This is a genomic window from Mycoplasma leachii PG50, assembly GCF_000183365.1.
Lineage (GTDB): Bacteria > Bacillota_I > Bacilli_A > Mycoplasmatales > Mycoplasmataceae > Mycoplasma > Mycoplasma leachii.
In genome coordinates this window covers 807,398-865,068 of sequence record NC_014751.1, presented here as the reverse complement: position 1 = coordinate 865,068, position 57,671 = coordinate 807,398, and the positions used below count along the sequence as shown (strand labels likewise).

Here is a 57,671-nt window from a genome sequence, read left to right as displayed (position 1 = left end):
AAATTAGTTTCTAATGACTTTGTAATACAACACTTAGTATTTGTTTTAAGATAAAGTTTTTCATTTAAGTCAGTTACAAGTTGAATATTTCTCTTTTATAAGATCTAAAAGATTTACTAAATTTATAATATTAAGAATAAATTTTAGTTTTATACTTTTACTTACATTATTTATAAATTTTCTAAGTATAGGTAGGTAAAAAAATTTTGATAGTCTATCACTATTTTTTATTTAGAACAAAAACAGCCAAAATTTAAGTTAAATAAATTTTATGTTAATACAAAAATAAATAAAATTAAAAAACTTGTTAACGAAATAATTAATAAATATAGAAAGTAATTAAAAACAATAAATAACTTATACAAGCTATATAATAAAAAAATATTCTACTAACTAAATTTTTTAATTTTCATAAGAATAATTAAAAATTATAAAAAAATATTATGTATATCTAAATGCAGTTAAATTATTTGTTAAAAAATACCTTTACGCTTATTTCATTTTTTTAATTTATTATAAAAGGTAGCAAATTAAGTGTTTTTAAAAGTTATTTTTATATTTTTAATTTATTAAGTACTACTTGTTATTGATAAAATACAAATGTAACATTATTTTTTATATAAGTTGTATACCTTATATACTTATAATCTTAAGATAGAAAGGAAATCTAAATTAATGAAGAAAAAAATCATTAATAATTTTGTTGTCAACTTTAGGTGGTATTACTATAGCTGGAGTTGTTAGTGGAGTTGTTACTTATAAAATAGTAAATAAAGTTGATAGATCTAAACATCCTGTTCTTGTAAAACAACTTAAAAAAGCAATCTATAATGATGACAAAACTGAATGTCTAGAAATAGGTTATTTTAAAAATTCACATGGAGAGATTCAAATAGAAAAATTTCCTGAAACAGTTAACAAAGTTCCTAAAAACTTACCTAAACAAATCACTTCATTAAACCGAGCGTTTCATCTTAATCTAAATTCTCAAATAATTAATCTTGATAAATGAGACACTTCAAATATTACAAATATGTCAGTTATGTTCTCAGTAGCTGAAAAATTCAACCAAGATATATCAAAATGAAACACCTCAAATGTAACAGATATTAGTAGTATGTTTACTGGAGCACAAAAATTCAATCAAGATATATCATCTTGAGATGTTTCAAATTTAACTAATATGCATAGTATGTTTTATGAAGCAAAAAACTTTAATCAAAATTTATCATCTTGAGATGTTTCAAGAGTAATTAATATGAATGGTATGTTTTATGGTGCAAAATCATTTAATCAAGATTTAAGTAACTGAGATACAAGAAATCTATCAAAAAATGTCCACACAGAAAATGTTATAACCTACACAGGTTGAACTAATTTTAATAAAGATGCTCATCCAGATTTTAAAGGTAATAAACTACCAAGATTTCCTAAGTAATAAATTTTAAGGATTCTAGGGTTTTGTTTATGATTTTTTTAACAGTCTTTTATTATTTTTTCTATTTTTTTAAAATATGGATTGTATTTTCTAAAAATTGTAAATATAATTGAATAGTTTATAATATATGAAATATATTAGGATTAAATAATTATGAAGAAATTATTCAATATTTTAGGTATTAATTTTTTACTAGTTTTATCAATTATTACAGCTATTTATTTAAAAAATAACAATGACACAAGTATTATTCTAAAAAATGAAAGCACAAATGAGACATACAAAAAAAGACTAGAAGAACTTGAAAAAAAACTTTTAGAAACAAAAGATTTATTAGATAAAGAATATACTTTTAGTAACAAATTACTAGAAGAAAACAAAAAACTTCAAGGCATCTTAAAAGACTATTTGAAAATAAAAGCAGAATTAGAAGAATTTAAAGAACTTTTAAATAACGAATATACTTCAAAAAATGAATTATTAAAATATAAGGTAGAAGCTGAAGAAAAACTAAAAAAATATGATGAATTATTAAGAGCAATAGGCAAAGAAGATAAGTATTTTTCGCATAATGATTCATCAAAAATAACTAATGTAATTAATGAGTCAAAAAATAAAATTGATCCTCATTCTTTAGATAAAACTCAAAAAATAGCAATTAGCATAGGTTCTGGTTTAACCTTATTAGCAATTAGTATTTGTGGAACAGCTATTGGTTTGAATAAAAAATCTTTAAAAAATAAAATAATAAAATTCAAAAGTTAAAAAAACGGCATAGCCGTTTTTTATTATGTTTAAAAAACTATTTTTCTTAAGCTTATTAGTTTATAAACAAGATATGTGATGACATTTAAGTATAATATGCTAATTTTTATAGCTTTTTAGGTGTTTGACTTTTTTATATAAAAATTAGTTAGTTATATTTTATAATTATATTTTCTGCTAATAGTAATTGTTTTTGTAATAGACAAAAATTATATTTAGTAGTATCTTTACTGAAATAAATTCGATGTTATAGGTATTATATTTCACTGGTATATTAAACAAAAAATAAAATAATGAAAATGATTTAGTGTATTTAAATTACTATTTAAAAGGTGAATCTGTTTTAGATATTTTATTTTAAGTTTTTAATTATTATTTTATAAATATTTTTATTAGCTAAGTGAAACTTTGTTTCATACTCTGTTGGAACATTATCTTTTAAAAGTTCTTGATCATTATATAAATCTAAAGTATTTGAAATTATTTCTCATTTATTAGTTAATTTTAATTGTTCTAATGTGAAGTTGTATAAAGAATCATTATCTGTTTTAAATTCTAAAAAACCATTTTTTATTAAAATATCAGAATAAATGTCTAAAAAACCTAAATATGTTAAACGTTTTTTATAATGTCTAGCTTTAGGTCAAGGATCTGAAAAATTTAAATAAATTCTACTAAAAGAATCAGTATAAAATATTTCTAATAAATTTTCTGCATATTTATTTAAGTATTTTATATTAGTCATTTTTTTAGAGTTATTTTGAAATTCTTTTAAACTCTTTTTTAATCCAATTGCAGTAATTGTTGAAGATTTTTCCATACCAATATAATTTAAATTTGGATTTTTTAAGGCTAAAGTTGTTAAAAATTGACCTTTACCACAACCAATTTCTAAACAAGTTGGATTATTATTTAAAAAGATTTCATTTAAATTTATTTTTTTATCATATTTAATTAAATAAGATGTGTGTTGGTTTAAAAATTCGTCAGTTCAAGCTTTTTTTCTTAATCTCATATTAAACAAGTAATCCTATTCCTAAAAATACACCAACACATAAAATATCAATAATTAGAGCAAATAATGGTAAAGAAACAGAAGAAGAATCTTTTCCTATTTTTTTAACAATTAGTGGTAGAAATAATGATAAAAGATTTGCAAATATAATACTTATAAATATTCCAATTGATGATATTAAAATACTATTTCAAATATTAATATTAGTTAAATTAGCATTATATTTAACTGCATAAATTAATATCATTTTTAAAAGATTAACAATAACTAAAACAAAAGAAATCATTAAAGAAATCACAAGTTCTTTTAAAGCAATAGTTTTTAAACTTTTTTTATTAATTTGTTCTAAACTAATTGCTCTTCTAATCATTACTAAAGTTTGATTTGCACAACAAATAATTACAGTTGATAAAATAATACTTAGTGGAATTAGCATAAACAATAGTTCTTCTTTTGTTTTTATAGCAGGTGTTCAATTATATTTTTGAAAAATTATTAACAACAGGCTATTTGTAATAATAGTTAGTCCTAACATTAAAACTAATGATCAAATTCTTGAAATAAACATTTTAAAAATTGAAGTATCAAAATAATTAGTTTCATTTGTTCTTATTCCAGTGTATTTTTGCATATCTTCATTAGTTTCTTCAATTAAAACATCAATAATATCATCTGAAGTAATAATTCCAACTAAAACGTTATTATTATCAACTACAGCTAAAGTACTAATATCATATTTTTTTAAAGCATTACTTGCATCTTCTTGAGATTGGTTTGAATTAATACTAATCACTTTAGTATTCATAATATCTTCAATTTTAGTGTTCATGTCGTTTAAGATTAAATCTTTTACTTCAATACTCCCCACCAATTGATTTAATTTATTTACTACAAAAACATCATCAATTTCATCATAATCGTCATGATTTTTTTGTATTTCTTTAATAGTTTTAGAAACTGTAGTAGTTTGTTTGACAGATAAAAAATTAACACTCATAATACTTCCAGCAGTATCAATATCATATTTTAAAATGCTAGCAATTTCTTTTTTTTGTTCTTTTGAAGCGGCATTAAAAACTCTTTTAACAACTTCAACAGGCATATTTTCAACAGCATTAATAACATCATCTGTATATAAGTCATTAATTAATTGTTTAATTTTAGTTTGACTTAAATTAGTAAGTATATATTCTTTTAAATCAAAAGATAAATAATTAAAGATTTCACTAGCTTTATTTATTTCTAATTTTTTATATAGATTAAAAGCAATTTTTTCATCTAAATAATTTAAAATTTCACCAACATCAGCATATCTTAATTTTTTAATAATTTCTATACATTTATCAAATTCTTTATTATTATAAAATTCTAAAATCTCTTGTTCTTTATTTTCTAAATCCACCATTTTACTCCTTATTAAATTAATAATAACAAAAAAATAAAATTATCTATTTTAAGTTATTAAGCTAAAAGAATTTATAATTAAGTTGTAATAAATAATTATACTTATTCTAGTAATTAAGTTCAATTTATTATAAAATAATTAACCTGGGGATGTCATGGATTTGACAGGATATGTTTAATACATATAAGCAGTAGTGTTGTAGACTATAAATACTACTAGGTTTAAAAAAACGCAAATAAAAACGAAGAAACTTTTGAAATGCCAGCATTTATGATGAATAATGCATCAGCTGGAGCAAACTTTATGTTTGCTTAATAACTACTTAGTTTAGTTATAGTATTTCACGAATTATAGATATTTTAAGCTTTATTTATAACCGTATTACCCAAGCTTAATAGAATATATGATTGCAATAAATATATTTGAAATCTAATTGCAAATGATATTTAACCTTTAGTTAATTTTAGTTAAATATTTTAATTAGAAAATTGACTAAACTGTAGAAAGTATGTATTAATATATCTTGGACGCGAGTTCGATTCTCGCCATCTCCACCATTAAGAAAAATAATCTGGCTTAGTTGACTAAGCCTTTTTTATTTTTTTATTTATTAATAAAGATGACAATTAAAAAGTTGATAATTTAAAAATAAAAAACTTTATTATTGAAAACGCATTAATAAAAGAAGTTGAACAAGATAAAAATTCATACATTTTATATTTAGATCATTTTACAAATTTCAATAAAGTTGATGTTAAATTAACTGATATTAAAAAAAGAGGATTTAAATTTAATTTATCTGATAATTCAGTTGAATTTGAAGTTAAAAAATTTGATAAAAAACCTGAAGCAATAGTTAAAGCTGTTGGTGAAAATGAAGTTTTAATTTCTAATGTAAAATCAGGAATACAATATAGAATTAATCTAAATCAATGAATAGATATTAAAACAGAAAGTTTTATAGCAGAAAATATAGTTCCTGGTAGATTGCAATTTAGATGAAAAGATAGTTTTGATAAATTTGCTTCTGATATACAAAATGTTCAAATCACTAAAACAAATGATGTTTATAATATTGTAAAATTAGAAAAACCAAATACTATAATTGGTGTTGATAATATAATGCAATATCGTGTTATTAATAAAAATTCACAATGAGAAGACATTATTAGTAATAAAATAAAAAATTTAAAACCTGGAACATATGAAATTAGAACTAAAGCCAATAATAACTCTTTAGCTTCTAATTCTCATCAAATAACTATAAATTAATAAAAGCTCTTAAATTTTAAGAGCTTTTTTATATAATAAAAAAATCAACAAAAAAATCCTATTAATAAATAGGATTTTAAACATTAAATCTTCTTATTTAACATCATCAGAAATGATTTCTCAAATTACTTCTTTTACTGGTTCTTTTTCTAAAAGTTCATATGTTTCATGAACCATTTCTTTTCATTTTAGATTTACTTCTTTATTTGTATAAAGTGTCATAATTACATCACCAGCGTTAACATAATCACCATATTGTTTATCTAAATAAATTCCAGCAGCATGATCAATAGTATCAGTTTTTTTAAATCTACCAGCACCTAGTTCAATTAAAATCATTCCAAATTCTTCAGCTCTTTTATATCTAATAAATCCACTATTAACTGCTTTAATTTCTATTTTGTTTTTACATTTAAACACTTCATCATAATTTTCTAAAACACTTCAATCTCCACCTTGTGCTGTTACAAATTCTTTTAAATAATGTGCAGCTTGTTTTGATTGTAATCTTTTTAAAACATCTTGTTTTGCAGTTGCTAAGTCAGTAAAAATTTTAGCTTGTAATAAAGTAATTCCAACTAGTGTAGCAATTAATTCATTAAAATCTTTTGGACCATTACCATTTAATGTTTCTCAAGCTTCTTTAACTTCTATAGCATTCCCAATAGCTCTTCCTAGTGGTTTATCCATATTTGTAAGAACTACTGCAACTTTTCTGTTGTATTGTTTTCCAACCTCAATCATACGATTTGCTAAATCTTTAGCATCTTCTATTGTTGCCATAAATGCACCATTACCAGTTTTTACATCTAGTATTAACCCATCATTTTCAACAATTAGTTTTTTACTCATAATTGAAGCAACAATTAAAGGCATTGAATCTATTGTTCCTGTTACATCTCTTAAAGCATAAATTTTTTTATCAGCTGGAACGATATTATCTGATTGAGCAATAAGACTCATATTTGCCTTATTAATTACATTTACAAATTCATCATTTGTAACTTCTGATTTTCATCCAGGAAATGATTCTAACTTATCAACAGTTCCACCAGTTTTTCCTAAACCTCTTCCAGATAATTTACATACTTTGATTCCATAACTAGCAACTAATGGAGCATAAACTAAACTAGTTTTATCTCCAACTCCTCCAGTTGAATGTTTATCTGCTTTAAAACCACTAATTTTAGATAAATCATATCTATCTCCAGATTCAATATAAGCTTTGGTTAAAAAAGCAGTTTCTCTAGCTGTCATATCTGTAAAATAAGTAGCCATACAAAAACTAGCCATTTGATAATCAGTAATTTCATTTTTTGTATAACTATTAATTAGTCAAGAAATTTCTTCTTGAGTTAATTCAATATTATGCTTCTTTTTTTCTATAATATCTGTGAATGTAAACATTTATACACCAACTTTCTATTTATCTAACTCTATTATACTTTTAAAATTAATATTTTTATATTTGTTAAATTCAACATTATTAGTATTGATTTTTAAAATAGTAAAATATTTGATAGGTGCTATAATAAATCTATACACAAAAAACGACAATTAAAGGAGTAAAAAATGAGCTTTAATAAATTAGATAAAACTTATTTAAGTTGAGTTAATCATCCTAATTTAGATCTAGAGTTAAAAGAACTATTAAATAAAGCAGATGATAACGAACTAAATGCCGCTTTTAATTTAGAATTAAAATTTGGTACAGCAGGAATTAGAGGAATTTTAGGAGCAGGACCTGGTAGATTTAATGTTTATACTATTAAAAAAGTAACTATTGCTTATGTTAAATTATTAAAAACTAAATATACAAATCAATTAGATAAAGGTGTTGTTATTGGTCATGATAATAGACATAACTCTAAAAAGTTTGCTAAATTAGTTGCTGATATTTTAACAAGTTTTAACATTAAAGCCTATTTATTTAAAGATAATCAATTACAACCAACTCCAGTAGTTTCTTTTGCAACTAAGCAGTTAAATTGTATTGGTGGAATTGTAATTACTGCTTCTCATAATCCAGCTGAATATAATGGGTATAAAATATATGATCCATATGGATGCCAATTAATGCCAAATGATACTGATTTGATTGCTAGTGAAATGAATAAAATTTCAAATATTTTAGATTGAACATTTCAAGCTAATGATGATTTATTGCAAGAAGTTGATCAAATTGTAATTGATAAATATTTTGAAATGATTAAAAACTTAGAGTTTTATAAAGATAATAAAACTAGCAAGTCTAATTTAAAAATTATTTATTCAGCAGTAAATGGAACTGGTAGTTTATATACTCCAATTGTTTTAAAACAATCAGGATATCAAGTAATAGAAGTAAAAGAATATGCTTTTGAAGATGAAACTTTTAAAAATGTAATTAATCCTAATCCTGAATTTGATCCAGCATGAAAAATACCACTAGAATATGCTAAAAAATATGATGCTGATATTATTATTTTAAATGATCCAGATGCTGATAGATTTGGTATGGCTGTTAAGCATAATAATGAATTTATTAGATTAAATGGTAATCAAACTGGAGCTATTTTAATTGATTGAAAACTAAGTAATTTAAAACGTTTAAATAAATTACCAAAAAATCCAGCTTTATATTCTAGTTTTGTAACAAGTGATCTTGGTGATAGAATTGCTAGTGAAACTTATAATGCTAATGTAGTTAAGACTTTAACTGGATTTAAATGAATGGGTCAAGAAATGTTAAAAGAGCCTTTAAATGGTTTAAATTTTGTGTTTGCTTATGAAGAAAGTTATGGTTATGTAATTGATGATTCAACAAGAGATAAAGATGGAATCCAAGCATCAATTATTGCAGCTGAAGCTTGCTGATATTATAAAAATCAAAATATGACTTTAGTTGATTATTTAAATCAGTTATATGAAAAATATGGATATTATTACACAACTACTTATAATTTAAACTTTAAACCTGAAGAAAAAGATTCAAAAATTGCTCCAATTATGAAATTATTAAGAACTACAGGAATTAAACAAATTAATAATTTAAAAGTAGTTAAAATTGAAGATTATATTAATGGGTTATATAATATGCCATCTGAAGATTTATTAAAAATTTATTTAGAAGATAAATCTTGAATTGCAATTAGACCATCAGGAACAGAACCTAAATTAAAAATTTATTTTGTAATAGTTGATAGTTCTTTACAAAAAGCAGAAAATAAAGCTGAAAAGATCTATAAAGAATTAAAAGAAATTTTAAATATTTAGAAAGTAAATTTATGGAAATTAAATTAAATAAATATATTGATCACACTTTATTAAAACCAGAAGCAACTAAACAAGATATTATTAATTTATGTAATCAAGCAATCCAATATGATTTTGCAACAGTTTGTGTTAATACTTGTTGAACTAGTTTTTGTAAAGAATTATTAAAAAATAGTAATGTCGGTATTACAAATGTTGTTGGTTTTCCATTAGGCGCATGTTTAACTGAAGTTAAAGTTTTTGAAACTAAAAAAGCAATTGAAAACGGTTGTGATGAAATTGATATGGTATTAAACATTGGTGCTTTAAAAGATAAAGATTATGATTTAGTTTTAAATGATATGAAAGAAGTTAAAAAAGCAGCTAATGAACATGTTGTTAAAGTTATTTTAGAAAATTGTTTATTAACAGAACAAGAAATTATTAAAGCTTGTGAATTAGCTGTTCAAGCAGGATTAGATTTTGTTAAAACTTCAACAGGATTTAATAAATCAGGAGCTAATATTAAAGATGTTAAATTAATGAGTGAAGTTGTTAAAAACAAAGCTCAAGTTAAAGCTGCTGGTGGAGTTAGAACTTATGATGATGCAATTGCAATGATAAATGCTGGAGCAAGTAGACTTGGAACTAGTGGATCTGTTGAAATAATGTTAAAACAAGAAAATAAAAGTAATTATTAATATAAAATAAGCCCCTTATTATTTGATTAAAAATCAAAAAAGGGGCTTTTATTATTGCAAATTTTTAATTTGTTTTTAGTTTATCATTAATTTCAACTTCCAGTTTTTTTAGTGTTTCAAATATTTGTTCTATTGATGGAATATGTCCATAAAACATGTTTTCCATATCAACATAATCTTTTTTAACTTGCTCTATTCTAAACTCATCTGGTATTAGTTTTAGATTTTTATTTTCTAAAACATCATCATAATTTGCAGATTTTGATCAATAAAATTTCTTTTTAAATTGAGTAGCATCTAAAAGTAAATTTATATCATCAAGAGCTTTTTTCTTATAAATTGAATTGTATAAGCAATACAAATCATAATAATGTCTAGCATATCTAGTATTAAGTGGTTTTTCTTCAGACTTATTACATACAGAGTGTAAAATAAGTGTTTTTTCTCAAAAAGTTCTTTCAGGACTAATAGTTCTTATAATAGCAGATTGTTTAAATACATCAGGATATACTTCAGAAATTAAAGGTTTAATTTTTACATCTTCAGCAGGAGTTCACTTACCAAGACAACCTATTTCTAGTTTAATTTTTTTAGATAAATAATCTGATTGAAATATCTTAGGATAGTCACATAAAATACTGTTAGGATCTTCTGGATCAATTCAAAATTCTAAATTATATTCTTTTAATTTTTCATTTAATTCTTTTAAAAGTTCACCTTTTAAAAACGCCACTACTTTTTCATTTAATTCATTATTAAATTTATTTTGACCCTTTTTTGTTCTTTCTATATATAGTTCATTACTTTCATATCCAAAGAGTTTTCAATCTAATATTAAATCTATATCTTCAGAAAATCTTTCAATTAAATTAAAGCATTTAGAAAGTGAAGTTCCACCTTTAAAAGTAAATGAATTAGATCATTTGCTTTCACTAAAAATATAATCTAATAAGAAACTAACTCAATAATCTTTTTCAACAACAGCGTTTGGTATTCTTTTTGTATTTGCTGTACGTATTATTAAAGCTCTTAACTCTGAATTTGTTTTTACATAAAATTTATTCATATTATTCCTTACAAATTTGTTTGATATAATCAAAAATTCATGTAGTTGTGTATTTTGCTTCTTTTAGTAAGTTTTGTTTTTCAAGTACTGATAAATTATTTCTAATTATTCTAATGTCTTTTTTAGTTAATTTGCCTTTACCAATTTCTTTAATGGCTTGAATAACAATTTTTGTTGTTCAAGACATATTGCAAATTTCTTTATTACTAACTTTTTTAAATTCTATAATTCATCCATCTATGTTATATATTTTGTTTTTACCACTAGAAACAAAAATTATTCTTGCTGGAACTTGCGTTGATAAACCTAATATATTTAAACAGGCAATACCAAAAGGAGCAATTTCTCAATTATATTTTCTAGCAATAGAATATGCTAGTTCTTCAACTTCAAATGGTTCATATTCATGAATAAGTTCAATATATGAGGGATTATAATAAAAACCATTGATGATTCTTTTGATTTTGTCTTCTTCTACTAGCTTATTTAATGTTCTACGAACAGTTTCATTAGAAGCTATGTCTGAAAAGTCCTGACTAATGAAAATTTTTGCAGGTTCAAAGTGATCAATTCTATTTTGAATTTGTGATAAATATGACATAATTTTTTACTCCTTTCTCCCAAAAATTATATCATATTCGGGATAAATTATAAAAAATAAAAACTAGCACTCTTGATAGTGCTAGTTATTTTTAGATTTTAATTATGATCGATCATTGATTCTAATTCCATTTCTTTTGGAATTTCAATATTCATTAAATCTAAAATAGTTGGAGCAACTTTAGCAATTGCTGGATCGTTTTGTTTTAGTTTAGTGTTTAGATCAGTAATAATAATTGGAACTAATGAAGTTGTATGTTTTTTATTTACTTGTCCATCTTTATCAATCATTATTTCAGCATTACCATGATCTGCTGTAATTACCATAATTCCATTATGTCTTAAAACAAATTCTTCATGAATACGTTTTAATTGATCATCTAAAGTTTTACATGCAATTTCAGTAGCTTTGTTATTTCCAGTATGACCTACCATATCACAATTTGCAAAGTTTAAAACTATAAAATCAAATTCATCTTTTTTAATTTCTTCTAATAATTTATCTGTAATTTCAACAGCAGACATTTGTGGTTTTAAATCATAAGTTGCAACTTTTGCTGAAGGAATTAAATCAATATAAGCATTAGCTAAAGTAATTTCATCATTTTTTGCTAAACCATTTTTAAAATAGTCATTTCCTCCATCAAAAAAGAAAGTAACGTGAGCAATTTTTTCAGTTTCAGCAATTCTTAATTGTTTTAACCCAAGTTGTGATAAATATTGACCTAAAGTATTTGTTAAAGGTTTTGGTGGATAAGCAATATGTGGTGAAGTTATACTATCTGAATATTTCATCATAGAAACAAATCTAATTTTATCTCCAATAAATTCAGCATCGCTAAATGCTTCATTTTGTCAAGCTATATAGTTTTTATTAGTTAAAATTGATGAAATTTGAATAGCTCTATCTGGACGAAAATTAGTCATAATAATTGCATCATTTGCTTTTAAATTACCATTTAAATCATCTTGATTAAATGCTGGAATAATCATTTCATCATCGTGATTTATCATATATTCTTGTTGTATGTAATCTAATATGTTTGTAAATGATCTAACATTATTTCTATTAACAATAGCATTATAAGCAATACGTGATCTATCAAATCTTTTATCACGATCCATTGCATAATATCTTCCACTAATTGAAGAAATAATTCCAATATTATTATTTTGTTTTATTAATTCTAATAAATCCTTAATAAAATCATAAGCTAATTTTGGTTTAGTGTCTCTTCCATCAGTAATTAAATCAAACTTAATATTTGTAATACCATAATCAATCGCTGCTTTATAAATAGTTATCATATGATCAAAATGAGAATGAACACCACCATTTGAAAACAATCCCATTAAATGCAAAGCACTATTATTTTTTTTAACATATTCAAAAGTTTTAACAATTTCATCATTTTTTGCTATGTTATTAGTTTTTGTTTCATGATTTAGTTTTGCTAAAGATTCTAGATTGATTCTTCCAGATCCTAAATGAATATGTCCAACTTCAGAATTTCCCATTTGATTTTCTGGAAGACCTACTCATTTTCCTGAGGCATGAGCTTTTAGTCAAGGATAAGTTTTTTTTAAGTACTCTACAAATACCATATTTGCATTATCAACAGCATTCCCCTTATCAGGTTCACTAATTCCTCAACCATCTAGAATTGCTAGTAAAACTGGTCTTTTTACTTTCATTTTTATTCTCCTAGTATATAGTGTTTAATAAAATCTTCAACTGCACCTTGTTCAGCTGTTTTATCTATATAAATATTTGCTATTTTTTTAATTGGTTCAACTGAGTTTTTAATAGCTACTTTATATCCTACATGATTTATCATTTCTCAATCATTCATTCCATCACCAATTGCTGCAATGTTTTTCAAATCAATATTAAAATAGTTTGAAAATCATTCTACAGCTAATTTTTTATTAACATTTTTTTTATTAATTTCAGCTAGTTTATTATCATTTGTAGCTATGTTAAAATTCAATTCATTAACTAAAATATCATAAAATTCTTTGTTTGCATCAAAACCTAAAAGCTTAAAGAATTTAAAATTAAAATCATCTTTAATATCTTTATATTCAAGAACTTGACCATCAAAAAAAACAGTTTCATCATGATAATCACTTGGATTTTGAGTTCATTTATTAGTTATTACAGTTTTTAAATCATCAACATATCCTCAAATTTTAATACCACTATTTTTATATTTATCACTAGTTACTAAATCAAATACTTTTTTTGCTTTATCTGTACTAATTGGATTTGATAATAAAATTTGATCTTTACTTAAATCATAAATACAAGCTGCATTATATCCAGCAATTAATTGATGATCAACTAACAAACCGTGATGTTTTAAACTATTTAGTTTTGCTAAAACAGGTCGTCCTGTAACAAAAACTACTTTAACTCCTTTATTTATTATTTTTTTTAATGGTTCAATATTTTTTTCTATAATAGGACCCATTTTATAATAACTAGTCCCATCCATATCTAATATTAATAACTTAATCTCTGGTTTATTCATTATAGTTAACTAAACCTAAATAATCACTAGCTAATAAAGAAGCTCCCCCAACTAAAGCTCCATCAATATTTGGCATTTTTAAATATTCTTGAATATTTGATGGTTTAACACTTCCACCATACTGAATAATAATTTGTTCAGCTGTATTTTTATCATAAATTTTTGCTAAATTATTTCTGATTTGTTTGCATACTTCTTCAGCATCACTACTTGTTGCTGTTTTTCCAGTACCAATTGCTCAAATTGGTTCATAAGCAATAATTGCTTTGATTGCATCTTCTTTTTTAATACCTTCAAACATTATATTAATTTGATTATTTACAAATTCAATAGTTTTTCCACTTTCTTTAGTTTGTAAAGTTTCACCACAACAAATAATTGGAGTTATATTGTTTTCTAATAAAACTTTAGCCTTTTTATTAACATCTAAATCAGTTTCATTAAACATTTCTCTTCTTTCAGAATGTCCAATAATTACATATTCAACTCCAATTTCTTTTAGCATTGTAGTTGAAATTTCTCCAGTATAAGCACCCTTATCTTTATAATGTACGTTTTGAGCAGCTATTTTAACATTTTTTGCAAGTTTTAGCCCAGTTTGTAACATTACATAAGGTACAGCTAATCCTGCTATAATTTTTGAACTATCTACTTTATTATCTACTTGGTTTAAAAAATCTGTCAAACTTTCATTAGTCCCATTCATTTTTCAATTACCAAAAATTACCTTTTTTTTCATAATAGATTTACCTTTCAGATTAAATGCCTATATAATTATATATTTTTAAAAACTCAATAAAATAATTATTATAAATAAGCAAATAAAAAAAGCTAATCTAATTAGCCTTTAAATTAGTTAATTTACTTGCTGCATTTTTATCAATAATTATTGTGACATCATTATGTTTTTGTAATATTGTACAAGGTCATTTTTTTGTAATTTGTCCTTGAATTAAATGATAAATAGCTTCAGATTTATTTATTCCAGTTGCTAGTAATAAAATTTTTTTAGCATTCATTATTGATTGTAAACCCATTGAAATTGCTTGAGTTGGTACTTGATCTATTGAATCAAAAAATCTTGAATTTGCTTTAATAGTTGAATCGGTTAAATCTACAATTTGAGTTAAAGAGTCAAAACTTGAATCTGGTTCATTAAATCCAATATGACCATTAATTCCAATTCCTAAAAGTTGTAAATCAATACCATTAGCTTTTTTAATTAGTTCATCATAAGCTATTGGGTTATTATAAAAACTTTCATCAGGTATATAACAATTATTTTTATTTATATTAATAAAATCAAATAATTGATTATTCATAAAATAATAATAAGATTGCTTATTATTTTTATCTATATCTTTATATTCATCTAAATTAAAACTAATAACATCTTTAAAGCTAATTTGTTTTTCTTGATACATTTGAATTAGTTTTTTATAAGTATTTATTGGTGTTGAACCAGTTGCTAAACCTAATACACTATTAGGTTTATTTTTGATTTGTTCACTTATGATTTGTGCTGCTTTATTTGCAACTTGTTCTTCATTTTCTAAAACTATTAGTTTCATAATTATTGCTCCAATTACTAGTACAAATATAAAGTAATTATATACTTAATAGTTTTTTAAAATAAAAAAAGTAGTCTTATGACTACTTATAATTTTTGTGTTCAAGTGGTGGTCGTGGACGGAATTGAACCGCCGACACGCAGAGCTTCAGTCTGCTGCTCTACCGACTGAGCTACACGACCATAAAAAATGGCGACCCCAACGGGACTCGAACCCGTGATCTCCTCCGTGACAGGGAGGCGCGATAACCAACTTCGCTATGGGGCCATTGGTTGCGGGGGCAGGACTCGAACCTGCGGCCTCCGGGTTATGAGCCCGGCGAGCTACCAACTGCTCTACCCCGCGTTGTTTTTAAATTCTTAATAAATGGCGGAAGATGAGGGATTCGAACCCCCGCTCGGGTTTCCCCGACTCTCGGTTTTCAAGACCGATCCCTTCAGCCGGACTTGGGTAATCTTCCGTACTACCATTCTTTTATACTAAAAATATTTTTATTTTAATATGGTGGACCTTATTGGACTTGAACCAATGACCGTCCGGTTATGAGCCGGATGCTCTAACCAACTGAGCTAAAGGTCCATAAATAAATATGGTAGCGGGGGAGAGATTTGAACTCTCGACCTTTCGGGTATGAACCGAACGCTCTAACCAACTGAGCTACCCCGCCAAATATGGTGGACCCTAACGGGATCGAACCGTCGACCCCCTGCGTGCAAGGCAGGTGCTCTCCCAGCTGAGCTAAGGGCCCATTATTATAATGGTCGGGAAGACAGGATTTGAACCTGCGACCCTTCGGTCCCAAACCGAATGCTCTACCAAACTGAGCCACTTCCCGAATACTTGTTATTATGTTTTAAAGATAATAACAATTTATTTTCTAAATGGTGCGCCCGGAGGGACTCGAACCCCCAACCTTTTGATCCGTAGTCAAGCGATCTATCCAATTGATCTACGGGCGCATATAAAAATTTATCTATGCTATTATCTTATCATATTAAACGACTTTATTATTATAGATAATATATTATAAATTTACAAGATAAATAAGTAAAAAATATTAATAATTTTAAAAATATTTTTAAAAACTAATCCTTATATAATAAACTATAAAAAAACTAAATTGAAGATATAAATATTATAATCTTTAATTTAGTTTAAAACATATTGTTTTTATTTTTAGAAAAATAAAAAGTAGAAACTTCTTTTATTTCATTAAAATTATTACTAATAATTTCATCACTAATACCCATTTTATCTAAAGCTAATTTAGTAGCACTATTATCTTTAATAATTTTATTTTCAAACATTAAAATTCTATAAATTGTTTGATAATAATGTTCTTTAAAAGAAAAACAATGATTACATGAATTATAAATTAAAAGCTCATCATCACTATTATAAGTAGATCTATTAATAAATAATCTTAATGAATCTGTATGAGGTGTTATTTGGTCATTACACCCATGAATAAATAAAATAGGAGCATTTGCTGGAATCATTTTTTGATTTTCATACATATCAAATAAATTTAATTCTTTTTGATCATGATTTGTAGCTAAATTTTGTAAATCTATTGTTTTATTAATAATTTTTCTAGCTAGTTTTTTATTTATTAAAATATGTAGTCTTTCTTTTCAGTTTTTATATAATAATGATTCAATAGATCCATAAGCTGAATCACTTATAATAAATTTAACATTTGCTTTATCTAATAATTGTTTATGATTAATAGCTACATAATTACATATATAAGCACCCATGCTCATACCAAATAACCCAAGTGTTTCAACTTCATTATTACTAATTAAATAATTAATAGCACCAATTAAGTCTATACTTTCAAATAAACCCATACTAATTACTTCAGTTTGTTCTGAATCACCATGATTTCTAAAATCAAAAGATAATATATTATATCCAAGTTCTATAAAAGCTTTAGTATGAATTAATCCTAAATATTTTTCTCCAGCAAATCAATGTGAACTAATAATTCATTTTTTACTATCTTTATTAGTAATAAATTTAATACCTTTAATTTTTACATTATCACTAGTTAAAAAACTAATATTTTCTATTTTATTATCATCACATAATACTAATTCATCTCTTTTATAATAGTATTTCATGATTTTATTTAATTTATTAATATCATCAATTTTACTAATATATCCTAGCTTTTTATTTGACTTAAGTATAGTTAAATTACCTGCAAGTCAATAAATAAATCTAAAAGGCTTTTTAGCAGCTTTAAAAATTTTCTTACCTAGTCTTTTTTTAAAAGATTCATTATTTTTATTTTTCATAAACTTATTTTAATATGTATTTTAATTAATTAATAGCACACTTAAAAGTTTTTAGAAAATATAACTTACTCTTGAAAAAAATTATAATGAATAATTGCAATATAAAAGATAAATAAGGAATGAATAATTAATGAAAAAATTATTAACCATTTTAACTAGTTGTAGTGCTGTATTTTTAATAACAGCTTCAATAATACTAGTTAATAAAAATAATGGTGAGAATAATATAATAAGTTATAATGCTCAGGCTAATACTAAACAACATGTAGTTACTGGACAAGGACTTAATAGAAAAATTACTAAAATAGGTTATTATAAGAAAAATGAAAAAACAATAATATCACAAATACCTCCAACTGTTTCAACAATTGCAGCAGATTTACCACCAGAAATAACAAGCTTAGAATATGCATTTACTGGAAACAATCAATATGTAAAATGAGAAACTAAATGAAATACATCAAATATAGAAGATATGAGCTATGTGTTTTATAATACAAATTATATTAATGATCCAAGTATTGCTTAATGAGATGTTTCAAAAGTAAAAACTATGGAAGGTATGTTTGGTAAAAGTAGGTCATTTAATCAAGATTTGTCTAAATGAAATGTTTCAAAAGTAAAAAATTTTAAAGGAATGTTTTCTGAAGCCACAGATTTTAATAATAAGGAAAAACATTTAAATTGAGATGATAAACTTAAAAATGCTGTAAACATGGAAAGTATGTTTAAAAACGCTTCAAGTTTTACTCATGATTTAAGTGGATGAAAACTAACAAATTATGCTAATAATAAAGATTTTGGATTAGATGATAAAAAACAACCTAAATGAATATCAAAACCAGTTGAAGTGCCTAAACCAAATATTCAACCAAGATCAGAAGATGAATCTAATACTATATCATCTATAATTTCTGATCCTACTGTTACTACACCAATAATAAAACCTGATAGCACACCTTCTCTACCTGATCCTATAATCAATACTCCAAATGATGAAAATGAATCTTCAATAATTAATCAACCAGTTGAAGAACCTAAATTACCAATTGAAAAATCTGAATCACCTGAATCTAAAAATGAAATTGCAGAAGTTGAAGACACACTTAAAATTGATAGTGAAAATTCTGTTGATAGAAAAAATAATAATACAAACAAATTCCCGTTAATAAAACCAAATACAGTCATTTCAAAATCTAAATCAAATAATGCTGCAGTTATTACTGGAGTAGTTTTAGGAACTTTTTCTCTTTTAGGAATTGGAGCTGGAACTGGATATTATTATCGTAAAAATCTAAAAAATTTCTATTTAAGATCAACAGACAAAATAAAAGAGAAAATATCAAGAATTAAATCTAAAAAATAGTAAAAATGCAGAATTAACAATCTGCATTTTTTTAGTTTTAATTATCATTTATTCTCCAATTTATATTTTGTAATTTCACAATACGTTTTATAAATTTTAAACACTAATTAATATTTACTCTTGACAAAAAAAAAAAAAAAAAACTATAATGAACAATTGCAATATAACAATTGCAATATAAAAGATAAATAAGGAATGAATACTTAATGAAAAAAATATTAACCATTTTAACTAGTTGTAGTGCTGTATTTTTAATAACAGCTTCAATAATACTAGTTAATAAAAATAATGGTGAGAATAATATTCAAATAAATAAACAAATTAAAAAAAAATCACACAAATATCAAGGTGAAAAACTAACTCAAATTGGTTATTATTGAGATAATTTTGAAAAACAAGTTAGAATAGAACAAATTCCTTCAACTGTTAAAGTCATTGCTGCACAATTACCTACAGAAATAACTAGTTTGAAGGGAGCTTTTCAAGCAAGAACAAATAATATAATCTGAACAGTAGATTGAGATACATCAAGAATAACAAATATGAATAGTATGTTCTACAATACGACTTGATTTAACAACGATGCTATTTTAAAATGAGACACTTCAAATGTCACTGATATGGGTGAAATGTTTGCATATTCTAAAAATTTTAATCATAATTTATCATCATGAGATGTATCAAACGTTACAAATATGGAACGAATGTTTTTAAACTCTACAAAGTTTAATAATGGAAATAAACCATTAGAGTGAGGACCTAAGCTTAAAAAAATTAAAAATATGAAAGAAATGTTTAAAGATGCAAAAGCATTTAAGCAAAATTTGAATTCATGACTAATGAAAACTGAGGTTAATAATAATGATTTTGGACTTGATCAAGACTATCAACCTAAGTGACTAGAAAAGACAGAAGCAGCTAAACCTGAGATTAGTACTGAAGAAATATTATCACCTAAAGCCGATGAGGCTTTAGAAAGCCCACACACAGATAATAATTTAAATGAAATTACTAAAGATAAACAAAAAGATGATTCGAAAAAAATAAACATCTTAGAGGATAATACATATAAAATACCTTCTATAGAATCAAAACCTATTATAAAACCTGAAAAACCAACTGAAGAATCTTCAAAACCTGATTCTATCCCAAATTCTTCACCACTACCAGCAGATTCACCAGATAATTCAGAAAATACAATAGCTCCTAAAAAACCAGAACATTCTGAAATAAATAATGAAACAATAGAAAAAAATGAATCACTAGAAGAAGACAAGATTGAAAATCCTAAAAATGATAATAACCTTTACAAAATTCCAGCAAAACCAAACACTATAATAAAACCAAATTCGCCAAGTGCAGGAGTTATAGCAGGAGTTGTTTTAGGTACTTTTACAGTTCTAGGAATAGCGGGTGGAACTGGATATTATTATCGTAAAAATCTAAAGAATTTTTATTTAAATTCAGCTGACAAAACAAAGAATTTATACTTTAAATCTAAAGAAAAAATTAAAGATAAATTATCTAAAATTAAATCTAAAAAATAAGAAAATGCAGACCTATAATGATCTGCATTTTTATTATTTATCTAAACAACAATTTGTTTCTTTTTTATAAGCAATTACTTCTATTTCAATTAAAGCATCTTTTGGAAGAGCTGCTGCTTGAAAAGCACTTCTAGCAGGTTTGTGCTCTTCAAAGAATTCTTCATAAATACTATTTACTAATGAAAAATCATTAATATCTTTTAATAAAACTAAAGTTTTAACTACATCAGTTTTGTCATATCCTGCTTGTTTTAAAATTTCATAAATATTATTTAAACTTCTTTTTGTTTGTAATTCAATATTATTTTCTAAAAGCATAGTTTTAGGATCTAATCCTAATTGCCCAGATAAATATAAAGTACCATTACAAATTTTAATAGCTTGACTGTATGGTCCGATTGCTTTTGGAGCATTTTCAGTATTAATTATTTTCATAATTACCCCCTAATTTAATTTTAAACAGATTTTTAGTTTTTCAACTAATTGTATTAATTCAGATCTAGGACAAGCAATATTTATTCTAAATCAGTCAGTTTCATTTGTATAAAAATCAGAAGCTAAATTAATAATTAGATTTTGATGTTTTAAATTTTCTTTAAACTGATCAACAGTTATATGATTAAACTTAATTCAAACTAAATAAGTTGCTTTTAGATCTATATAATCTAGTTGTTTATATTTATCTAAAAGATTTTCTTTTAAATATAAATAGTTATTATAAATATATTCTTTAAACTCTTTTACTCAATCTAAAACTTCTTTATTTGTATAAGCACTAATTAAAACTTGTTGATAAAAAGAATTAAATAGTCCAAATCCATTAATTAAATATTGTTGTTTAATTTTATCTAGTATATCTGTATTTTTACTAATTAAATAAGAACCTTTTAATCCAGCTAAATTAAACATTTTATTTGGAGAACTAACTACTATAAAATTATTATTTTTAGTTTCAAATTCTAATAAAGAATAAAACTTATCTTTTAAAACAATGTCTCCATGAACTTCATCACTAATAATAACTACATTATACCTATTACAAATCTCAATGATTTTTAAAAGATCTTGAGCTTTTCAAACTACTCCAGAAGGGTTATGTGGACTACATAAAATAAACATTTTTACATTATGTTTTTTCATTTTATTTTCAAAATCAATAAAATCAATTTCATAATTATGATCTTTATAAACTAATGGATTATCTATTACATTTCTATTATTTGTTTGTACTACATTATAAAAAGGTTTATAAACGGGAGATTGAATTAAGATATTATCATTTACATTAGTAAGCGCTTGAACAGCTTGTATTAAAGCACTAATAGTTCCATGACCTAGAATTATTTGATTAGTAGTTAAATCAATATTATGTAATTGTTTATATCAAGTTTGAATAGCATCTAGACTATTTTCAATACTACAAGTGTAACTATAAGATTGTTGTTTAGCGATTTTTTTAATTGTATTTACTATAACTTTTGGAGTTTTAAAATTAGTGTCAGCTATTGAACAGTTTAAAAAATTATCATAATCATCTAATAAATAAAATTGTTTAATATTATCTTTACACCATCTTCTTTCATGAGTTTTTGATCTATTAAAAGGTTTATCAAACTCAGATTTAAACTTATTCATTATTTCACCTCAAATTAATTATAAAAGTTCTTATATTACTTATTAACTCCTTATATTAAGAAACTAAAATTCATCAAGATATTAGAATAATTGATTTTGTTATAATCATAATAATAGAAAAGAGAGTTTTTATGTATAAAATAATTGCTATTGATATTGATGGAACAGTGTATTCTAGAAAAAACGGAATTCATGAACTAACTAAACTTGCTATAAAAAAAGCTAAAGATAAAGGAATAAAAATAGTTATAGCAACAGGAAGAACTATAACAACTACTAGATTTATTGCAAAACAATTAGATTTATTAAATACTTCTATTCCTTTTATTAGTCAAAATGGTGGACAAGTGTTTAGTTATGAGAAAAATGGTAGTGTAAAGATTAGATATACAAAAAACTTTGCAGCTCAACAAGTGGATCAAATCTTTAGTATTATAAAACAACATAAAGCTCATGCTTTTTGTTATACACTTAATGAAAATATTGCTTATAAAAATAAAGGAATATCTATATTTTTTTGATGAATGAAAAAAAGAGCTCAAAGAGTAGTAAAAACTTATAAACCTAATAAAAAATTAGAAGCTCAAATTACTAAATATATTTGTTTTGGTAAAAAAGAAAATATGAGACAAATGAGAAAAAAAGTTGAAGATCTAGGTTTTAGTGCTTTTTCTTTTAGTTATGTAACAAATGCAAAAGAAAATATTGAAATTAATCCAATTGGTGTTAATAAAGGTTATGGTTTAGAATATGTTGCAAAAGAATTAAATATAAAACCAGAAGAAATTTTATTTTTTGGAGATGGAGAAAACGACTTAGAAGCTATTAAATTTGCAGGAACTGGAGTTGCTATGAAAAATTCAAAACTAGAGATTGTTAAAAATGCAGCTGATGATGTTACTAGTTTAACTGCAGATCAAGGTGGAGTTGGAGAATATATTTTTAAATATGTTTTAAAAGAAGAGATTCCAAAAGAATTTAGTATTAAAAAGTAGTTTTAACTATTTAATTTTTTTTAATTTTTTTAATGTTTGAATATTTATTATTTTTTTATATAACTATTTGATCTATTAAAGTATAATTAAAGCAAATAAGGGTGCTGTAAAAGGCTGAGATTATACCTATTAGCAGATCATGGTAATTCATGCGTGGCTAGAGATTTTTTACAGGTTATGCCCTTAAAAGGTATAACCTTTTATTTTTCCCTTATTTTAAAAAGGAGATAAGAATGTATACAAATAGATTAAAAGTAGCATTAGGAACAATGTTATCAGCTGTTTCTATTGGTTCTATAAGTTCATTTGTTGTTGCTTGTCAAACTAAAGAAAGCTGAGATACTACAATAACAATCAATAACTCTTGAATTAATGATGGATTTTTTAGTAACTTAGATTATAATACTGGTGCTGTAACTGCTGGAGATAAAAGTAAAGCATTCATAGAATTATTAACTAAAAAATTTAATGAATTAAAAAACAAAGATGAAGCAACTAAAAAATTTAAAGATGTTAAATTTGATATCAAAGTTGACTTTGACAAAAAAACTTACTTTTCAAAATTGGAAAAAAATGACTCTGAAAATGATGTTTATATTGCTAATTATTCATACTATTTAAGTAATGTTTGAGATGTTAATAAAAAAACTCTAAAAAAAGATTTGCCTTTCAAATTAGTTTCTCAAGCTGCAACTTTACAGTTTAACTGACAATCAGGAGATAACACATTCTATAAAGATGGAATGAAAGAAGATTCACTACGTAAACTAGCGGATGAAAATAACAAAAAATGATTAGAATATGGTGAATATCCTGAATGATATACTAAAGAATCTAAAGATGGTAAAAATACAAATGGTAAGACCTTACATTTTGATGGATCAAAATACACTAACTTCTACAAAAATGGTGATTTAACTTACGTATATCGTGGTGCTGTTTTAATAGCGGGTAATGAAGCAGATCGAGAAAAAATAATCAAAGCTTGAGAAAGTAAAAATTGAGAAGAATTCATTAAAAATGGTGTGGTTTATGAAAAAACAAGTAGTGCTGGTGGATATAAATATCAAGTAGCATTATTTGCACGTCATTTTAATAAGACTGTTTCAGAAATTAAAGAAGATTTAGAAGGTAAGAAATACGAACAATACATTGTTAAAGGACAAAAAGTATCTGCTCAATTAGGTAAAAAGCAGGGTAATTCTCAACTTGTTCCAAGAATAGGATTTGATGATGAAGGTTCTTACAACTGAACAAAATCAAAAGAAAAAAGTGAAAAATATAAACCAACTGATTTTAAACCAACTGAAAATACAATGAATGGCGGAAAAGCTATGATGACTGCCGCTACTACATCTGCCACAGCAGCACCTGTTGCGCCAGCTCCAGCAGCAAAACCAGCAGTTAATGGCATGAAAGATAAAAATGGTGCTATAGTTAGAACTTTAACAATGACTAATCCAGCTGGTTATGATGTTGTTTTAGCTAGAAAAGGTTTATTAGACAAACAAGTTGAATTACTTTCAAAAGCACTACATTCATTAACATTAGAAGAAAATACTTATGGAATTTATACTGGATATAACAAATTTATGCCATTAAGTATGGACTTATTTGAAAAATTAGTAAAATTACAAGTACAAGCTGAATCAAAACAAGATTTAGTAACAAATATTGATAAAATCGAAAAACAAAAATAGATGAAAAAGGTTATAGAGTTAAAAGAAATATTAGTTAAATATAATAATAAAAGTGATTTAGTTTTAGAAAATATTACTTTAGATATTTTTCAAGGTGAACTAGTTGCTATAATTGGTCCATCTGGAGTTGGAAAAAGTACATTATTTAAAATAATAATTAATTCATTAAAACCAGTAAATGGTCAGATAAAAGTGTTTGATCAAGACATTTTAAAATTTAATAAAAAACAGAAACGTAATTTTATTTCAAAAATAGGTTTTCTAACACAAACTCCAAATCTTATTTATACTGATAATGTTTATAACAACATTATTAGATCAACTAGTAAATATAAAAATAGTTTTTATAAGTTTTTTAGTATATTAACTAAAAAACAAAAAATAACAATTTTTGAAAAATTAGATGAATTAAATATTTTAGATAAAGCTTTTTTTAAAGTAAGTGAACTTTCTGGTGGTCAACAACAACGTGTAGAAATTGCAAAACTATTAATAAAAGATGTTGAGTTAATTTTAGCAGATGAACCAACAAGTAATTTAGATAAAAAAACTAGTATTGAAGTACTTAAAATACTTAAAAATATTTCAGAACAAAATAAAACTATTTTAGTAAACATTCATGATCTTAGTCTAGTTAAAAAATATTTTGATAGAGTAATAGCAATTGATAATAAGCAAATTGTGCTTGATAAAAAAACTAAGGATATAAACCAATGGCAATTAGACAAAATTATAAAAAGCCATTTTTAGTTAAAGAATCTAATTTCTTTAAATATCGTTATATAAACAGAATTACTAATACAAAAACAAGTTGAAAGTTTCATAAAATCTATTTTAACCTTTTAATACTTTTAGTTTTATTATTAATAGGTTGATGTTTTTATAATCAAGCAAGTCTTATTAATATTGATAACTTTTATCAAGTAACTAAAAAATTAGCTTTACTATTTAGTTTTGAAAATAAAAACTTTTTAGATACTAGTTATATTTCAAATGAATATACTAATTTGTTTTTAGATACACTTAGATTATTATGAATAACAATTAAACTAGCTTTAACTGGAACTTTTATTGGTTTTATATTAGCTATTATTACTAGTTTTTTATCATTTGATAAAGTTAATAATAAATTTTTATCTTATCTAATAAGTATAGTAATTTTAATTTTAAGAAGTACGCCTGAATTGATCTTTATTATTCTGATAACTTCAACTTTTAGAAACGATTTAAGTTTATTATTAGTTTATATTTGATTTACTTGATTATGATTACATAAATACTATATTGATATGTTAAATTCATTTGATTTACAGCCATATTATGTTTCAATAAGTCAAGGTAATTCAAAGTTTAAAGCTTTTTTTAAAGAAATTTATCCAAGAATAAAAAATAGAGTAATTGCATTATTCATTTTTTCATTTGAATCAAACATTAGATGAGCTTCAATTCTAGCAGCTTTAAGTTTACCTGGAATAGGTAGATTAATAGTTTATGGAAGTGAAAACACTGCAAATTTTAATCAGCTAGGTATACCTTTATTAGTATTAATGAGTTTTATTTTAGTTTTAGAATTATTAAACTATTTATTTAAAAAATACTTAGTTGAAGCTCGATCTAAAGTTTATAAGCAAAAAAATGAAACTAAATTTGAATACTATACACGATTATCTAAAAAACTAAATGTTAATAAAATTATTATTAGTTTAATTTTTATTAGCTTAACTATTATAAGTATTATTACTTTTATTAATATTCCAATTTATATCTTTAATTTAGATTATGTTAAATCATTTTTTAATAATTTGTTAAACCCAAACTTTGCTAGTTTTAGTATTTTTAACAAACATATTGAAAATAACCCAATTCTTTTAATTTGAAATTCACTACAGTTTACAATTGTTGCTATGTTTATTTGCATAATTATTGCAATTATAGGTATTAGATTACAATCAATAAGATTAAATAATTTATTTATTGTAATTATTTGTAGAAGTTTAAATGTTTTAATTAGATTAATTCCAACTATAGTTTATTTTTATGTTTTTCATCCAATATTTAGTAATGCTTTAACACTAGTAATTATTGTTGTAAGTTTACATCAAGCTTCAAGTAAAGCAAAACAATTAGTTGAAGTAGTTGATAATTTAAATATTCAAATTATTAATAATTTAAAAATCCAAGGATATAGTAATAATCAAATATTTTTAAAGTATGTCTTGCCCGCAATTAAAATTGAATTTATCTCATTATCAATTTTTTATTTTGAATTAATATTTAGAGCATCAATTACTTATTATATTTTAGCTAGTGATAAATTATATATTGGACACTTAATTACTAAGTATTTAGATACAAAAGCATTTTATCCAAGATTAGCTATGAGTTATGTATGAATTGCAACATTTGCAATATTAATAATAAATCTAATTGCTAGATATGTTAATAAAAAAATCAGAAAATAACTAGATATTTTAATAAACTATAATCTAGAAAAAAATTTTATTGTTGTTTCAATAAAATTTTTTATGTTTAAACTATTTTATTATTTAGGAGATAAATAAATGACAAATCAGCCAGGAAATGCGTTAAGAACGTTTTTTAACTCAACCGTTTTTAGTTTTGAAATATTAAGTGTAGCAACATTAATATTTTTAGTTTTTTTATGAAAATTATTTGCTGTAATTTTAAAAAAACAACATAATAAAATCTTTTTATCATCAGGTTATACTATAGCAACTCTATTAGCTTTTTATTTGCCTTGAGCTTTTTCAAGTATAGCCTCACAAACTAGTGTTTATCCATTTTTAAATCCTTTAAGTGTTTTTTATTTAAGTGTTTTAAAGGGTTTAGCAAATAGTGGACAAGTTTTAAATAGCTCAAATACTTTAATTGGCTCTCTTTTATGAAAAGGAATACCATATATTCTAACTGGTCAATTAATTGGTGGATTTTTAGGGTTTAGTTTGTTTGTTGGATTATTTTTTTTAATTAAAAAAATTAATCAAACCGATTTAGAAAATAATATTAATCATTTAAAAATTAGTATGATTGTTAGTTTTGATGATAAGTTGTCTTTAAAATGATACACAATAAAAGAAATTGCTTTTATTATGATGTTAATGCTGTTATTACCTTTAATAAGTATGACAAATACAGCATTTTATAAAACTAATGATTTTCAAGTAAAACTAATTGAAGGACTAGTTGTTGGAGTAATTATTTTTGCTTCATCATTTGTAAATTTCTTTTGTTTTCATTTATTTTTTTCTTTAATAAATATTATTTTTAAAACTATTAGTTATTTGAAATTATCAAAGCAACTAAAACAACAATCAACTTATTATAAAGATTTAATTAAGTTTTTTATAGTTGTAATATTAACTATTATTATTCCAATGATTCTAGCATTTTTTGCAATATTAATAAAAATGGCATCTGGAGTATATATTAGTGTTTCTTAATAAGGAGATATATGAAAAATTGATCTTTTAAAAATTTGAAATTTAAAAAGTGTTTGTTATTTTCTTTTATAACTATTTTATCAACAGCTCCAATAATTACAGTTATTAGTTGTACTAATAGAAATACTACTAATCAAAATTCAGAAATATTTTTAAATTTAAATAATAAAACTAAGTTCAATAATAATGATTTATTAAGATTTGAAACTAATAATCAAATCAACATTTTATCTGAAATTAATGAATATTTTACTAATAATCAAATTGATAATTTAATTGTCTATAAAATAGATGGTGCTTCAAGTAAAACTGTTTTATTTGAAGATATGATGTTAGATAATTATATGACTAAATATATGGAATTTAATCAACAAGAATTTAAAAAGATTCTTAAAGATAAATTACATTATAGTGGTAATTTAATTAACCGTTTATCTTTTAGTATTGATTATAATAATGTTAGAAGAGATGTAAATAATAGTTTTAACATTGTTTTTCCTATTAGAGTAAGACTTAATTTAACTTCACATAATAAAGCCAAATATCAACAAGGTTTATATAGTGAACATACTATTGAAGTGTATGTTAAAGATGCTATTTCAAAAGCTAAAAGTCAACTAGAAACACTAAAAGCTGATAAAGAAAAACAGCAAACTAAAATTAAAAGCTTAGAAGAAGTTGTTAAACAACAAGAAGAACTTAAAAAAGCTTTTGAAGAATTAAAAACACTTAAATCTACTGATTTAAAAGTTACTTTAAATAATAATAAATTTAAAAAAGATTTATTAGAGAAATGATCAATTCATGATTTAGATTCAAAACAATTAAAAGAAATGTTTAATGTTGATGAATCTAAATTTAAAGAAATTGAAAAAAAATATCAAAACTTTGAATTTAAATTAACTTTAGAAGATGTTGATTTTAAAGATGCTAATTTAAAACAAAATGAAGCTAATTTAAAAATAAGAGTTGGTGTTAATAATAAAAAAGAAAATGTAAAAGATAATTTCCAAGCCGGCTTTTCTTTATTTTCTAAATTTAGTTTTGATTGAAATGATAGTTTTTGAAAAAAAATAAAATTAACTGATTTAGTTAAAGTTAATACAATTGCAAATACTGAAAATAATACTAATTTATCTAGTTTAGATAAAAGTAATTTAATAGTTAAAACTTATAGTGATCAAATTAAAGATATTAGTATTAATAAAATTACAAGTAAAGATTTTAGAAATGCAAGTATTGAATTAAACTTAAAACTTTTAGATTCTAGTTCTTTTAAACTTGTAAAAAATATTGGAGTTGGAAATTATAGTTTATTGTTTACAAATCAGTTTACAAAACAACACATAAAAGCTCCAAGTTTTGCAACAGAAAGATTAGATGCAACAATATTACCAAGTATTGATAAGTCATTTTTTGGAAGTTTTAATTCTGAGTTATTTTCTGGAGGTTATGGTATTTCTAGAACATTTTATGATGAAAAAGTAAAAACACCATCATATATGCATATTGGTGAAGATTATATTGCAAATGATCATCAAGAAGTATTAATGCCATATGATGGAGAAGTTATTGCTGCTTATGAATTTACTACAACAAGACCAAGAGAAGGAGTAGGAACTGTAATGGTTCTTAAAATTCCTGTTAGTTCATTAGATTGATCTCCAAAACAAAAAGAAATTTATTTAAATAATAATTCTGATCATATTTTTATGTCATTTTTACATTTGGATGCATCAAGAACTTTAAATAATCCAAAATTAGGTTGACAAGCTAAAACTGTAGAATTAGGGCATATAAGTAGAAATGGAACAATACTAAATAGAGGAAATAAAAGAACAATTCAAGTTGTTCCAACACTTACTCCAGATAGATAGACCAACTAAAGTTAAAAAAGGTGAAATTATAGGTTATTTAGGAAGTGAGTCAACTAATGGAGGTTGAATGTCACATGCTCATGTTAACTTATATACAAATAGAACACATTATTTAACAAAAAACTATTTTAATTTAAAAGCTTCAAACAAGTTTTTAAGTCCAGATAGACTAAAAAAATACAAATCTTCTGAAGTAAACTATTCAAATTTAGGAAACATTGGTGTTCATGGATCATTTGACTTTTTATGAATTAAAGATAAAAAAACTAAACAATTAAAAGCAGGTATTAATTTTAAAGTATATCAAACAGATCCAATAACAGGTAAAAGAAAAAATCCACAAAAAGAAATATCAAATGAACTAAGAGATTATGCTCCTGCTGCTAATTTAAATAAATGAGAAATTGAAGAAGGTTATGCTGATCCTAACTTAATTTATAAATTAAGAGATCCTAGAACTTTACAATTTAATATTGAAGACTATATAAAAATACATAAACAATAATTATAGAATTGAAAAATTCCCTTAGATTTTTAAATAATCAAGGGAATTTTTATTTATTTAATAAGTAATTCAATATTTATCGATGCGTCATAAGATAATAAAGATGAATTAAGTTGTGAGTATGAACACTAAAACTTTAAAATTAGCAAAAAAATTTATAAACATGCTTATAAAATAATGAAAAATTCAAATAACAGTATAAGAATAGCTATTAGGCTTTTCTTTTTTATTTCTAGTTATACTTATTTAGATATTAATTAAAAATTGATGATTATTGCAGTATCTTAAATAACTTAATTTAAAATGTTTAACTTTATTTTAATTTTTTATAAATATAAAACTTATATTGTTGAATAAATTAAATCTTTTTATGTTAATCGCTTGCATATATATATATATATATCATTAACTTTATAGGTAATATGGAGGTTTTTGCTATGCACAATAGAGGAGAAGATAGCGAAAAAGATAGCAAAAATTCTCTACTAAATGAAAAACCAATATCTAAATATGTAATATGAGCTTTATATGATGATGCTGAAAGTAGTTATCAAAAAGCAATTAAAAAATACTTTGATAATGAATTTATAGTCTATTCTATTGGTATCAACGATCCTAGTAAAATAAAATTCAAAGAATCAGAAAATTATAAATATAAACAAATTGATTTATCATTACTTAACTTTAATTTAATAAATCAATTAAAACAATTAGAAAAACCAGATATTATCTTAGCTTCTCCACCATGTGAAAGTTGAAGTGGAGCTGATTGTGGTGGTAAGATGTTTGCCAAAATCACTACTACTTCAGAAAAAGTTGAAGATGATACTTCAATTTGAAAAGTTAGAAATAAAAAATACTACGATGAATATAATAAAACTGCTCATCCTGTTAAAAGAAGACTATTTTTGCAAAAAGAAATCGGAAGAATACTAGGAATTAGTACAATAGGAGCTACTATTCATATAATACAAACTTTTAAGCCTAAAATATGAATTATAGAAAATCCAGCAACAAGTAAAACTTGAGACTTTCAAAAACACCATTGAGATTTTCATAATAAATTCTATGAAAATAAAATTTATTACTCATCTTATGATATTGATTTTTCTTTAAAACCAACTATTTTTAAAAGCAATATAAAACTTGATCTACTAACAAATAGAAATAAAGGAAACAATGATCATATGGCAAGAGGAAGTTATTCAAAAAGAAGTTCAATTCCAAGTGAGTTGATCAAAGATATTATTAATCAAATCAAAATAAAACTAAATAAGAAAAGTAAATAATATATGGAATTTAAAGAAGAACTTAAAGAAATTATAAAGAATGCTATATTTCATACAGTTGGTACTAATGCTAAATCATATTTGAAAAGATTTAGAGATAATTATTTGGAGTTTAATAGCTTTTATATTTCACCAAGTAGCAAGATTAATAACAACATTAATGTTATGAATGAAAATGATAAAGAAATTGACATTTTTACTAGTGATGCTACTTATGATCAGTTTTGTTTAGTTTTAACTGCTTTTGGTTATATTAAAAATGTAAATGGTAATTGAAAAATAATTAATAAAGAATTATCTACAAAACAAATTGCAGATAACATTTTTTCAAAAAGTTTAAATAAGAATGTTTCAATATATAGACAAAGTAAAATAATCACGCTTTTAGTAAATTTAAACATTATTAATGAAAGTAACTATCAAGATTTCAAATTAAAAGGTAAAAGAACTAATCAAGTTAAAATTAAAAATTTAAAAGCAGAAGTATCTCCTTGAGAAAAAGATGTCTGTTTAGATGCTGAATTAATAACATATTGTCTTAAAAAAATAGAAAATTATGAGTTTATAAAAAAGGAAAAATAATTATGAAAAATCACTTAATTAAGGTTAGTCCTAGAAGTGTTAAAGAAATGTTTTCTTATTTACAAATAGTTGAAATACCTCTATATCAAAGACAATATTGTTGAAGCAAAGAAAATATTCACTCACTTTTAAATGACTTGTTAGATAGAGATTTAGATAACCGTCAGCACTTTTTTGGAACCATTACTGAAGCAACAGCTCCAATTGATACAGATAGTCCCAATGGTTTAAAACATCGAATAATTGATGGACAACAAAGATTAACTACTTGTCTTTTATTACTTCATTTTTTTAATAGCAAAATAATTAGAAATAAAGAATCAAATATTTTACAACAATCAATTTTTAAAGAAAAAGAATTAAAAATCAAAGAATTTACTTTAGAAAAATGCTTTGATAATCAAGAAACTTGATCTATATCAGAAGATATTAAAAAAATAATTAATTACTACACAAGTAGTGAGCTTGATAGTAGTGAAATAAATTTTAGTGATAAAAAAATAAAAGAAAATTATGAAATTATTAAAAATTTTTTTGATTCTAAAAAATTCAATGTTGATGATTATAAAAGATTATTAGATATTTTTTTAAATAAGTTTATTTTTTCATCATTGATTTATCCAATAAATGATCCATTTGAAGAAATGACTATTTTTGAAAATTTAAACTCTAAGGGCGTTCCTTTAGATGATCTAGACTTAGTTAAAAATATTATAATGCTAGCAGATCAAAATAAAGATCCAAAAGAAAACTTAAGACAATTTGATAAATACATTTGAAATTTAGTTTCAAATGGAGATTGAAAAAATAAAGATAAAGAAAAAGTAATTAGAGACTTTTTTGAAGAATTTTTAAAATGATACTTAAAAGATAATTATAAAAAATATGCATCTTATGAAATTTATAAAAATTTCAAATATTATATAAAGTCTAGTAAAGACAAAAATTGAAGTTTAACTAATATTTTACAAGAGTTAAAAAAATATCTGATTTTATATTTAACAATCACTAAACCAATAAAAACCAATCATATTGGAAATAATTTATGAATAAGAGTAATTGATCAAAAAAGAGTTTATATAGGTTTATTATTTGCATTATTTGATAAATTTTCAAACTTTGATACTAGCGTTGAAGAATGATCAGAAAATGCAACAATTATTAATTATATGAAAGTGTTTTCAATACATATTATAAGATTAATGTCTTATCAAGGAACAGGTCAATCACTTTCAGAATTTTGCTCATGATTTGAAGAACAAATAATTAAAGAAGAAAAAACTTATAAAGGCTTATTTAAAATTTTAAAAGATAATTCTATTAAAAAACCATTAAACGCTATATCTCCAGATGATATGCAAGTTAAAGAATCACTTTTAAATATTAAAGATACTGTTAAGTGAATTGCAAAAAGTGTTATTGATGTTGTTGAAACTACTATTTTAAATAATGCTAATGAAAAAATTAATCATACTAAAAAAACTACATTAGAACATATAATGCCTAAAACTTTAAGTTTAGAGTGAGTCAAATATATAGCAAGTAATGAAAAGATATCACAAGAAGATGTTATAGATAAGCATAAAACATATTTAAATAAAATAGGAAATTTATGCCTTATTGATTTAAGTAAAAATTCCAAAATAGGTAATGATTCATTTGAAGACAAAAAATCTAAACTTTATCGTATTGTTTCATCACCTTTAATTAATGGATCTGATAATTTAAGAGACTATAATATTGGTTCTATTAATTCTTATAGTATTTGGGGTTTTAAACAAATTCAAACAAGAACCGAACAAATTGTTGATCAATTTTTAAAAATCATTAATCAAATTAACTAATTACTTTTTAATATGTATAGCAATAGCAATAGCTATTGCTTTTTATTTTCTATTAGAAATAGTAAGATTTCTAATTAAATTTTCTAATTATTTATAATAAAAAAGAGGAGTTAATATACACTAGAAAGGGTTAGTATGATACAAAAAAATACACCAGGAGAAGCGTTAAGAACGTTTTTTAATCCAACAGTTTTTGGTTTTGAAATTCTAGCAGTATTTTTACTAGTTTTTTTAGTTTTAGTTTTTAGACTAATTGCAATATTATTAAAAAAACAACATAATAAGTTATTTTTATCAACTAGTTTTACAATAGCTACAGCTTTAGCTTTCTTTTTACCTTATGGATTTGCTTCAATTGGAGCAAAAACTTCAATAGCTCCATTTTTAAACCCATTAGTTGTCTTTTTTAAAGCAGTGTTTATTGGTTTTGGAAAATCTGGTCAAGAAAGTAATCAATTAGTAGGATTTATTTTAACCAATGGGATTTGATATATTTTATTTGCTCAATTTATTGGAGTAATTTTAAGTGTTTTAGCATTTTATTTATTTTTTAATAGTATTAAAAAAGTTAATAATAAAAAAATCGAATACCAATTTTTAAATACATTAACTTTAAGAGAGTTTTTTAAAAGCTCATCTGATTTATCAATACTTTCTTTTAGTATTAAAGAGTTTGTGTTTATTACTTTATTAATAATAGCTTTACCATTTATATCAGCAATTGATACAGCAATTTATAAGTTTGACCAATTTGGAATTATATTAATGGAATTGTTATTTATTTGAACTATATTATTTATTTCTTCATTTTTTGAATTTTTTACATTCCATTTAGCATTTCCTTTTATAGATATTATTTTTAAAACAATAGATTTTATTTTATTAAAAAAACAAAACCAAATTAGTGTTAAATCATATTTATTAGATTTATTAAAGTTTGTTTTAGTATTAGTATTTTCAATAATTATTCCTATAATAATTGGATTTATTAGTATAGCTATTAAGATGAAAACTGGAGTAGTTATATCAGTTGCTTAAGGATTTATATGATAAATAAAAAATATAAAAAATCAGTTCTTGTTGTACTTTGTAGTTTACCAATACTTTCAACTTCTATAGTTATTGGGTGTAAAACAACTCAAAATCAACAAGGTATTTATAAAATAGTAGATTTTGAAAAAGAAAACCAGATAAACATATTATCTGAAATTAATCAGTTTTTTGAAAAACACGACTTTAATGAACAACTAGTACAATTTGTTAATAAAGATTCACATAACTATATAACTCTAGATAGTTTAATGAAAAATAACTATGCAGCTAAATATGTTAAATTTGATAAAGATAAATTTAAACAAATTATTAAAAAAGAGTTTAATCTTTCTGATGATTATTTAAATAAGTTAGAAATAGAAGTTGATTACACTAATATTGATAGAGATTATTCTAATAATTTTGATATTGTTTTTCCTATTAGAATAAAAAGACAATTAGAAAATCATAAAAAAGCTAGTTATCAACCTGGATTATTTACTGAACAAATAATTAAGTTTAGATTAAAAAATGTAAAAAGTTCACCTAGTGAAGCGTTTTTTGCTGAAGAGTTAAAAGATGTTTTTAATAAGTTAAAAGAACTTAAATATGATAACTTTACAGCAAGAATTAAAACTAATATTTCTAATGAGCTTAAAAATCAAATAGATCAATGAAATATTAATGAATTAGACTCAACTCAACTTTCAAATATTTTTGAAATAAATATTTCTGAATTTGATCAATTAAAAACAAACAATCCTAATTTTGTTTTTAAATCAACAATTTTTGGTGTTGATTTTAGTGATAAAAATTTAGCTTTAAATGAAGGTTATTTAAAAGTTAGATTTGCAGTTAAAGAAAGTTTTGATTCATCTGAAAAAGCTAAAAAACTAATTGAAATTAATAAAGAAATTAATAACTTAGTTACAAAAAAAGAGAAATTAGAAAAAGATAAGTCTGATTCAAATAAAATAGAAATTGATAAATTAATTCAACAAATTAATCAAAAAACAATAGAACTAAAAGCGATTCAAAAAAAATCTTTACCAGCTGAAGCAGGAATAACTAAATTAATAAAATTTAAATTTGATTGAAATGATCAATTTTGAAAAAACATTAAATTAAATGAAGTTATTAAAATTGATACTATTAAATATGGAATTTCTAATACTGATTTTTTATCATTAACTAAAGATAATTTAATAGTTAAAATTCTTAATAAAGATGTTAGAAATGTTGATATTAAAAAAATAGAAAAAACTAATGATTTTAGAAATGCAAAATTAGTTTTAGATGTTTTATTAAAAGATAATAAAAAATTAGAATTAAATAAAAAAATAGGTGTTGGAAAATATAGTTTATTATATGAAAATGACTTTATAAAAAATAATATTCAAGCTCCTTATTTTACAACCGAAAGATTAACTCAAGAAAATTTACAATCTGTAAATAAAGACTTTTTTAGACAATTTGATTCAGAATTATTTTCTGGAGGTTATGCTTCATCAAGAGGATTTTATGCTCCAAAAATTACTACACCAATATTTATGCATATTGGAGAAGATTACGTAGCTAATGATTTTCAAGCTGTATTAATGCCATATGATGGAGAGATTATAGCTGCATATGAATTAACTACTAAAATACCATTTACTGGAGTTGGAACAGTTGTAGTTGTTAAAATAAAAGTTTCTGATTTAGATTGATCTCCTAAAGAAAAAGAAATCTATTTAAATGATAATAAAGAGCATATTTATATGTCATTTTTACATTTAGATGCATCAAGAACTTTAAATAATCAAAAATTAGGATGAAGCGCAGAAAAAGTTGTTTTAAATAACAATAGAACAATTCAAGTTGTTAAAAGTTTAACACCAGAAAAACCACAAAAAGTAGCAAAAAATACTATTATTGGTTATTTAGGTAATAATGCATCTAATGGTGGATGAATGAGTCATGCTCATGTTAACTTATATACAAATAGACCTAGTTATTTATCTGAAAATTATTTTTCAACTAAAGCTAATCAAGGATTATCTGAAGATAGAATCAAACAATATCATCAAAATATAAATGGAAAAGAAACTTGAAGACAATTTGGAAATATTGGTTTACATCAATCTCCACAAAGACCACCATACACTATAAATGAAGTTGATCAGATAACTGGAGTAGAAAAACTAGATGAAAATAAAAAGAAGATTGTAGTAAAAAATGAACAAGCTTTATTTTTACCAAACTTAAGTATGAGTTTATTTGAAAAAAGATTAGGTTATGCTAATCCAAATTTAGTGTATAGATTAAGAGATAATAAAACAGTTTCATTTAGTGTAAAAGAAGTAAATAAATTAACATAAAACTAAAACAGATCTTATGATCTGTTTTTTTGTTTTATATCAAAATAAATAGTTCTAACTTAGTTAATAACTTGGAATTAATATTTAAAAAAATATTAAAAAGAGTCATTCTCAAATATTCATATTTTCAAGTATTAAAATTTAGTTAGTAATTAATTTACTAATTTTATTCTTATAATAATTAAATTTTATTAACGTACTTATTTATAAAAAACTGAAAAATCATTTCAGTTGTCAAGGAGATTTATGTTTAAGAGCAAGAAATTGATAATTCCTTTACTAACTACACTAGCTGTTGTTCCTTCGCTTGTTGTAGTTTCTTGTAAAAATCCTTTATCTAATCAATCTTTAAGTGAAAAAATTTATTTAAACTATAATTTACAAACTGAAAAAGACAAACAAGAATTTGAAAACTATAACCAAATTAATATGTTAAGTGAAATTAATCAATATTTTACTAAACACGACCACAACAAAGATTTAGTTAAATTTACAACTGATGGTGCATCTGGAGATACAGTTGAATTTAACAATATAATGAAAAATAACTATGCATCAAAATATATAAAATTTGATCAAGATAAATTTAAAGAAATCATTAAAAAAGAATTTAATTTATCTGATAGTTTTTTAAAAAGATTAGAATTTGAAGTTGATTATAATAACATATCAAGAGATTATGGTAATAACTTTGATGTTATTTTTCCTATAAGAGTAAAACTTCCTTTAGTTAGTCATAATAATTTTAAATACCAACAAGGTTTATTCATTGAACAAACTTTTAAATTTAGAATTAAAAATGTAAAAGCAAGTGGTAGTGAAAAAATAGATGTATCTAGGATTAAAGATATATACAATGAACTTGTTAAATTAAAAGATAAAAATAGCTTTACAGCTAGTGTTAAAACAGTAACTGAAGAAACTAAAAAACTAGTTGATGAATGAGGAATTCATGAATTAAATTCAACTCAACTAAGTTCTATTTTTGATGTTAAAACTGAAGAATTTGTTAAATTAGTTAAAGATAAAGAAGTTGAACATAAAGTTACTATTACTGATGTAGATTTATCTGATCCTAGTCTAGCTATTAATGAAGGATTATTAAAATTAAGACTAGGTGTAAAAATTAAAGGAAAAGAAACTGAAACTGGTGTTAATGTTTGAATTAAGTTTAACTTTAATCAAAAAGACACATTTTGAAAAGAATTAAAAATAAGTGAATCTATTAAAGTTAATACTGTTAAGTTTTCTGAAACTAATACTGATTTTACTAAGTTAATGAATGACAATTTAATAATAAAATCTAAGTCTAAATTCATTAAAAATATTAAATTAAGTTCAATTGATAAAACAACAGATTATAGAAATTCTGGTGTACTTTTAGAAGTATTAACTAATGAAAGTAAAGATAATGTAATAAAACTACATAAAAAAATAGGTGTAGGAAAATACACAGATTTATATAGTGCTGATTTTACTAAAAATAATATTCACGCTCCTAACTTTGCAACTGAAAAATTAACTCAAGAAAATCTAAAAAGTATAAATAAAGACTTCTTTAGACAATTTGATTCAGAACTATTTTCTGGAGGGTATGCTAGATCTAGAGGATTTTATAGTGAAAAAGTAAAAAGTCCTAAATTTATGCACATAGGTGAAGATTATATAGCTAAAGACTTTGAAGCTGTATTAATGCCATATGATGGTGAAATTATAGCAGCTTATGAATTAAGTACTAATGTTCCATTTGCTGGTGTTGGTACTGTATTGGTTGCTAAAGTTCCAATTACTAGCCTACCATGATCTCCTAAACAAAAAGAAATCGAATTAAACGATAATAAAACACATATTTACATTTCGTTCTTACATTTAGATGCACAAAGAACCTTAAATAATGATAAACTAGGATGAACTGCTGAGACTGCAACATTAGGTGATAAAAGAACAGTAAAAGTTGTAAAAAGTGTCACTTCAAGCACACCAAAAAAAGTCTCAAAAGGTACAGTTATTGGTTATTTAGGCGATCATTCATCAAACGGTGGATGAATGAGTCATGCTCACATTAACTTATACACAAATAGACCTAATTATTTATCAGAAAATTATTTTTCATCTAAAACAACTAGAGCACAACTAGATGATAAAAGAGCCGAAGGTTATAAATCTAGTGTTTCAAATAATAAGTTTTCTACAATTGGAAATATAGGTGTTGAGCAAAAAACAGATACTAAAATATATCAAGTTGATCCTAAAACTGGTAAAGAAGATAAAAAGAAAGAAATCACAATTGAACTACCACAATACTATAATGGTTTAAGTATGTTAGGTTTTGAAAAAACTAAAGGTTATGCTAATCCAAATTTAATGTATAAATTAAGAGATGAAAGAACAGTTTCATTTAGTGTAAAAGAAGTTAACAAATTATAATAATTAGAAAAACAAATCTATATAGATTTGTTTTTATTTATTTTAATTAAAGTTTATAAATTTATATTTTTTATATTAAAATAAATAACAATAAAAAAAGGGAGTAGAAACATATGAATAAAGTTATCTATTTAGCTGGTGGTTGTTTTTGAGGTGTTGAGGCATATTTTTCTAAATTAAAAGGTGTAATTGATGCTGAAAATGGATATGCTAATGGGATTAGTGAAAAAACTAAATATTATAGTTTATCTAAAACTTTACATGCTGAAACAGTTAAAGTTACTTATGATTCAAATCAAATTTCACTAGAAGAATTACTAGTGCATTATTTTAGAATTATTCATCCTGATTCTTTAAATAAGCAAGGAAATGATGTAGGAACACAATATAGAACTGGTGTTTATTATACTGATATAAATGATAAAAAAGTTATTGAATTAGTGTTTTTAGAATACAAAAAACAATATGATGAATTTTATGTTGAATTAGAAGAATTAAAAAACTATATGACAGCTGAAGACTATCATCAAGATTATTTAGATAAAAACCCAACAGGTTATTGTCATGTTAATTTAAATATAGATTTTAATTTAACAAAAAAAGAAGAAGAACTTATTAAGTTAATAAGAAAAGAATTAAGTTTAGACGAATTAAGTTTAAATGTTTTAAAATATTCAGCAACAGAAAAACCACACACTTCAGAATTTAATGACGAACATAGAAAAGGTATTTATGTTGAAAAAATAACTGGAGAAGTGTTATTTGCTTCAAATACTAAGTTTAATGCTGGTTGTGGTTGGCCAAGTTTTACAGCTCCAATTAATAATAAAGCTGTTGAATATAAAGCAGATTATTCTCACAATATGCATAGAGTTGAAGTTAGATCAAAAACTGGAGACAACCATTTAGGACACGTTTTTAATGATGGTCCTAAAGAAATGGGTGGATTAAGATATTGTATTAATGGGGCAGCTATTGAATTTATTCCATATGAAGAAATGGAAAAAAAGGGGTATTCTGAATACAAAAAACTTTTAGATTAATTAATTAATATAACTTTATATTGATATATTTGCGAATTTCTAGATTCGTATTTTTTGTTTTAAAGAAAGGGCAAAAATGAAGCACTTATTAAAAATAATAAGTAGTTTAACTATATTAAGTACTGGTATTTTATCAGTTAGTTGCACTAATAAACAAACTAATCCTAATAAAAATATAAATGAGCAAAACAGTTCTTCAAGAAATAGAAGATCTATACCTGATACTTCTGAAATTAAATTAGAAACTGTAGTAAGTGAAGATATTAAAAATAAAGGTCTAACAGCTTTACAAAAAGTTTTTAAAGAACAAGAAGAAGCTTTTGGTAGTTTTCAACTTATCAAGATGTTGTTGATCAATTAAAAGTTTATTTAAAGGATTCTAATATTTATCATCTAAATTATTTAAAACTAGCTAATGAAGATCAAAAAAATACAAAGTTGCAAGTTGATAATAATAGTAGTGAAATAAATAAGTTAAATATTAGTTATTTTAATAAAACAATTACTTTTATTCCTAAAACAGTTTTAAAAGACGAAGTTAAAGAAAAATATGATAAATCTAAAAATCAATTATTACAAATTGGTTATAAACTAGATAATACGTTAAAAAGTATAAAAATGAACACAGTTGACAAAAATACAAAAAAAGTTCCACTGCATCTTCCTTTAAAAATTAATTCATTAGACAATGCATTTAGAAATTTAGAATCAGAACGTATAGATAATTTAGATAAATGAAAAATAACTAATGTAAAATACTTAACTGAAACATTTAGTGATACAACAACTTTTGATCAAGATATTAGTAATTGAGATGTTTCAAATGTTATTGATATAACTAAAATGTTTGCTGGAGCAAGTAAATTTAATCAAGATTTAAATTCTTGAGATACAAAAAATGTTAAAGAATGCATGGAATGTTTTGAGATGCTGAAAATTTCAATGGTTCTGTGTTTAAGTTAAATGTAAAAAAAGTTGAAGATATGCAAATTATGTTTAGTGGAGCTTTTAATTTCAATCAGGATTTAAATGAATGAGATACTTCTAAAGTAGAAAATATGGCAGTGTCGAATGTTTAGTAAAACAAAATTATTTAATGGTGATATTACTAAATGAAATATATCTAATGTTACATCGATGAGACAAATGTTCCAAGGCGCAAAAGGATTTAAACGTAGTTTAAGTTCTTGAAAACCAATAAAAGTAACTCACGCAAAAGATTTTAGAAAAGATGCTGAATCAAATATACCAAAAGAAAATCTTCCAAAGTTTTCAGAAGAAATACTTAAAACATTATAACTAGATATCAGAAACACTCATTAAAAAATGAAACTTATAACTAAAAAATAAGTTTCATTTTTTAATTTTTAAATAGTGTAAAATATAAATAGTATAAGAAGGTTGGTGTAAAAATGCTGGTATCTTTTATTATTGTGTCTCAAACACATTTAAATAGATTAAAAACAACTATTGACTCTATAAAACATCAAACTAATGACTCACACCAAACTATTATTATAAATGACTCTAAATATACAGATAATGCAAAAAGAAAATATATAAAAGAAATTTTTGATAATTCAAATAACATCATTTTAAGCGAAAATAATATTCCACAAGATACTTCAAGTGATTGAAACATTGCAATGGGATTAGCAACAGGAAAATATGTTGTTTTTGTTAAAGAAGGCGATTTTTTATATCCCAATTTTGTTGAACAAATTCAAAAAGTATCTGAGAAAAACAATGCTGATTTAATAGAATTTAATCAAAATTATAATGGTTTACTTGAAGATCAAATTTCATATAATCTTTTAAAAGGTAATAAATTATATGATTTAAATAAAAATTATGAAGTATTTGCTTATATTCAAAGACTTATTTATACTAAAGCTTTTAAACTTGAGATAATTAAACAAAAAAATTTAAGCTTTAGAAGAAAAGTTAGATTTGACCACTTATTTACTTATAAATTTTTATCTTTAGCAAATAATTGTTATATACTTGATGACTATTTATCATTGCATAGAATTTCTATTATGAAATATTCAGCTTTTGATTTATTAAGACAATGACCACACATTATTAATTACTTTAGACAAATTGATAAATATAAAGTTCTTTCAGATCAATTAACTTATGCTCATTATTATCAAACTTGTTATAAATTTTTAAATTTAATTGAAAAATATAACAACCCTGTTTTATATAAAAAAGCTTTGAATTTTACTCAAAGTAAAGTAAAAAACAAAATTAATGGTTTTGTTAAAAAAAATAAAATCTTTTTAGAAAATAAAGATCCTGAATTTAATAAAAGAATGAATGATTTTGAGCGTTTTATATATAGTGAACTTAAAAAAATAAAATAATGAGCGATTCTTTAATTACTAGTAAAACAAATGATCTTAAACTAGATATTAATAACTACAAATTAGCTAGTTTATGAAAAGTTTTTTTTGCTAGGCTTTTTGATTTGTTAATTTGCTCAATTCCATTAATTATCATTTCAATTTTTCTTAAAATTAAAATTGGTGATATTATAAGTTTGCTTGCTAAGTATTTAGTATCTTTTGTGTGAACTTTTTTTTATTTTGTTGTTTTAAGTTTTTTATTAAAAGGAAATAGTTGTTGTAAAAAACTTTTTAAAATAGAGCTAAAAAGTTTAAATACTAAAAAAATTAGTTTTAAACAAGTATTAGTTAGAGAAATTTGATTTATTTTTATCCCTTTATTTATTGGTTTTATTTTTACAATTATTTTTGCTCTTTTATTACCTAGTAATTTTGTAAAAAAACAAGCTTGAAGAATCTCTTTATCTTTAATTGTTTATCAAATAGGTTTAGTTATTGTTTTATTTTGATTTTTAGGATTGATGATTTCAATTAGACTACAAGCTAATCATCAATCTTTTATTGATATTAAATTGAATTTAATTGTAATTGAAAAACAAAAAACAATAGTAAATAAACAAATTAAATCTAATAAAATTTTAACTAGAAATGATAAACATATTTCTTTAAATGAACAACCTGGTAATTTTGATTTAGAATTTATAAATGAGTTAAAACAAGATTTAGATAGTGATGATCTAAAAGATAAAAAAAATAGTGAGTAGATGGTGAAAAAATGTCAGTGGATAATTTGTTAAATTTACTAAACACTCAACAATTAGCAGCAGTTTTAAATACAGATAAACCAGTAAGAATTATTGCTGGAGCTGGTAGTGGTAAAACTAGAGTAATTACAACTAAAATTGCTTATTTAATAGAAAAACAAAACATCGATCCTAGTAGAATTTTAGCTGTAACATTTACAAATAAAGCTGCTAAAGAAATGAAAGAACGTGTTTTACAAATTACAAATAATTCTTTTAAAAGTCCGTTTATTTCTACTTTTCACTCATGATGTTCTAAAGTATTAAGAATTGATGGAAAACATATTGGATTAGAAGATAAATTTTTAATTATTGATAGTGATGATCAAAAAAGAATTATTAAATCAGCTTTAAAAGAATCAAATATTGAACTAAATGAAAACGATAAAAAAACTTTTGATAAAAAAATTCTTTATAAAATAAAAGAATGAAAAGAAGAATTAGTTGATCCAAGTGAAGCTATTTTAAATGCTACAAGCACTTTAGAAAAAAACTTTGCAGCTATTTATAGGTTGTATCAAAATACGCTTTTAAAAAATAATTCTTTAGATTTTGATGATTTACAAATTTATGTTTATCTATTATTTAAACAAAATAATGAAATTTTAAATAAATGAAGAAATGCTTATGATTATGTTTTAGTTGATGAGTTTCAAGATACTAATGAACTTCAATTTAGCTTAATTAAATTTTTAACTATAAATACTAATCATTTAACAGTAGTTGGAGATCCTGATCAAACTATTTATTCTTGAAGAGGAGCTAAATTAGATATTATTTTAAACTTTAATAAAACATATAGTAATGCTATAAGTATTGTTTTAAATCAAAACTATAGATCAACAAAACAAATATTAGATATTTCTAATAGTTTTATTAAAAACAATAAATTTAGAGAACACAAAGAAATTTTTACTAATAATAAATCAGGTAAAAAAGTAGTTTTAAAAGAATGTAATTCAAAAACTAGTGAAGCTAGTTATGTAAGCTCTAAGATTAAAGAACTAGTTAAACAAGGTTATCATTATAAAGATATTTTTATTTTATATAGAATGAATGCTTGGTCTCAAGAATTTGAAAAAGAACTAGCAAATAAAAAAATTCCTTTTCAATTAATTGGTGGAATTAAGTTTAGAGAAAGAAAAGTAATTAAAGATGCTATGGCATTTTTAAAAATGATTTCAATTAAAGATAATTTATCTAGTCAAAGAGTTTTAGGTTTAATTCCAAAAATTGGAAATATTACAATTGAAAAAATTATAAATACTGCTAATTTAAATCATTTGAATATATTTGATTTAATTACAAATGAAAATAGAACACTTTTACATTCAATTACTAAAAACTTAGATGAACTTATTGAAGTGTTTAAAACAGCTCATCAGTTATATTTAGATAATACAAATATTGAAGAAATCTTAAAATATTTACTAATTCAATCTGGTTATGAAAATAAATTAAAAGTTAAAAAAGAGCAAGACGATTTAGAAAATATTAATGCTTTATATGATCAATTAAAAAGATTTGATGAAGATTTTGATCCAAAATATTATAGTGAAGAAAATAAACTAATTGCTTTTTTACAAGAAGAAGCCTTAGCTAGTGATATTGATGAAGCTGAACAAATTGATAAAGTTTCATTACTAACAGTTCATGCAGCCAAAGGATTAGAAAATAAAGTAGTTTTTATTACTGGATTAAACCAAGGAGTTTTTCCATCAAGACTATCTGAAACTAGTATTAGTGAATTAGAAGAAGAAAGACGTGCTTTATATGTTGCTTTAACTAGAGCAAAAGAAGAATTATTTTTAACTTATGTTAAAGGCGATTATTCTCATATTATGCAATCAGAATTAAAGCCAAGTAAATTTATTCATGAACTTGATAAAGACTTATATGAATTTGAAACTCAATTTTTAAATACTTTACTTTATGATTCAAATGATTATAAACAAAGTTCATTTTATGTTAGTCCAAAACAACATAATTTATATAATGTTGGTGATCATGTTGAACATAAATTATTTGGAAAAGGTGTTGTAGTTAAAATAATTAATGATCAATTACAAATTTCATTTACAAATTCAAGTTATGGAATTATGATGATTGCTACTAATAATTCTGCTTTAAGTAAGGTATAATATTTAAATGTAGTTTAAATAAGAATGATATAATAATATTGTTAAATTTTAGGAGGATTAGACTTATGGCAAAGTTTTCAGCTATCATTACAGATAAAGTAGGATTACATGCAAGACCAGCTTCAGTACTAGCTAAAGAAGCTTCTGAATTTAGTTCAAACATTACTATAATAGCAAATGAAAAACAAGGTAATTTAAAATCAATTATGAATGTAATGGCAATGGCTATAAAAACTGGAACCGAAATAACTATTCAAGCTGATGGAAATGATGCTGATCAAGCAATACAAGCAATCAAACAAACTATGATTGATACAGCTTTAATACAAAGATAATTTAATTTAAAAACAACCATCTAGGTTGTTTTCTTTATTAATAGAAAGTTATTTTAAAATGATTAAAAAATTTAGTATTAAAGATACTGGTGTTGATCAACAATATCCATTTGATTTTAAGTTTTATAAACCTAAAGTTGAAGGAATGATTATTTTATTTTCATTAGTTATTTTGCCATTAATTGCAGTAATTTTTTTAAATGTTTTTAAAACTCAATTAAATATAACAGATGAAAGAATAGGATTAATTTTTCAACTTTCAAGTATTTTATTTACTTTAGTTGGAGCAACTATTTTTTGATCTAGAAATCCTATGAGTTTTTGAAAGTCTGGAGTTGGAATATTGTTTGGTTTTCCAATATTTTTACAACTATTTGGATTAGCTTTTGGTTTATTAGCAAATTTAGTTGGTGTTTTTAATAATAACAATAATAATGCTTGATCTGATATTTATAATCTTTTAGTTCAAACTGTTGCTGAAGTTTTAGTAATTATTTTTGCATTTAATAAAATAAATAATTTAAAAAGTAAAGTTAAAAAAACTTTTAAAGAAAATAAAAAACTTTTAATGCCCATTGCAATTCTTTTTGCAATTGTTGCTTTTTTTGTAGGTAATACTTTATATAGTTTAATAATTACAGAATTAAAGTTAAATTTAGGTGAATCAAAAAATCAAGAAGGTTTAGTTTCACCTTTTAAAGTACAAGGAATTACTAAATACATTTATATGGTTTTATTTATCATTTTAACTGTTTTTATAGCTCCTTTGTGTGAAGAAATAGTAGCTAGACAAGCTCTATTTACAGGGGTTTCAAATAAAGTTTTATCAATCATAGTATCTAGTTTATATTTTGGAATTTTACATATTTCAAGTGGAGATGTTTATAATATTTTTCCATATGTTATAGGTGGGTTTTTCTTTTCATTAGCGTTTAGTTTTTCTAAAGGTAATTTAAGTTATTGTTGATTATCTCATTCTTTTTATAATTTAATTTCAGTAGTTTTAATAATAGCTAGTTTATATATAAAATAGTTATGACAAAATTTATTGTTAATAAAAATGATCAAAATCAAACTTTATTTAAGTTTTTAAAAAAAACTTTTAAAACTACTCCTATAAGTGTTATTTATAAATGAATAAGAAATAAATCTATTAAGATAAATTCTAAAAGAATTAATGATAAAAATTATTTATTAAAAGTAAATGATATTATTGAAGTTTATGATTCAAATAAACCAATAATTAGAGATCAATTTAACTATATTAGTAATGTTAATTTAGATATTGTTTATGAAGATAATAATATTTTAATAGTTAACAAGTCTAATAATTTAGAAATGCATTCAACATATAATTTATGTTTAGATGATATGGTTAAATCTTATTTAGTTGATAAAAAAGAGTATGATATTTATTTAGAAAATTCATTTGTGATTTCTCATGTTCATCGATTAGATAAATTAACTAGTGGCTTAGTAATTTATGCTAAAAATAAAATTAGTTCAACTATTTTAACTAATGCATTTAAATCAAACGATCAAATTAATAAATATTATTATGCACTAACTAGTTATGATTGAAATTTAAATGATTTTTTACAAGTTAATGGTTATATTAGTTATGATAGTAATACTCAAAAAGCTGATTTTAGTTTAGTTGAAAAAAATAACTATAAATATTGTCAAACTGAGTTTAAACTAATTAATAAAAATTTAATTTTAGTAAAATTAATAACAGGTAAAAAACACCAAATTAGAAGTGTGTTAAGTTTTTATAATAATCCTATTTTAAATGATTTTAGATATAATGGTAAAAAAGAAAATGATCAAAAAATGATCTATTTAGCAGCTTTTAAAATTGAATTTAAAAATTTAAAAAAACCTTTAGATTATTTAAATAATAAAGTAATTATAAAAAACCCAGATTGAATTAGTAGGAGGTAATTATGCAAACAAATGTTGAATCAACAACTGCTAATATACCTATTAGTACAACTGAAAAAACTACTTCAGCTAAAAGTGGTGTTTTTAGTGCTTTATTAGGTGTTGTTATTTCAATAACTAATATGATAATTCAGTTTTTGTTAATTTATTGAGTTTTACAAAGTTTTGGAACTGAAATAAATGGATTTATTAGAATTTCTATGTCACTTTCAATAATTGGTGGAACTGCTGAAGGAGCTTTAGCTTTATCAACAGTTTTAATGCTATCAGAACCTTTAAGTAAAAAAGATTGAATTACAGTTAATGAAATTTATTCAACTTCAAAAAGAAATTATAATAATAAGATTGTTTCTGGTTTTATTTTAGTTTTTTTATTATCTATACTTTATCCATTACAAATTGCAATTTCTCCAATGATAACAAGTAATCAACCAATTAAGTGAGGAATTGATTTTATTGCTCCATTATCAAAAAGTTCATCTAGTTTAAAGTTTTGAGAACTAAGTTTAATTTTTTTAATTTTAGGATTTAAACAAACTTTAACAGCTGGACTTTTTGGTGTTTATGAAAATATTATGCAAGCAGATCAAAAAAATGCCACTAGAAAATTAGTTATTTTATTTACTGATATGTTGTTTTATGGTGCATTTTTTATAGGATTGAATTCTTATATTTCTTTAAATGATAAATATTCACCAGTTTATTTATTTTTACCGTTTTTACTTTATCCATTCATAAGAGGACTTATAATTAAAATTTATATTAAATCAAAATATCCATTTTTAAAATTTTATAATGATTTTAATAATTTAAGTTTAATTAGAAAATCTACAAAAATTTATTGATCTTCTATTGGTCAATCTATTTTAAGTAATAGTGATTTAATTATTATCTTTTTAGCTTTGGGTTCAATTGGGTTAAAGGTTTCTTCTTTACTTTCTTTATATATGGTAGTTGCAATTAATTTAAGAGTTATTATGACTACTTTAATTACTTCATTTAGAGAATATTTTTTAAGTGTTATTATTAAAAAAGGCCGACTAGATTGAACAACATATTCTAATTATGAGTATTACACTTATGTTGTATCTATATTTTCATTTCTTTTTACAAGTTCAATAACTCCTTATGTAGTTTCAGGGCTATTTTCAAAAATCATAATTAATGATGTTGATACAAATGGATTAACAAAAAACACAATTAAATTTATAATTTCTAGTTTTAATTTCTCAACACTTTTTGGTTTTACAACAAGCTTAATTGTTGTTTTAGAAGGAAAATTATCTTTAATACAAGCAAAAGGAATGAACAGAGCAATTGTTAAACCAATTAATATTATTGCTTTTAGTTTTTTTATTACTAGTTTTATTACTACTTTATTATTAAATCGTTTTATTAGTGATGTTGAAACTAAAATTACTTCTGTGATTGAAACATTTTATATTTTTAAGATTTTCTTTTTAATAGTTGCTTATGTATATTTATGATTTTTTTCTTGAGATAAGTTAGTTTATAATGCTAAATTTGATTCGATTTTTACAAATGTAAGCTATTTAGTTCTTTCAGGAGCAATTATTGGAATGGTTTTACTAGTTTTATCTACTATTGCTCATATTAATTTAGATGATGAAATTCCTGTTAATTTTAATATGCTTTTAACAGTTATTGCTATAACATTTTTTGTAGGTTTGTTTTTAATAGTAGTAGTTCCATTAATATTTAATAAATCAATAGGTAAAATATTTTTTTATAACCTACCTATTATTAAACAAATTGCAAGAAAAAAAGAAATTTTAGCAAAAAAGAAACTTTTTGAAAAAGAAGGTATAAAAATTGATGAGTTGTTATTAAAACAAGAGGCTTTATTAAAAGCTATGAATGGTTTTGAAAATGACAAGGCTATTGATCAAAGTGAATTTGAAAAATATTCAAAATATAAACCTAAGCCTAAAATTTATACTTTAAAATTTAGTGATATGAAAAAAGATGAATTGGAGTATTAAAATATGTCAAAAGAACAAGTTCTATTAAGAATTAATCAATTAAAAGAACAGTTAAACTTATGATCTAAACAATATTATGTTGATGATAATCCAAGTGTTGATGATACTGAGTATGACTTAGCTTTAAAAGAACTAATTAGTTTAGAAAATTTATATCCTGAATTTATTACAAGTGATTCACCTAGTCAAAAAGTTGGTGGAACGGTTAATGAAAAGTTTTTAAAAATAACTCACAAAACTCCAATGCTAAGTTTAGGCAATGTTTTTAATTTTGATGAATTTTTAGAATTTAATACTCAAGTAAGTAAAGTTTCAAACAATTTAAATAATGAATATGTAGCTGAATTAAAAATTGATGGTTTATCAATTTCATTAGTTTATGAAAATGGAGTTTTAGTATCAGCTGCTACTAGAGGTAATGGTATTGTAGGTGAAGATGTCACTATTAATGTAAAAACTATTAAATCTATTCCTTTAAAAATTAGTAAAAAAGAACGTGTTGAAGTTAGAGGAGAAATATATTTATCTAAAGCTGAATTTGAAAAAATTAATAAAAAAAGATTATTAAATAGTGAAGATTTATTTGCAAATCCTAGAAATGCAGCCGCTGGTACTTTGAGACAGTTAGATTCAAAAATAGTTGCAAGTAGAAATCTTGATGCTTTTTTATATTATTACATTAGTGATGATTCAGCTAAGCTTAATCAATATGAATCCATTTTAAGACTAAATCAGCTAGGTTTTAAAACTAATAAAGAAACAATGTTGTGCAAAAATTTAGATCAAATTAAAGCATATATACAAAAATATACTAATTTAAAAAATGATTTAGATTATCAAATTGATGGAATTGTATTTAAAATTAATGATAAAAACTTACAAAATAGTTTAGGGTTTACTAGTAAAATTCCAAAGTGAGCAATTGCTTATAAATTTCCAGCTGAAATTAAACAAACTAAATTATTAGATGTATTTGCTACAGTTGGAAGAACTGGAAAAATTACTTATAATGCTAAACTTGAACCTGTTTTTTTAATGGGAGCTAAAATTAGTGCTGCTACTTTAAATAATGCAGAATATATTAAAACAAAAGATCTAAGAATTAATAGTATAGTTAAAATAAAAAAAGCTGGAGATGTTATTCCAGAAGTTATTGAAGCTATTAAAGATGAAGATTTTTATAAATTAGAAAAATTTAAACCTGCATTATATTGTCCAAATTGTTATTCTTTATTAGAAAAAAATGATGGTGAAGTTGATCAGTTTTGTATAAATTCTTCTTGTTCTATGAAAATATTAAGATCATTACAACATTTTAGTAGCAGAGAAGCTATGAATATTGTAAGTTTAGGAGATAGAAGTTTAGAGATTTTATTTAATCTAAAAATTATTCAAAATATTTCAGATATTTATAAATTAGAAGAATATAAAGATCAAATTTTAGCAATTGATAATTTTGGTTTAAAAAGTTATTTAAATTTAATTGATTCAATTAATGCTTCTAAAAATAATTCTTTAGAAAAAGTTTTATTTGGTTTAGGAATTAGACATATTGGAAGTAAAACCGCAAAAATTTTAGCTAAAAAATATCAAAATATAGATAATTTAATGAGTGCTAGTTATGATGAATTAATTCAAATAAATTCAATTGGAGAATCTTTAGCTTTATCTATTGTTGATTGATTTAAAATAGAAGATAATTTAAAACTAATTAATGATTTAAAATCATTTAATATTAATTTTAATTATTTGGGAGCAAAAATTAATTCTAATTCAATAATTGCTAATAAATCATTTGTAATTACTGGAACTTTAACAAGACCAAGAGAAGAATTTAAAACACTAATTGAAAATAATGCTGGTAAGATAAGTGGCTCAATTTCTAAACAAACTGACTATTTATTAGTTGGTAATAATGTAGGTTCTAAACTAGAAAAAGCAAAAAAATTAGGTGTTAAAATTATAGATGAACAGCATTTTTTTGATTTATTAAAATTAGAGAAAGGATAATATGTCAAATAGATTTAATAAAGAATTTTGAAAAGAATTAGCTCATGATTTTATGTTTGAATTAAACGATGAAGAGCTTGAAAACTTAATGAGTGTTGAAGACAAACTTTTTGATGATTTTAAAAAAATCACTAGTATTGATACAACAGATGTTGAACCAACTTTTTATACAGTTAATCAAATTCATTCATATTTAAGAGATGATGAACCAATACAAACTAATTGTCAAAAAGAAATTTTAGAAAATGCGCCAACTAAACATGATGATTACATCACAATAGCAAGGGTGGTTAAATAATGCAAGATTATAGAAAAAAAAGTATTTTTGAAATTCACAAAGATTTAGTAGATAAAAAATATACTGTTTTAGATCTAACTAAAGAAGTATTGAAGAATTTAAAATATGAATTAGATTCTAATGCAATTAATTATTTAGCTGAAATTCATGCTTTAAAACAAGCAAAAAAAGTTGAAGAAAATTTTGATAGCAATAATTTATTATGTGGAATTCCATATATTTGTAAAGATAATTTTTCAACAAAAGATATACCAACTACAGCTTCATCAAAAATACTAGAGAACTATATTCCAAATTATTCTGCTGCCTTAGTTGATTCACTAGATAAAAATCAATCTATATTAGTTGGAAAATCTGCTTTAGATGAACTTGGAATGGGTGGAACTGGATTATTATCATGTAATGGTAAGATTACAAATCCATGAGATAAAAATCGTATAGTTGGTGGTTCTAGTTCTGGGTCTGCTTATTTAGTAGCTAAAGGATTAGTTCCATTTGCAACAGGAACTGATACTGGTGATTCAATTAGAAAACCAGCTAGTTATAATGGAATAGTTGGGTTTAAGCCAACTTATGGAGTAATTTCAAGATATGGATTATTACCATATGCTCCAAGTTTAGATACAGCTGGATTTTTTACAAAAAATGTAGATGATATGGCAGTTTTATGTGATGCTAGTTATGATAATGATACTAGAGATTTTTCATCAACAACAGCTGATCATGTTGACTTTTTAAAACAAATAAATGATTTTTCAAATATTAAAACTTTTGGATATATTAGTTCAGTAATTGAAAGTTTAGATCAAGAACATAAAACTCATTACTATAATTTATTTGAAACATTAAAAAATAAAGGTTATCAAATTAAAGCTTTAGATTTTAGACAAGATTTATTAGATGCAGTTTTACCTGTTTATTTAATGATTGCAAATAGTGAAAGTGTTTCAACTAATTCTTGTTTAGATGGAATTAAATATGGAAAAAGAGTGGACGGAAATGATTATAGTGAAATTATGATCAATTCAAGAACTCAAGGTTTTGGTGAAATTGTTAGACGTAGATTTGCAATTGGTTCACTAGTTTTAAAAGGTGAAAATCAAAAAAAATATTTAGTACAAGCTAAAAAAGTTAGAACTTTAATTAATCGTGATTTTAATAATTTATTTGAACAAATTGATGTTTTATTATTACCAGCATCACCATCTATTGCTCCATTAATAGAAGAAATTACTAATCCAAATAAAAAATCTCAAGAAAGAGATTTTATTGAAAATATTTTAGTTTTAGCTAATTTTACAGGTAGTCCTTCAATTACTATTCCATTTTTTAAAACTAAAAATATGCCAGTTGGAATTAATATTACAACAAAAGTTAAAACAGATTTATCAACATTGCAAGCAGCTAAATTATTAGAAAATATTATTGGAATTAAAAACCAAATTGTTGAGGACTAGTATGCAAAATTTTGAGATTATTATTGGAGTTGAAAACCATGTTGAATTAAAAACTAATTCAAAAATGTTTTCACCAAGTAAAGTTAGTTACGGACAAACTCCAAATACTTTAGCAAATGAAATTGATTTAGCTTATCCTGGAACTTTACCAAGTGTTAATAAAAAAGGAGTAGAGTTAGCTATTTTAGCATGTAATGCTTTAAATATGCAAATTGATACTTTATTAACTTTTGATCGTAAAAACTATTTTTATCCAGATTTAACTAAAGGTTTTCAAATCACTCAACAATTTAATCCAATTGGAACAAATGGTAGTTTAGAAATAATTTTAGAAAATGGAAATAAAAAAGTAATTGAAATTGAACGTTTGCATATTGAAGAAGATACTGCAAAACAAGTGCATAAAGATAATTTAACTTATCTTGACTATAATAGATCTGGTGTTGGATTAATTGAAATTGTTACAAAACCAGTATTAAGAAGTGCTGAAGAAGCTTGTTTATATGTTGAAAAGCTTAGAGAAATTTTATTATTTTTAAATGTTAGTGATGTAAAAATGAATGAAGGTTCACTAAGAACTGATTTAAATATTTCTTTAAGACCTTATGGTAGTGATAAATTTTCAAATAAAGTTGAAATCAAAAACTTAAACTCTATTTCAAATATTAAAAAAGCTGTTGAATTTGAAATTAATAGACAAAAAGAAATTTTATTAAAAAATCAAATTGTTGAACAACAAACAAGAAGATTTGATGATCAAACTAATTCAACTATTTTAATGAGAAGTAAAATAGATAGTATTGATTATAGATATTTTAGAGAACCAAATATTTTTCCAATCCAACTAGATCAAAAATGAGTTGATCAAATTATTTCAAATTCTCTTGAACTAGCAGATCAAAAACGTATTAGATATGTAAATGAATTAGGTTTAACTAGTGAAGATGCTAATATTATTTTAACTAGTTTAGAAATGACTAATTTTTTTGAAAAAACTATTAAATTAACTACTAATTATAATAAAATAGCTAAAATGTTAATTTCAGAAATTCAAGCTAAATTAAATTTAGAAAATAAAACAATAGATCAAATTGAATTAAGCCCAGAAAATTTAGCTAGTGTAATTAATTTAATTGATAAAAATATTATTTCATCAAAACAAACAAAAGTAATTATGCCAATTATATTAGATTCAAATACTGAAACTGTTGAACAAATTGTTGAAAGATTAAATCTAAAATTAATTACAAATAAAGATGAAATCTCAAAATTATTAATTGATATTATTAATCAAAATAAAGAGTTATTAAACCAATATTCAACTCGTCCTGAAAGAGTAATTAAAACAATTATGGGTCAGTTAATGAAACAAACTAATGGTAATGTTGATCCTGAAATTGCAAATGAAATTGTAATTAAAGAAATTGAAAAGAATTTATAATAATAAAAAATGGGCACTGCCCATTTTTTTATTGTTCTTCAGTTAAAAGGTTTGGATCAGTTTCTTCATCAATCATACCTTGAATTTTTTCAGCTAAACTATTAATAATAGTAGTTCTTGCAAAAACTACAATATGATCTCCTTCTTTTAGTTCAGTATAATCATCTGGTAATAAGATCTTACCTTTTCTTCTAATTTGAATAATATTAAAATCTTTATTTGCTGATAATCCAACTTGTTGAATATTTTTATTAAATAAATCAGAGTTTTTAACTTCTAAAGTTGAAGAGATAAATTCATCATCAATTGAATGCACTTCAATATCAAAATCAATATTAAAAATTACTCTAGTAGCTGTAATTTCTCCAGCAATTTTATTAGGAACAATAATTTGATTTTCAGTTAAACCTAAAGCTAGTAAAACTCTTCTATAATTATCATCTTTTGCTTTAACTGTAATATTAGTACATTTTAAATCTAATAAGTTTAAAACTGTTACTAGTGATGATTCTAATTCATTTTCAATTCCAACAATCACTCAATCATATGATTGAATTCCTTTTTTTGCTAGAGCTACTTTATTAGTTGTATCAATTACAATTCCTTCAACTGTATCAAATTCAGATAAATATAAATTCAAACGTCTTTCATCAATATCAAAAACAGTTACAGATTGTCTTTTTTGTACTAAAGTTTCAATAACAGACAAAGTAAAGTTAGAAACACCAATGATTGCAAAGTTTTGTTTTTTTGCCATAAATTATCCCTTCTTAACTAATTAAATTATACATTTTTATCAAAATGATATAATAATATATTGAAAAGAGGTGGATTTATGTTTTTTAAGAAAAAAAATAATAAAAAACACAAATGAAAATTCACCTCAAGACTTTTTAAAAAAACTTCAAATTTTAATGAAGAAAAGTATAAATTTTTCCGACTAGTTAAAGATATTTGACCACTTTCTAAAACTTCAGGAAAGATTTTTTTAATTTATGTAGCAATTATTTTATTAGGAGGGTTATTATTATCAATTCCTAACTTTTCACTAACTAAAAGTGGATCTAAATATAATTGAGATTTTTTAACTGGAATATTTATTGCTTCATCTGGATTTAGTGATACTGGTTTAACTGTTTTAGATGTTTCTCATTCTTATACTTTTTGAGGTCAGTTTATTTTATTATTACTAATTGAATTTGGTGGAATTGGTGTTTTAACTTTTAAAATTATTTTATTTTTAATTATTAATAAAAAAATCTCAATTTCAGATACTATTGTTGCTCAATCTGAAAGAGGAAGTGCTACAACTAGTTTAACT

Annotated in this window: 48 protein-coding genes, 9 tRNA genes, 1 other RNA gene and 3 pseudogenes (1 of these 61 cut by a window edge); 39 read left to right on the top strand and 22 right to left on the bottom strand. The window is 23.4% G+C overall.

Annotation, left to right across the window (positions count from 1 at the left end):
- Positions 1 to 700: 700 nt before the first annotated feature.
- Positions 701 to 1,438 (top strand): BspA family leucine-rich repeat surface protein, encoded by a 738-nt coding sequence (locus MSB_RS03855; RefSeq protein ID WP_231833540.1) that lies wholly within the window; start codon positions 701 to 703, stop codon positions 1,436 to 1,438.
- 153 nt (positions 1,439 to 1,591) lie between these two features.
- On the top strand, positions 1,592 to 2,203 hold the full coding sequence (locus MSB_RS03850) for a hypothetical protein (RefSeq protein WP_013448027.1): 612 nt from the start codon (positions 1,592 to 1,594) through the stop codon (positions 2,201 to 2,203).
- 352 nt (positions 2,204 to 2,555) lie between these two features.
- Here MSB_RS03850 and trmB read toward each other — a convergent pair whose 3' ends face one another.
- Together trmB and mgtE are read right to left on the bottom strand one after the other, a co-directional pair.
- On the bottom strand, positions 2,556 to 3,218 hold the full coding sequence (gene trmB / locus MSB_RS03845; RefSeq protein WP_013448026.1) for a tRNA (guanosine(46)-N7)-methyltransferase TrmB: 663 nt from the start codon (positions 3,216 to 3,218) through the stop codon (positions 2,556 to 2,558).
- A gap of 1 nt (position 3,219) precedes the next feature.
- Positions 3,220 to 4,623, bottom strand: coding sequence for a magnesium transporter (gene mgtE, locus MSB_RS03840; RefSeq protein WP_013448025.1), 1,404 nt, complete (start codon positions 4,621 to 4,623; stop codon positions 3,220 to 3,222).
- A 145-nt stretch (positions 4,624 to 4,768) separates the two neighbouring features.
- On the opposite strand from mgtE, the gene ssrA reads away from it, so the two are divergent.
- Both ssrA and MSB_RS05440 read left to right on the top strand, forming a co-directional pair.
- Positions 4,769 to 5,180, top strand: a transfer-messenger RNA (tmRNA) gene (gene ssrA / locus MSB_RS04625).
- A gap of 73 nt (positions 5,181 to 5,253) precedes the next feature.
- Positions 5,254 to 5,895: pseudogene (locus MSB_RS05440) on the top strand (MAG6410 family transglutaminase-related lipoprotein); the annotation flags it as partial.
- Positions 5,896 to 5,988: 93 nt separating this feature from the next.
- On the opposite strand, the gene MSB_RS03825 reads toward MSB_RS05440, so the two are convergent.
- Positions 5,989 to 7,302 (bottom strand): thymidine phosphorylase, encoded by a 1,314-nt coding sequence (locus tag MSB_RS03825; protein WP_013448023.1) that lies wholly within the window; start codon positions 7,300 to 7,302, stop codon positions 5,989 to 5,991.
- A 165-nt stretch (positions 7,303 to 7,467) separates the two neighbouring features.
- Here MSB_RS03825 and MSB_RS03820 point away from each other — a divergent pair, with 165 nt between their 5' ends.
- Entirely contained in the window at positions 7,468 to 9,150 is a 1,683-nt protein-coding gene (locus tag MSB_RS03820; RefSeq protein WP_013448022.1) for a phospho-sugar mutase, read from the top strand.
- 11 nt (positions 9,151 to 9,161) lie between these two features.
- On the top strand, positions 9,162 to 9,830 hold the full coding sequence (deoC, locus tag MSB_RS03815; RefSeq protein WP_013448021.1) for a deoxyribose-phosphate aldolase: 669 nt from the start codon (positions 9,162 to 9,164) through the stop codon (positions 9,828 to 9,830).
- Positions 9,831 to 9,894: 64 nt separating this feature from the next.
- On the opposite strand, the gene MSB_RS03810 is transcribed toward deoC, so the two are convergent.
- From MSB_RS03810 to MSB_RS03735, 16 genes are all read right to left on the bottom strand, one after another.
- Complete coding sequence (locus MSB_RS03810; protein ID WP_013448020.1) at positions 9,895 to 10,896, bottom strand: nucleotidyl transferase AbiEii/AbiGii toxin family protein; 1,002 nt, start codon at positions 10,894 to 10,896, stop codon at positions 9,895 to 9,897.
- Between the two features lies 1 nt (position 10,897).
- A complete protein-coding gene (locus MSB_RS03805) occupies positions 10,898 to 11,497 on the bottom strand; it encodes a DUF6088 family protein (RefSeq protein ID WP_013448019.1) in 600 nt (199 codons plus the stop codon).
- Positions 11,498 to 11,595: 98 nt separating this feature from the next.
- The gene (gpmI, locus tag MSB_RS03800; RefSeq protein WP_013448018.1) at positions 11,596 to 13,191 is read right to left on the bottom strand and encodes a 2,3-bisphosphoglycerate-independent phosphoglycerate mutase; all 1,596 of its coding nucleotides are present in this window, start codon (positions 13,189 to 13,191) and stop codon (positions 11,596 to 11,598) included.
- A 2-nt stretch (positions 13,192 to 13,193) separates the two neighbouring features.
- Entirely contained in the window at positions 13,194 to 14,030 is an 837-nt protein-coding gene (locus MSB_RS03795) for an HAD-IIB family hydrolase (protein ID WP_013448017.1), read from the bottom strand.
- Positions 14,023 to 14,769 (bottom strand): triose-phosphate isomerase, encoded by a 747-nt coding sequence (tpiA, locus tag MSB_RS03790; RefSeq protein ID WP_013448016.1) that lies wholly within the window; start codon positions 14,767 to 14,769, stop codon positions 14,023 to 14,025. The genes MSB_RS03795 and tpiA overlap by 8 nt, the downstream gene beginning before the upstream one ends.
- Before the next feature lie 97 nt (positions 14,770 to 14,866).
- Positions 14,867 to 15,601, bottom strand: a complete 735-nt coding sequence (gene nagB, locus MSB_RS03785) for a glucosamine-6-phosphate deaminase (RefSeq protein ID WP_013448015.1) — start codon at positions 15,599 to 15,601, stop codon at positions 14,867 to 14,869.
- Between the two features lie 106 nt (positions 15,602 to 15,707).
- A tRNA-Phe gene (locus MSB_RS03780) sits at positions 15,708 to 15,783 on the bottom strand.
- Positions 15,784 to 15,791: 8 nt separating this feature from the next.
- Positions 15,792 to 15,868, bottom strand: a tRNA-Asp gene (locus MSB_RS03775).
- Between the two features lie 2 nt (positions 15,869 to 15,870).
- Positions 15,871 to 15,946: transfer RNA gene (locus MSB_RS03770), tRNA-Met, on the bottom strand.
- A 22-nt stretch (positions 15,947 to 15,968) separates the two neighbouring features.
- Positions 15,969 to 16,061 (bottom strand) — tRNA-Ser (locus MSB_RS03765).
- 42 nt (positions 16,062 to 16,103) lie between these two features.
- Positions 16,104 to 16,180, bottom strand: a tRNA-Ile gene (locus tag MSB_RS03760).
- Between the two features lie 11 nt (positions 16,181 to 16,191).
- Positions 16,192 to 16,268 (bottom strand) — tRNA-Met (locus MSB_RS03755).
- A 5-nt stretch (positions 16,269 to 16,273) separates the two neighbouring features.
- Positions 16,274 to 16,349 (bottom strand) — tRNA-Ala (locus MSB_RS03750).
- A 10-nt stretch (positions 16,350 to 16,359) separates the two neighbouring features.
- Positions 16,360 to 16,436 (bottom strand) — tRNA-Pro (locus MSB_RS03745).
- Positions 16,437 to 16,483: 47 nt separating this feature from the next.
- Positions 16,484 to 16,560, bottom strand: a tRNA-Arg gene (locus MSB_RS03740).
- A 195-nt stretch (positions 16,561 to 16,755) separates the two neighbouring features.
- Complete coding sequence (locus MSB_RS03735) at positions 16,756 to 17,904, bottom strand: alpha/beta hydrolase (RefSeq protein WP_013448014.1); 1,149 nt, start codon at positions 17,902 to 17,904, stop codon at positions 16,756 to 16,758.
- A 130-nt stretch (positions 17,905 to 18,034) separates the two neighbouring features.
- On the opposite strand from MSB_RS03735, the gene MSB_RS05280 reads away from it, so the two are divergent.
- From MSB_RS05280 to MSB_RS03720, 4 genes and pseudogenes are all read left to right on the top strand, one after another.
- Positions 18,035 to 18,433 carry a BspA family leucine-rich repeat surface protein gene (locus tag MSB_RS05280; RefSeq protein WP_013448013.1) on the top strand — a complete coding sequence of 133 codons (399 nt, stop codon included), beginning with the start codon at positions 18,035 to 18,037 and terminating at the stop codon, positions 18,431 to 18,433.
- A 15-nt stretch (positions 18,434 to 18,448) separates the two neighbouring features.
- Positions 18,449 to 18,655 (top strand): annotated as a pseudogene (locus tag MSB_RS05360) (BspA family leucine-rich repeat surface protein); the annotation flags it as partial.
- Positions 18,629 to 19,270, top strand: a complete 642-nt coding sequence (locus MSB_RS03725; protein WP_274376980.1) for a MyrrCad domain-containing protein — start codon at positions 18,629 to 18,631, stop codon at positions 19,268 to 19,270. The pseudogene MSB_RS05360 and the gene MSB_RS03725, both read left to right, overlap by 27 nt.
- A gap of 206 nt (positions 19,271 to 19,476) precedes the next feature.
- Positions 19,477 to 20,817: a BspA family leucine-rich repeat surface protein gene (locus tag MSB_RS03720; RefSeq protein WP_013448011.1), complete on the top strand. Its 1,341-nt coding sequence runs from the start codon at positions 19,477 to 19,479 to the stop codon at positions 20,815 to 20,817.
- Positions 20,818 to 20,850: 33 nt separating this feature from the next.
- Here MSB_RS03720 and MSB_RS03715 read toward each other — a convergent pair whose 3' ends face one another.
- Complete coding sequence (locus tag MSB_RS03715) at positions 20,851 to 21,252, bottom strand: RidA family protein (protein ID WP_013448010.1); 402 nt, start codon at positions 21,250 to 21,252, stop codon at positions 20,851 to 20,853.
- A gap of 9 nt (positions 21,253 to 21,261) precedes the next feature.
- Positions 21,262 to 22,452 (bottom strand): MalY/PatB family protein, encoded by a 1,191-nt coding sequence (locus tag MSB_RS03710; RefSeq protein ID WP_013448009.1) that lies wholly within the window; start codon positions 22,450 to 22,452, stop codon positions 21,262 to 21,264.
- A 131-nt stretch (positions 22,453 to 22,583) separates the two neighbouring features.
- Between MSB_RS03710 and MSB_RS03705 the strand changes: the two genes are divergently transcribed.
- The 28 genes and pseudogenes from MSB_RS03705 (at position 22,584) to gatB (ending at position 56,350) form a co-directional block, all read left to right on the top strand.
- Complete coding sequence (locus tag MSB_RS03705; RefSeq protein WP_013448008.1) at positions 22,584 to 23,447, top strand: HAD family hydrolase; 864 nt, start codon at positions 22,584 to 22,586, stop codon at positions 23,445 to 23,447.
- A 233-nt stretch (positions 23,448 to 23,680) separates the two neighbouring features.
- The gene (cypl, locus tag MSB_RS03700) at positions 23,681 to 25,147 is read left to right on the top strand and encodes an ABC transporter thiamine pyrophosphate-binding lipoprotein p37/Cypl (RefSeq protein ID WP_013448007.1); all 1,467 of its coding nucleotides are present in this window, start codon (positions 23,681 to 23,683) and stop codon (positions 25,145 to 25,147) included.
- The gene (locus MSB_RS03695) at positions 25,148 to 25,897 is read left to right on the top strand and encodes a phosphonate ABC transporter ATP-binding protein (RefSeq protein WP_013448006.1); all 750 of its coding nucleotides are present in this window, start codon (positions 25,148 to 25,150) and stop codon (positions 25,895 to 25,897) included. It abuts the gene before it with no gap.
- Positions 25,861 to 27,609, top strand: a complete 1,749-nt coding sequence (locus tag MSB_RS03690; RefSeq protein ID WP_013448005.1) for an ABC transporter permease subunit — start codon at positions 25,861 to 25,863, stop codon at positions 27,607 to 27,609. Before MSB_RS03695 ends, MSB_RS03690 begins: the two co-directional genes overlap by 37 nt.
- A 99-nt stretch (positions 27,610 to 27,708) precedes the next feature.
- The gene (locus MSB_RS03685; protein ID WP_013448004.1) at positions 27,709 to 28,608 is read left to right on the top strand and encodes an MAG4940 family membrane protein; all 900 of its coding nucleotides are present in this window, start codon (positions 27,709 to 27,711) and stop codon (positions 28,606 to 28,608) included.
- 11 nt (positions 28,609 to 28,619) lie between these two features.
- A pseudogene (locus MSB_RS03680) lies at positions 28,620 to 30,990 on the top strand (MSC_0775 family lipoprotein).
- Between the two features lie 422 nt (positions 30,991 to 31,412).
- Positions 31,413 to 32,279, top strand: coding sequence for a hypothetical protein (locus MSB_RS03675; protein WP_041362482.1), 867 nt, complete (start codon positions 31,413 to 31,415; stop codon positions 32,277 to 32,279).
- A gap of 3 nt (positions 32,280 to 32,282) precedes the next feature.
- Positions 32,283 to 32,861 carry a hypothetical protein gene (locus tag MSB_RS03670; protein WP_013448000.1) on the top strand — a complete coding sequence of 193 codons (579 nt, stop codon included), beginning with the start codon at positions 32,283 to 32,285 and terminating at the stop codon, positions 32,859 to 32,861.
- A 2-nt stretch (positions 32,862 to 32,863) separates the two neighbouring features.
- The gene (locus MSB_RS03665) at positions 32,864 to 34,705 is read left to right on the top strand and encodes a DUF262 domain-containing protein (RefSeq protein WP_013447999.1); all 1,842 of its coding nucleotides are present in this window, start codon (positions 32,864 to 32,866) and stop codon (positions 34,703 to 34,705) included.
- Between the two features lie 135 nt (positions 34,706 to 34,840).
- A complete protein-coding gene (locus MSB_RS03660; RefSeq protein WP_013447998.1) occupies positions 34,841 to 35,743 on the top strand; it encodes an MAG4940 family membrane protein in 903 nt (300 codons plus the stop codon).
- A gap of 8 nt (positions 35,744 to 35,751) precedes the next feature.
- The gene (locus MSB_RS03655) at positions 35,752 to 38,097 is read left to right on the top strand and encodes an MSC_0775 family lipoprotein (RefSeq protein WP_013447997.1); all 2,346 of its coding nucleotides are present in this window, start codon (positions 35,752 to 35,754) and stop codon (positions 38,095 to 38,097) included.
- 246 nt (positions 38,098 to 38,343) lie between these two features.
- Positions 38,344 to 40,524: an MSC_0775 family lipoprotein gene (locus MSB_RS03650; RefSeq protein ID WP_013447996.1), complete on the top strand. Its 2,181-nt coding sequence runs from the start codon at positions 38,344 to 38,346 to the stop codon at positions 40,522 to 40,524.
- A gap of 113 nt (positions 40,525 to 40,637) precedes the next feature.
- Complete coding sequence (gene msrB / locus MSB_RS03645) at positions 40,638 to 41,567, top strand: peptide-methionine (R)-S-oxide reductase MsrB (RefSeq protein WP_013447995.1); 930 nt, start codon at positions 40,638 to 40,640, stop codon at positions 41,565 to 41,567.
- Positions 41,568 to 41,643: 76 nt separating this feature from the next.
- Positions 41,644 to 41,928: a hypothetical protein gene (locus MSB_RS05270; protein WP_013447994.1), complete on the top strand. Its 285-nt coding sequence runs from the start codon at positions 41,644 to 41,646 to the stop codon at positions 41,926 to 41,928.
- A gap of 77 nt (positions 41,929 to 42,005) precedes the next feature.
- Complete coding sequence (locus MSB_RS05265) at positions 42,006 to 42,530, top strand: BspA family leucine-rich repeat surface protein (protein ID WP_013447993.1); 525 nt, start codon at positions 42,006 to 42,008, stop codon at positions 42,528 to 42,530.
- Between the two features lie 20 nt (positions 42,531 to 42,550).
- Complete coding sequence (locus MSB_RS05255; protein WP_238523230.1) at positions 42,551 to 42,646, top strand: DUF285 domain-containing protein; 96 nt, start codon at positions 42,551 to 42,553, stop codon at positions 42,644 to 42,646.
- Positions 42,639 to 42,866, top strand: a complete 228-nt coding sequence (locus MSB_RS05250; protein WP_013447991.1) for a BspA family leucine-rich repeat surface protein — start codon at positions 42,639 to 42,641, stop codon at positions 42,864 to 42,866. Before MSB_RS05255 ends, MSB_RS05250 begins: the two co-directional genes overlap by 8 nt.
- Before the next feature lie 113 nt (positions 42,867 to 42,979).
- Positions 42,980 to 43,936 carry a glycosyltransferase gene (locus tag MSB_RS03625; protein ID WP_013447990.1) on the top strand — a complete coding sequence of 319 codons (957 nt, stop codon included), beginning with the start codon at positions 42,980 to 42,982 and terminating at the stop codon, positions 43,934 to 43,936.
- The gene (locus MSB_RS03620) at positions 43,936 to 44,682 is read left to right on the top strand and encodes an RDD family protein (protein ID WP_013447989.1); all 747 of its coding nucleotides are present in this window, start codon (positions 43,936 to 43,938) and stop codon (positions 44,680 to 44,682) included. The genes MSB_RS03625 and MSB_RS03620 overlap by 1 nt, the downstream gene beginning before the upstream one ends.
- An 11-nt stretch (positions 44,683 to 44,693) precedes the next feature.
- Positions 44,694 to 46,862, top strand: a complete 2,169-nt coding sequence (locus tag MSB_RS03615; protein WP_013447988.1) for an ATP-dependent helicase — start codon at positions 44,694 to 44,696, stop codon at positions 46,860 to 46,862.
- Between the two features lie 65 nt (positions 46,863 to 46,927).
- On the top strand, positions 46,928 to 47,197 hold the full coding sequence (locus MSB_RS03610) for an HPr family phosphocarrier protein (RefSeq protein ID WP_013447987.1): 270 nt from the start codon (positions 46,928 to 46,930) through the stop codon (positions 47,195 to 47,197).
- Between the two features lie 58 nt (positions 47,198 to 47,255).
- On the top strand, positions 47,256 to 48,230 hold the full coding sequence (locus MSB_RS03605; protein WP_013447986.1) for a CPBP family intramembrane glutamic endopeptidase: 975 nt from the start codon (positions 47,256 to 47,258) through the stop codon (positions 48,228 to 48,230).
- Between the two features lie 2 nt (positions 48,231 to 48,232).
- Positions 48,233 to 49,141, top strand: coding sequence for an RluA family pseudouridine synthase (locus MSB_RS03600; protein WP_013447985.1), 909 nt, complete (start codon positions 48,233 to 48,235; stop codon positions 49,139 to 49,141).
- 2 nt (positions 49,142 to 49,143) lie between these two features.
- A complete protein-coding gene (locus MSB_RS03595; protein WP_013447984.1) occupies positions 49,144 to 51,144 on the top strand; it encodes a hypothetical protein in 2,001 nt (666 codons plus the stop codon).
- A 3-nt stretch (positions 51,145 to 51,147) separates the two neighbouring features.
- Entirely contained in the window at positions 51,148 to 53,154 is a 2,007-nt protein-coding gene (gene ligA, locus MSB_RS03590; protein WP_013447983.1) for an NAD-dependent DNA ligase LigA, read from the top strand.
- A 1-nt stretch (position 53,155) separates the two neighbouring features.
- Positions 53,156 to 53,452, top strand: a complete 297-nt coding sequence (gatC, locus tag MSB_RS03585) for an Asp-tRNA(Asn)/Glu-tRNA(Gln) amidotransferase subunit GatC (protein WP_013447982.1) — start codon at positions 53,156 to 53,158, stop codon at positions 53,450 to 53,452.
- On the top strand, positions 53,452 to 54,909 hold the full coding sequence (locus MSB_RS03580) for an amidase family protein (RefSeq protein ID WP_013447981.1): 1,458 nt from the start codon (positions 53,452 to 53,454) through the stop codon (positions 54,907 to 54,909). The genes gatC and MSB_RS03580 overlap by 1 nt, the downstream gene beginning before the upstream one ends.
- A 1-nt stretch (position 54,910) precedes the next feature.
- Positions 54,911 to 56,350 carry an Asp-tRNA(Asn)/Glu-tRNA(Gln) amidotransferase subunit GatB gene (gene gatB, locus MSB_RS03575; protein WP_013447980.1) on the top strand — a complete coding sequence of 480 codons (1,440 nt, stop codon included), beginning with the start codon at positions 54,911 to 54,913 and terminating at the stop codon, positions 56,348 to 56,350.
- A 28-nt stretch (positions 56,351 to 56,378) separates the two neighbouring features.
- On the opposite strand, the gene MSB_RS03570 is transcribed toward gatB, so the two are convergent.
- Positions 56,379 to 57,107 carry a potassium channel family protein gene (locus MSB_RS03570; RefSeq protein ID WP_013447979.1) on the bottom strand — a complete coding sequence of 243 codons (729 nt, stop codon included), beginning with the start codon at positions 57,105 to 57,107 and terminating at the stop codon, positions 56,379 to 56,381.
- A 78-nt stretch (positions 57,108 to 57,185) separates the two neighbouring features.
- On the opposite strand from MSB_RS03570, the gene MSB_RS03565 reads away from it, so the two are divergent.
- On the top strand, positions 57,186 to 57,671 hold the 5' portion of the coding sequence (locus tag MSB_RS03565) for a potassium transporter TrkG (RefSeq protein WP_013447978.1). The gene runs 1,116 nt beyond the window's last position; only the first 486 of its 1,602 coding nucleotides appear in the window; it begins with the start codon at positions 57,186 to 57,188; the stop codon falls past the right edge of the window.